Source organism: Zhongshania aquatica (genome assembly GCF_027257955.1).
GTDB lineage: Bacteria > Pseudomonadota > Gammaproteobacteria > Pseudomonadales > Spongiibacteraceae > Spongiibacter > Spongiibacter aquatica.
In genome coordinates, this window is sequence record NZ_JANZNQ010000005.1 from 230687 (window position 1) to 282167 (window position 51481).

Below are 51481 nucleotides of genomic sequence, written 5' to 3' on the forward strand. Positions count from 1 at the left end.
CAACCAGTGAGCAATATGCGCAAAACCTGGGAATGACAAACTGTGGTTTGCGCCCACGAATTCACCATTATTTGCCAAGTGGCCCGCAGCAGCCTGTGCTTGAACACCGCCGATCGCATCTTGAGGTGTCTCCAGTAGTGGCCAAGAATATTCGAACCCTGGCCACAACAACGCATTCATCGCGCCGTCGCCTTCACCAGCTAACCATGGCGCCGACAAATTACGGATGTAGAAAAGGGCACCAAAGAAAGCTCCGAAGAACATCACTTCTGAGAAGATAAACCATTGCATGCCAATCACATAGGATTGCTTAAGCTGCGCACTATTCATGCCTGCACGATTTTCACGAATCGTCGTGCTGAACCATACAAACAAGGTTGCTGCCAACCAAGCTAAACCAGCAAATAAAATAAAGCTGGAGTTAGTCTCTTCGCCTGCGCGGTAACTGCTGTCATTAATGACACTGGCAGCACCATAAACGATGGTAGTCATACCAATCGATGCGCTAACAGCAAGCTTACTACTGTCGGGCACGTAATAAATTTCGTGCCCTGTATTGCTTTGACCCGCCATTGTTAAATCTCCATTTTCTCGGGAGAGAAAAATCTCTTTTCTAGTTCGATGACGCCGCAACAGAATCCTGTTTTGCCGCCATCTCGGTTACGTCAAAAATCGTGTACGACAAGGTAATAACGTGGATATCTTCGGGTAAGTCGCGATCGATAATAAATTGTAGTGCCAAATCTGCGTCTTTGCCGCCAGCTAAGGGCTGCTGATTAAAACAAAAACACTCTGTCTTGTGAAAGTACTCAGCCGCGCGGGACGGAACAATACTGGGAATAGCCTGTGACACCATAAACCTATCTTGCGTGTTCTTCGCATAATAGGTGACATTATTCGATTCACCGGGATGAACCTCAATCTGACTGGTGTTTGGCGAAAACTCCCAAGGCATCATTTCATTGTTTTGCGCAACAAATTGCACTTTTACAATACGATTTTTATCAACCTGACTTTCTACCACGGTGTACTGCTGACCACCGGGCTTACCGTTAATGCCCAACGCTTCACACAAAGCATTGTAAAGCGGGGGCATTACCCACATAGCGAATGCAAACATGATAAACACCAAGCCCAGCAGTTTAACGCTAAGCTTCTTGATATTTCTGTCTGTCTGGTTCGCCATAAACTTACCTAAGCCCTTATTTCAATTCCGGCGGAGTCGTAAAGGTGTGGTATGGCGCAGGCGTAGGCACTGTCCATTCCAGAGTCGTTCCACCTTCCCATACTTTCGGATCGCTGACCGGCTTGCCGTGGGTAATTGTTCTAACGATATTGAACAAGAACAACAACTGGCTAGAACCGTAAATAAACGCACCGATGGATGACATCATATTAAAGTCGGCAAACATCAGGTTGTAGTCAGGAATACGACGCGGCATACCTGCCAGACCCACAAAATGCTGAGGGAAGAAGGTCAGGTTGAAGCCAATGAACGAGATCCAGAAATGGGTTTTACCCATAGTCTCGTTATACATTTTGCCGGTCCACTTCGGTATCCAATAGTACACAGCAGAAGACAGCGCGAAGATCGCACCAGCAACCATGGTGTAATGGAAGTGAGCAACAACAAAGTAGCTATCGTGGTACTGGAAGTCAGCAGGCGCAATCGCCAGCATCAGACCAGAGAAACCACCAACGGTGAACAAAAAGACCTTGGCAATCGCGAATAGCATTGGCGTTTCAAGAGTAATAGAGCCCTTGAACATCGTGGTGATCCAGTTGAACACCTTCGCAGCAGTTGGCACCGCAATCAGCATCGTGGCGTACATAAAGAACAGTTCGCCAGCAATCGGCATACCCACCGTATACATATGGTGAGCCCATACGATGAACGACAAGAAGGCGATTGACGATGTTGCGTAAACCATAGAGTCGTAACCGAACAAAGGCTTGCGTGAGAAGGTTGGGATAACCTCTGACACGACACCAAATGCTGGCAGGATGATGATGTAAACTTCTGGGTGACCAAAGAACCAGAACACGTGCTGGAACAATACTGGGTCACCACCACCGGCCGCACTAAAGAAGCTGGTGCCGAAGTGAATGTCCATCAACATCATGGTTACTGCACCAGCCAATACTGGCATTACAGCAACTAACAAGAATGCAGTAATCAACCAAGTCCATACAAACATCGGCATTTTCATGTAGGTCATGCCAGGCGCGCGCATATTTACTACTGTTGCAATGATGTTGATAGAACCCATGATCGACGATATACCCATGGCGTGAACCGCGAATATAAAGAAGGTCACGCTTGGTGGCGCATAGGTTGTAGACAATGGTGCGTAGAATGTCCAACCGAAGTTTGGACCACCGCCGTCCATAAACAGGGTAGATGCCAGCAATAGGAACGTTGGTGGCAAAATCCAGAACGACCAGTTGTTCATCCGCGGCAAGGCCATATCTGGCGCGCCGATCATCAGCGGAATCATCCAGTTAGCCAAACCAACGAAGGCAGGCATGATGGCACCAAAAACCATAACGAGACCATGCATGGTCGTCATTTGGTTAAAAAATTCAGGCTGAACTATTTGTAAGCCTGGCTGGAACAGCTCGGCGCGAATAATCATGGCGAAGGAGCCGCCAAGCAAGAACATCGCAAAGCTGAACCACAAGTACATCGTACCGATGTCTTTGTGGTTGGTGGTAAATAACCACCGAGTTAAACCTTTAGCAGGTCCGTGATGAGCACCCATGGTGTAATCCCCCTACTGACCTTTCTTGAATTTGTAAATGTCAACTGGCTGCAACATGTCACCCATGTTGTTACCAAAGGCGTTGCGCTGATATGTAATTACAGCAGCAAGATCCACCTCATTTAGCTGACTACCAAATGCCGGCATCGCTGTGCCAGGCACACCGTGAACTACGCGATCCATATGATCTTTCATGGCACCCGTCGCAATTGGGCTGCCAGCAATCGCTTTACCAACGCCGCCTTCGCCGTTTGCTCCGTGACACGCTGCACAGCTGCTGGTGTAAACGGACTTACCGCGCTCAACCAGCTCTTCCAAAGAAAAGTCTTTCGCCATCAATTCTTTAATTTCAGCAGCGGCGGCTTGTTTCTCGCCTAACCACGCCTCGTATTCAGGCTCTTCAACGACGTTAACCACTATCGGCATGAAGCCGTGGTTGCGACCGCAAAGTTCGGCACACTGACCGCGGAAAACGCCGGTTTCAGTCGCTTTAGTCCACGCTTCGTTGATAAAACCAGGAATTGCATCGCGTTTTACCGCAAGTGCAGGTACCCACCAAGCGTGTAATACGTCGTTAGCCGTTACCAAGAAACGTACTTTCTTGTTAACTGGAATAACCACAGGCTCATCAACTTCTAACAGATAGTTAGAACCTTTGTCTTCGGTATTCGCAATTTCTGCGCCATCGGTCAACAAATTAGAAAAGAAGCTTATATTGTCGCCATTCGGGTTGATGTATTCGTATTTCCACTTCCACTGGTAGCCGGTGATCAAAATATCAAGATCAGCATCATCGGTGTCGTAGATTTGAATAAGTGTTTTGGTGGCTGGAACAGCCATAAACAACAAAATCAGAAATGGAACTATGGTCCAAGCAATTTCCACGCGGGTATTTTCGTGAAAAGTTGCCGGTTCCTGATGACGTTCTTTACGGTAAGCAAATACCGAATAAAACATCACGCCAAAAACCACTATGCCTGTTACGACACAAATGTAGAAAACCCACATATGCAAATCGTAAATTTTATGACCAACCTCGGTAATACCAGGGGTCATATTGGTTTGCCAACGTGCGCCTGTTTCGGCCCATGCGCCGGCACTAAACAGGCTTAGCAGCATTAGCACAGGACTAAGCGCCAGCTTAAGCAGCCGTTTCGCTTGTAAATACATCTCCCGTGTCTCCATGTACAGTGAATAAAGACCCCTAAGCTCGCAAGGACAAACGACGCACAAGTTTTTCATCTGCTGGGGGAACACAATCGTTAAATTGAACTCTTAGACAGACACAAACAAACCACAACGCGAATTTCATCGAAATTCGTATAGAGATTTACTCGTAATTTGCACATCGCAAACCCATTGACACTACTTTGGGTGCGACAAAACGCCGCAATTATAAACCCGTTAAATACACCAGCGCTACTCTGCAACCGCGGAATACACTACTAGTTTCAGCGGAATACACTGTCTTTTGCCACATCACTACCAATTACAGGGTTAAATCTAAGAAAAAACCACAATATATAGGGTAAAATCTATTTTCATAGATCGACACATCATTTTCTATTTGCCCCATTTCCGTGCATGCAACTCTTAAAAACATGACTGATTTATATCATCAACGATGACACCTAGCGAACAGGCTGACAGCCAAATCCGATCTTTAGCATGGCCGATGATTCTTGCGAATTTGTCAGTGCCACTGCTTGGACTTGTCGATACAGCCATCCTCGGGCATTTAGGAGATAGCCGCTACCTTAGCGCCGTCGCCATTAGCAGCAGCTTACTGGCTTTTCTGTATTGGGGCTTTGGTTTCTTACGCATGGGTACCACTGGCGCCAGCGCCCAAGCGCAAATCAAAACTGCACGAAGTACCGGCCTATTGCTAAAGGCTCTAACTTTAAGCACTACCATCGCGTTATGTGTAATTTTAGCAGGCCAACAATTGGGTTATATCGGCCTTAAGCTAATGAACACCAGCGACGCCATACAGCCACTGGCAAATAGCTACCTCCACATTCGCCTTTACAGCGCACCAGCCGTACTCGCCACCTATGTTATTGTCGGCTGGCTTATTGGTCAGCAACAAACTCGTTGGCCACTGATCATTGCCGTTGCGACCAATATTCTAAATATTGCATTAGACTACATGCTTATTGTGAACTTTGACCTTCGCAGCAACGGCGCAGCGACCGCGAGTGTTATCAGCGAATATTGCGGTTTGGCGCTGGCACTTTGGGCTGTGCGCGCGCCTTTAATCGAGGCCTATCAAAAAGGCGCAAAGCAGTACTGGATTGCTGGCCCAAATGCCAAACAATTCCTCAGTAGTAATTTCCAACTTTTTGTTCGCACTGCGGCATTACTTTTTAGCTTTGCCTTTTTTACCGCCCAAAGCGCTGCTCTCGGACAAAATCAACTCGCCGCAAACGCAATATTGCTACAACTTATGATGGTGAGTGCCTATGGGCTAGACGGGTTTGCCCACGCAGCAGAGGCGTTAATAGGCGAGTCCTACGGTCGCAATGACCGAGTCATGTTAATCGCTACGTGCCGATCTTGCGCAAAGTACTGCGCGGTGACGGCCGTCACTGTGAGCACCGGACTATTCTTACTTAAATCGCCCATTTTAAGTCTCATGACCAATCTGCCTTCCGTCAGCGATCTGGCAAGCCAATACTATATTTGGCTGATTTGGCTGCCTATTGTATGTGCGCCAAGTTATTTGCTCGACGGCATCTATATCGGCGCGTTAAAAACCGGAGCCATGCAGTGGAGTATGCTTCTCTGTGTTTGCGTAGTGTACCTCCCACTCTGGGCGCTAACTCAGCAGTGGGGCAACCACGGCCTGTGGCTTGCCTTCAGCATATTTAACCTCGCCCGCGGCGCAAGCCTAGCCTTTTTATTTGGGCGCAACATTTTAAGACAAACCCAAGCTAAATCATTCTAGCGCTACCCGAAGTAACACAGTCGTAACCTAAAACAGCGCAGTCTGCACTCCTCAGAAGTTGACCTACATCCGATTTATTGTCGGCCGCTGACACTATCCGCTTGACATCAATTGATTACCGACACAGTTTGGGTAACAATAGTGTGTAGTTTGGTATCAAATTATTTCGATTACCCATCTCAGTTATTTCTGTGTCATTTTTTAAAGAGGTATGACCGCAATGAATAAGTCCATGTTTTTAGTAATCAGCGTGCTGCTGAGCCTAGCCAGCTCGAACTTATTCGCAGAATGCGCCGCCCGCGCCGTTTATCGCGCACCAGAAATCCCCGAATTAAAAGAAACGAACTTTGAGCAAGTTGTTCAGCTTGAAAAAGCCGTGAAAGATTACATTCTTGACGCTGACCAACGCCTAGAAGAGTGCGGTCGCAAAACATCGCCTCTTAGCTACAATCTTGCGGTTGGCCGCATGGAACGGGTCGCCAAAGCGTACAACGAACTTGCCGAGTTTTATAATCGTTCAGGCGAGCCATCTAGCTTAGACGTTGCTAGCAACTAATTACTCTGCAGCCCCATACAAGGGCAACTCTTCGATCCAAAGTAATAAATCCGTAACTCCAACATCCACACCCTGCTGACTTAGCAGGGTGGTCACTTGGCCGCGATGATGGGTCTGGTGGTTAAAGAAATGTTGTAGCACCAGACCAAACGGCTTACAAAAGTCATGCCCCTTGCTGTTTTTGTATACAAAAGGTTGGTCGAAGCAGTCCTCTGTTAAGGCCTCTGACCACTGGCATATTTGGGCATCTAGCGCTCTCCGAGCGCGAAGCAAGTCATCAAAATCTTCGTAAATCACTTGATTCAAACTTGTCGGACTTGCCATAACGGCAATCTCGGCCAAGCACCCAGCGGCCGCAAATTGACGCTTCGCAAAACGCTGAAGCCACATGATATCCGCCACATAAAGGTGGTTTAACGTACCGACAATAGACTGAAAGAACGCGCCCACATTGTCAGCCAATTGGTCTTCGCTCAAGTTTGCCGCAGCAGCGTAAAGCCGCTGATTCATATCTCGGTTGTAACGTCCCATTAAAGCGTACTGCTGTTGACGCGCCATTCCTTTACCCCACACACAATTCATCCGCAATCACTGCCACACGCGTGATTGACCAACCCTGCCTATATCGGTCTAACACGCCAAATTCGCTGTTGCCGTCTTGAGCAGCTGCTCACAGCGCAGGGCTGCGGCTCCCGCGAGATCCCGATTTGGCAAAATTAAAAACAGATCCGCATAACGTTCGCCACCCTCGATCATTGGCAGAGGAACAATTTCACCACTGTCAATTTCACGCCGCATTGCAAGTTCTGGCAACCACGCAAAACCCAGTCCACGCGCCACGGCACTGATTGATACCTCCATACGACTAACAGTTAAACGCTGCGCTGCTTCTAGCCAACCCGCATCACGCTTACGACGAACCCCAGAATCCTTCACTACAACCTGGCGAAAGGGGCGCAAGTCGCGATAATCTAACTCTCGACCCAGCTTATGCAATTCATGATCTCGGTGGGCGACAGCAATAAACTTTACTCGTAGTAAGTGATCCCCCAAAAAGCCCGGCGGAACGATGCCAGTAATTGCCACATCGCAACGTCGTTCAAGCAAAGCCTCTTCTGCACCACTCAATACCGTTTCTACGCACTCTATTCGAGTATCGGGACAGTTCTCACTAAGATCAGCTAGACAGTCCAACATCGCATGACTAGGAAAAAGAGTGTCGCAGACAATCCTCAACTGTGGTTCCCAGCCAGCAGCCACTGACTTGGCCGATGCCTCCAGGCGCATTGCCTCGTCTATCAAGGCCCGACCACGGCGGTAAAGCATTTGGCCAACCTCAGTCAATTCGGATTTGCGACCTCGTATTTCAAAGACCTTAACGCCTAACTGCTCCTCCATCTTCTGAATGGTATAGGTCACTGCCGATTGGCTTTTATACAAAACCTCAGCAGCCCGAGCATAACTACCCTCATCAACCACCGCCAAAAAGCAGTGCCATTGGTCAAGATTTGTTCGCGGCCCAGACATAAAGATCAATTTTCCTGATAGTTAATGCCAATAAATTGCACTTTTTAAACAATTTAATCAATAGTTTAATAGCTACATCGCAATCAAAGACCCATTTTTCAACAAGGACTACACGATGACTAACATTCTTCATATCAATAGCAGTCTATTCGGCGAAGCTGGCAAATCCAGCCAAATGGCCACCGAATTCGTCAAGGCCTTACGCAGCAAATTGAACGATTCAACTCTCGTATCGCGAGACTTACACGCAAACCCACTGCCACACATTGATGGCCAGCGATTCACTGCCTTCGTCACACCAGCAGAGAACAGAAACGATGCACAAAAAGCGATTGTTGCGGAATCTGAGGTACTGATAAATGAGCTGCGCGACGCCGACATCATCGTATTGGGTATACCCCTTTACAACCTGGGCGTGCCATCAACATTCAAGGCCTACATCGACCATGTTGCGCGTGCCGGTGAGACCTTTCGCTATACCGCGAACGGCCCCGAAGGGCTGTTATGTAATAAAAAGGTCTACATATTTGCAGCTCGTGGTGGTAAATATTTTGACACACCAATGGACACCCAAACCCCATATTTGCGCCACATTTTAGGCTTAATGGGAATCAGCGATATTGAGTTTGTTTACGCCGAAGGCCTAAACATGGGACCAGAAATCGCAGACAAGGCACTTGCAGACGCGCGTAAGCAGCTGCAAGAAAAAGCCGCTTAAACCTCTTTGAACTTCAGCACCCTTAAATTAAGGAGAAGGATCATGACGACGCGTACAGTAGCTCGTATTATTCCGGCGCAGGTAACCTCTGACGGCGCAGGCGTTAAACTCAAGCGCAGCCTGGGCTCATCGAATGCCGCCCGTCATGACCCCTTCCTCATGCTTGACGAGTTTTTCTCTGATGAACCAAGTGACTATTTGGCCGGATTTCCATCTCATCCTCATCGCGGCTTTGAAACAGTCACATACATGTTAGAAGGCCACATGCTCCACGAGGACCATCTTGGTAACAAAGGTCATCTAAAGGATGGCGGAGTACAATGGATGACCGCCGGCCGCGGTGTTATTCACTCCGAAATGCCACAGCAGGAGAAAGGGCGCATGCGCGGCTTCCAATTGTGGATTAATTTGCCTGCCAAAGAAAAAATGCGGCCAGCGAGCTACCAAGATATTTCCGCTGACAACATTCCGCGTCTGAAATTAAGTGAGCATAGCGAAGCTATCCTGATTGCTGGTCGTTGCGAAATCAACACATTGGCAGCAACAGGTTTCATCAATGGCAGTGACGGCCAGCATTTAAGTACCGACCCCATTTACATCGATTTAAGATTACACGCAGGGGAGAGCGCGAATATCAAGCTGCCAGCCACTCACAATACCTTAGTCTATGTGTATGAAGGGAGCGCAGCTATTGGTGATAGTGATATCGCCAGTAATAACAGCGCGCTTCTCAGCAATGGTGACACACTGCAGATAGGCTCTGAAACAGGCTCCCGGCTACTGATACTAGCGGCCCAGCCCATTGGAGAACCCATCGTGCAGTATGGTCCCTTTGTGATGAATACCAGCGACGAAATAGAACAGGCACTGAGGGACTATCGCGATGGTGTACTTGCCAGTGCATAGCTCTTAATATCGCCAACTTGCTAAGCTAGTTATACTTTTTAAGCTAGTTCTGTGCTCTATTGGGTATGTCTGAGGACAGATCACCATAAGGCACAGCAATTGGTTTAACTAAACTACGCTAAACTATTATGTAGGCGTCGCACACAAAGACTTTTTATATAGTTAATACTTATTAGTGCGCTAAACATGTTTGGTATACGCTATTAGATCAGGCGCGATACCGTAAAGTCTTAGCACCAAAAAGGAGTACGTTATGACTACATCAATGCTCGTCCGAGACGTAATGACTTCTCCGTCACCCTTTGTAAAACAAGGTAGTGACTTGGGCGAAGTGGTCAAAACCCTGCTAAAGCACGGTGTCTTCGGTCTTCCCGTTATCAATGATCAGCACGAACTTGTGGGGTTTGTATCTGAGCAGGACTGTATTCATTCGGTCTTAGTAAGTAGCTATCACTGCGAAGGATCGCCAGTTGTGGACGATGTAATGAGTCGCGAAGTATTGGCGGTAGAAGCTGACTCATCGATTATCGACCTTGCTCAAAAAATGGGAAAAAACAAACCTAAGTCCTACCCCGTTACCGAAGAGGGCAAGTTGATAGGCCTGATTACGCGCAGTGCGATATTGGAATCTCTGTGGACCAACCGTACTACCTGTGATCTACCCAACAACAAACTTTAATACGCCTTGGGTTCATCACCAATCTAGCAATGGCGATGGGCACAAGAGTGTCGGCTTGAAGGTATGCATCCATGACGCATTTTTCACGACTAGCCGGTTTGCTGCTTTTCTCCTTGATTGTAGCCACAACAGCACACGCGAAGGTATTAGAAAATATCCCCTACGGTGACGCAAACAAGCAGAAGTTAGACGTCTACCTACCCGAGAACTCGGCAAACAGCCCAATTATATTTATGGTTCACGGCGGTGCATGGCGCTTTGGCGATAAGCACAATCACAAAGTTGTAAAAGCAAAGGTCGCACGCTGGGTAAACCAAGGCTGGATTTTTATATCGATAAACTACCCGATGTTACCGGATAGCGATCCCTACCAGCAGGCGGTCGATGTCGCCAAGGCCCTAGCGTATGTTCAATCCCATAGCCCGGAATGGGGAGGCGATACAAGCAAAATTATCGCCATGGGACACTCCGCCGGAGCGCATCTCGTATCACTGGTTTTGACAGATCCATCCTTGATTAGCATCAGTCATGGGGAAAACCTCCAAGGAGGCATACTTTTAGACAGCGCGGCCCTGGATGTCAGTCGTCTGATGAGCGAAGACCATCCCCGACTTTACGACCGCGCCTTCGGAAAAAATCCAAATTTTTGGCGTAAAGTTTCGGCTATTGAATACCTAAATAGCGCAGTAAAACCACTACTCTTAGTGTGCTCCACTCTGCGCTCTGACAGCTGCCCGCAAGCCGCATCATTTAAACAAAAAGCGAAAAACATCGGCATAGAGGTGCAACAGTTAAGCGTGAAACTATCTCACAATCAAATCAATGCGACGCTCGGGGACGATTCGCGCTATACACACGACGTAGAAACATTTATTCGTAATTTAGATCCGCGATTTAGCGCGTTTCTAACTCCGGCGCCTTTCACAAAAACACCATTACCATCGACACCGTTAGCACCGAAACCCTAAATATTTGAGATCACTATGCACGGAATGCTTTCCATCATCTTACTTACCGCCGCAGCCGGGGCCTGCATTCCGCTTGGCGGATTTATAGCCCATAAAACACGAATACAGCAACACTGGTTAGACAAAGAATTTCGGCACACGATTATTGCCCTCGGTGCCGGAATATTACTTGGCGCCGTCGCCATCGTACTGGTGCCAGACGCGCTAGAGCATTTAGATCACTCACCGTGGGCCATTGCCCTCTTACTGAGCGGAGGTTTACTGTTTTACTGGCTTGAACGATATTTAGATATTCACCGCAGAAGCTCGCCGCAGCTGACCGGTATGTTATTGGACTATATACCAGAATCCTTAGCACTCGGCGGTATTGCCGCGAGTGGCGCGGATACTACCGTACTGCTTGCCGCGCTAATTGGTTTACAAAACTTACCCGAAGGCTTCAACAGCTTTAAAGAACTTCGTGATAGCGGCCGTTCACCAAATCAAATTTTACTCCTCATGCTTGCTCTCGTTCCGCTCGGCCCACTCGTCGGCTTAACTGGCTACACTGTTCTTGGCAGTCAACACGCAATCCTAGGCGGTATCATGCTGATAGCCAGTGGTGGTATTTTGTATCTCATTTTTCAAGATATTGCGCCGCAAATACCATTGCGAAAACATCGTAGCCCAGCTTTAGGTGCAGTTATCGGGTTTAGTATTGCGATGCTAGGTGCTGTTCTGAACCAATACTAGCAACCATGTTCATACTCTCGTGCTCAGCATTACTGACACATCCTTAGACTAACTTTACTTATAGGATCTTATTTATGCGATTTCTGCTGGTGATTACCATTTCATGGCTACTCGTCGCCTGTGGAAGCTCATCCTACGATCAATCACGAGAGTGGCGATTACAGGAATGTGAAAAAGTCCTCGACGACAATGACCGCGCCAACTGTAAATCCAACACACCACGTTATAACTAGCACACTGATACAGTATAGCCTGGGGTGATAATCGGCATTCCTAGGAACAATGTTTACAGTGAACAAATAGTGCTAAGCTCCCGTCCAGCGTAAATACAATTTGACGAACAAAACTGGATACATTGCCATGTAGACCAGTTTGAAAGGAAGACTTATGACACAGAGTAAATATGATATCGTGGTTTTTGGCGCCAGCAGCTTTGTTGGCGAAATCCTGTGTCAGTACTTGAGTAAAAATCGTGAAGAACCCGCGCTGCGCTGGGCGATTGCAGGCCGATCGAGCGCAAAACTCGAAGCCGTTAAAGCCAAGCTCGGCAACACCAATCTAGATATTATTATTGCTGACGCCTCTAATGAAGAGGCATTGAGAGCACTATGTGCGCAAACACGGGTTGTGACGACCACCGTTGGTCCGTACGCATTATACGGCGAGTCTTTAGTGAAAATTTGTGCCGAAACCGGCACTGATTATTGTGATTTAACCGGTGAGGTTCAGTGGATTAGAAAAATGGTGGCGCGCTACGATGGGGCGGCTAAAGCCTCAGGCGCTCGCATTGTAAACTGCTGCGGTTTCGACTCCATCCCCTCTGACTTAGGTGTGTTTTATACGCAACAACAAAGCAAAGAACTGTTCGGGGAGCACTGCAACTCCGTTAGTATGCGTGTGAAGGCTGCCAAGGGCGGCCTATCTGGCGGCACCTTTGCCAGCCTAATGAACGTGATGAAAGAAGCGGCGAACGACCCCGCGCTCCGCAAAGAAATGGCAGATCCATATTCATTGTGCCTGGGCGAAACTAGCAAAGCCCGGCAAATCAATACCGGCTTAGCCCAATTTGATAAAACCTCTGGCAGCTGGACAGCCCCCTTCATTATGGCCGCCATCAACACCCGCATCGTGCAACGCTCAAATTCATTGCTAAAAGAAAGCTACGCAAAACCCTTCTTTTATGACGAGGCGATGATGGTGGGTAAAGGCTTTAGCGGCCGGCTACGTGCCGGCGCCGTCGGCGGCGGGCTTGCCGGATTTATGTTGGCAGCAAGCATTCGACCCGGCCGCTGGCTTCTCTCCCGCGTATTGCCATCACCCGGCGAAGGCCCAAGTCCTCAAGACCAAGAAAATGGCTTTTACGATTTACACTTTTACGGCAAAACAGCGTCAGGCAAAAAACTGCAATGCCGCGTGACGGGTGACCGTGACCCAGGATACGGCTCGACAGCGAAAATGCTGGGCCAGGCTAGTATCTGTCTCGCCCGCGACATCGATAAAAGCCAAGTAGCAGGTGGTTTACTTACCCCTGCGAGCTGCTTCGGCAATACATTAATCGAGCGCCTAAAGGCATACTCTGGCCTGACGTTTAGCGTTATTAAGTAAATTAGCGCTCTGTAAAAAAACAAATAGCACAGTGATTGTGCTATTTGTCGCAAATCTCCGGAAAGGACACTTAAGCTGTAAAAACCCGCACATCATATTTCCAATTACTATAATAAGATCACTCTTTTGAAGAGGTGCGATTAGTATGATTGTTGATCAATTGATGAGTACCACCCTTGTCAGCGTGAGCAGCGACGATTCCTTAGCGCTTGCCAGAGAAATTTTTAGCCATACCCACTTTCATCACTTGCTGATTATTGAGGAGGGGAAACTGGTAGGTGTGTTGTCTGATCGAGATTTATTTAAAGCCATCAGTCCAAATATTGGCACCGCCGCAGAAACACCGAAAGATGCGGCAACACTGCGCAAACACGTCCACCAAATCATGTCACGCAAACCCATTACCGTTTCAAGCGGCACGAGCTTACAAGAGGCAGTGCATCTCTTTAATACCAAACCCATATCCTGCCTACCGGTTGTTTCCGAAGACAATACGCCAATGGGTATTATTACGTGGCGCGATATTCTTAGGTTGGTTGAAGTACTGGGGCTAAAGGAAAACTGATTTTGTCCCCAATTAACCGAAGGTACCTAGATCCCGTTCGCTTACCCAAATGAGAGCCTCGTCCCGCTGCAATGGAATAAAATGCTCAATTTCAATATTGGGGAATACTCGGGTTATCAGCGCCGTACCACGATTAAACCAACGCGCTTCTCCAGTAATGGCGGTACGCGAAAAGCGATTAATATACTTGGCCAAAAATCGCATTTCTTTTAACCAGCCACGAACGGTAAAGCCTTCAAAATGATCGAGCTCAATAAATATATTGAGACTGTCCTCGTCGATTAGTTTGCGCTCTACCTCATCCAAAATAACTTCAATATCATTATGATTAATCTTGCCAGAAACCCTAACACCTACAACGTGGGGGAAAGGAAGGGCCAATAATTCCAGCATGGAATTTCCTCCGCAAATGCTTTGTAAAAAGTATAGGCAAGTTCAGCGTATTTGCGTTCCCAACAAACAAGAAATAGGTATTATTCCTCAATGATCACTTCGATTTCGTCCGTCGCGGGGATCAATCAAAGACACTATGTGAATTTCATCCTCATGGGCAAGCGCCGCTTCACCAGGCCGTGGCTGATTGACGCGGGTAGTCGGCTCTTCAATTTTACCGGTGTCGTCGCGAATAGATTCTTTAAAACCACAGCGAACGCATTCCCGTATTTGCTCCAGATCAGAAATGCGATACATGACAGTTTTATCCATCTCTGCGCATTTAGGACAAACCGCACCAGCAATGAAACGACGTTGGTTAAAAACGGTAGCCACGATTATGCTCCCTTTGCGTCGGCGATGCCGGCGTGGCGCAACAGTGCGTCATTCGCCGGCGGCCGACCCCGGAAATTTTTAAACAATACGGCGGCATCCTCTGAACCGCCGCGTTCTAATATTTCCATACGGAATTTCTTACCAACGTCCACATTCATCACGCCCTCTTCTTCAAACAACGAAAACGCATCTGCCGACAATACTTCGGCCCATTTATAGCTGTAATAGCCCGCTGCATAGCCACCGGCGAAGATATGCGAAAAACTATTTTGAAAGCGATTAAATGCCGGCGGTTGAAACACCGACACCTTATTCCGTACCGCTGTCATCAAGGTATCTATGTCAGCTTCGCACTTAACGTCTGACTGCATATGCAATTTAAAATCAAAGAGAGAAAACTCTATTTGCCGCAGCATTTGCATACCAGACTGGAAATTCTTAGCGGCTAATAATTTATCTAGCATATCTGTAGGCAGTGGTTCGCCGGTTTTATAGTGGGCTGAAATATCTGGAATCACGGATTTTTCCCAACACCAGTTTTCTAAAAATTGGCTAGGCAGCTCTACCGCATCCCAAGCAACACCGCTAATACCTGCCACGCTTAAACAATCGATTTGGGTCAACATATGGTGTAGACCGTGACCAAACTCGTGGAACAAGGTCGTCACTTCATTATGAGTTAACAGAGAAGGGCGGTCACTGGTTGGCGGTGAGAAATTACACACCAAAAACGCCACGGGTTGCTGGATACCGCCACCATCTATCATGCGACGTCCGCGGGCATTGGCCATCCATGCACCACCGCGCTTGTTATTGCGGGCGTAAAGATCTAAATAGAAATGCGCAAGTACTTCTCCGTTACGCGATATGCGATAGCACTGTGCGTCCTTGTGCCAAAAATCCACGTCGCTAAGGGCACTGATCTCAATATCAAACAACTGCCCCGTAATTTTGAACAAACCACTGATAACTTTTTCAGCGGGAAAGTAAGGTCGCAATGCCTCCTGCGAAAGGGTAAATGACGCTTCTTTTAGCTTTTCACTAAAATACGTCACATCCCACGCTTGCAGCTCTGCCACACCGTGCTCAGCGGCAAATGCTGATAATTCGGCAAACTCCTTAGTCGCTACCGGCTGACTGGCCTGCACAAGCTCTTCAAGAAAATCGGTGACCTGCGAGCAGGACTCCGCCATTTTGCTCGCCAGCGAATAAGCGGAATAATTATCGAAACCCAACAGCGCGGCCATTTCCTGACGAAGCTGTAAAATTTCAACCATGAGTGGGCCGTTATCCCACTTACCAGCCTGCGGGCCTTCCGACGATGCGCGGGTAACATAGGCCGTATAAACTTCCTCCCGCAATTCACGATTTTCGGCGTATTGCATAATAGGCAGGTAACTCGGAATATCTAAGCTCAACCGATAGCCTTCAAACCCCTTAGCACTCGCCGATTCGCGCAGATTATCGAGCACAGTAGGAGGAACGCCTTTTAATAACTCAGCGGAATCAATTAATTTTTCCCAGCCATCAGTGGCATCCAAGACATTATTTGAAAACGCAGTAGACAACTCACTCAAGCGCTGTTGAATTTCTGCAAAACGGCTCGCCTTATCACCATCGAGGGCAACACCAGACAAAACAAAATCTCGTAACATATTGCGGACTGCCTTTTGGCGAGGGCCGCTTAACCGCGCAAACTCATCGCTTTCAGCCAAGGCCTGAACTCGCTCATAAAGAGGCCGGTTTTGTCCCATTTCGCTGTTGTAAGCGGTCAGCATGGGCAAGCATTTGCTGTATGCTTCACGCCACGCATCACCACTTAGCACGCTGTGCACATGACTCATCGGTGCCCAAAAACGACCAATTTGATCATCTATTTCTTCGAGAGGCGCCATTAAATTCGTCCAATCAGGGCTGCGCTCATCAGCAATCGCTAAGGCCACTTGACGCTTAGATTCCGCCAACAGCAACTCACACTCTTTAGGCATGGCCTGCGGATCAAGCGTTGAAAACATCGGTAAACTGTTTGCTGTCATAACGTGAAAGACCTTATAAACTTAAGAACGACAATTGGCCCAGTGTATCAAATCTACAAGCCGCCCGAAGCCTGTTACCATGCTTTTACACACAATCGCGCAAGAAATAAGCCCGACACTCCGAGCAAGGCGGTGCGTGTTTATTCCCGAACCGGAGGCCCGAAATGAGCTACAAGCCACAGGATTTTATTAGGATTTTCGAAGACCACTGCCCAATGCTCGGCGAGCGCGTTTTTATCGACCCCAGCGCGGTCGTCATCGGCGATGTTAATATCGGCGACGATAGCTCTATTTGGCCAAATACGACCGTGCGCGGTGATATGCACTGCATTCGAATTGGTGCCCGTACAAGTATTCAGGACAATAGTGTTTTACACATTACCCACGCAGGCCCCTATAACCCCGATGGCTATCCACTCACCATCGGTGACGATGTCACCGTCGCGCACAGTGTCACACTGCACGGCTGTACCATCGGCAACCGTGTACTTATCGGCATGGGAAGCATTGTGATGGATGGCGCCATTATTGATGATGACGTTGTGGTAGGTGCCAATTCGCTCATCCCGCCCGGCAAACACCTGCCCAGCGGTTGGCTATACGTTGGCAGTCCCGCCAAGCCAATTCGACAGCTCAGCGAGGGCGAATATAAGTACTTCGGCTACAGCGCGGCCAACTACGCCAAACTAAAAGATCGACATATCGCCGCACTAAGCCTTTGACGTGGGTAAGGGATTAAAAAACGCCGGCGTCGAACAGCAAATATGTGAGGTAGGCGACATATATTAATAGCAAGCCGCTGCCTTCAATTCGAGTAATTTTCCGCGCGCGACGCGGCCCACAGGCCACCAAAAAGAATATTCCCGTGAGCAAGAGCATAACGGGATAATCACGACTCATCACTTTTGGATCTAAGACGCTTGGGGAAATAACCCCTGGCAGTGCCATCACACCCAGCAAGTTAAACAAGTTCGAGCCCACCACATTGCCAATGGCAATATCGTGCTCGTTCTTTCGGGCAGCGGCAATCGACGCGGCTAACTCAGGCAGACTGGTGCCCACCGCAATCACTGTTAAGCCAATCACCAAGTCGCTAAGGCCAAAGAAATGAGCAATTTCAACTGCCGACCACACCAATACACGCGCGGAGGCCAACAGCAATAAAAAGCCAAAAAGCAACCAGCCCAAAGCGACCGGCAGAGACATATCACGGGGTATTTCTGCAGCGAACTCGGCTTCTATCGCATCGCCCTTGCTATGCTTGGCCTCCCAAATTTGGCGAAGTACGACCAGTAAAAAACCGACCAGTAAAATGCTGCCATCCATCACACCCAAATGACCATCTAGCAATAAGAAGTAACCCACCAGCATCACTAAAATAAGTAGAGGGATTTCGCGAGTCACCAGCTTAGATTGCACATTAAGAGGGATGAGAAACGCGGTGAAACCCAAGATCAACGCGATATTAGTAATATTCGAACCCAAGGCATTACCGACGGCCAAGCCTGGCTGACCATCTACCGCGGAAATGGCTGATACCAACATTTCCGGCGCTGAGGTGCCAATACCAACAACCAAAATACCAATGACCAAGGGCGAGACACCCAGTATTGACGCCGTCGCTGAAGCACCAATAACAAAACGGTCTGCACTCCACACAAGTAAAACCAAGCCCACAACCAGAGCAACAACGGTTAACAACATACAATTTTTTCCAACAAGACCGCCGACAAATTATGCCGACAAAGATTGACGAACGAGTTCTATAACCGGCTTAGTATCTGGACGCACGCCGCGCCAAATACAAAAAGACTCCGCCGCTTGCTCAACTAGCATACCCAAACCATCAGACACTGCCCAGGCGGTTTCACCTGCCGCCCAACGCATAAAGGGCGTTGGATCTGCGCTGTACATCATATCGTAAGCACAGCCATCATTGCTTAATATATGATGCGGCAGCGGTGGTAAATCACCACTCATGCTCGCGCTAGTACCATTGATAATCAGATCGAACTGACCGCTTGCCAGCCCCTCATAACTGCAGCCAGCAACTTGCCCTAGGTCTTCAAATTGCTTAGCCAAACTCTGCGCTTTTGCTACCGTTCTATTCGCTATTAATACATGAGCCGGGCCTTGCTTAAGTAGCGGGCCAAGAATGCCACGTACCGCACCGCCCGCGCCCAAGACTAAAATCCGGCGACCACTAAGATCCCAGCCCAGATTATCGTGAATATCGCGCACCAATCCAACGCCATCAGTATTGTCTCCGTAGACACCGCCATCGTCTTGCAGGGCGAGAGTATTTACCGCACCCGCACGCCGCGCGCGGCCACTGAGTTGGCCGGCAAATTCAAAGGCATCGAGCTTAAAAGGAACGGTGATATTTAAACCTTTACCACCGTGGCTAAAGAATTGACTAGCGGCCTCGGCAAAACGACCCAACTCAACTTTATGCGCACGATAGTGCAATTGTTGTCCCGTTTGCTCCGCAAACGCCGCGTGAATTTGCGGCGATTTACTGTGCTTAACTGGATTTCCGTACACCGCGTACTGATCTTTATCTTTAGTTTCCATAAATAAAGAATACTGCCTTTATTATTTAGGTAATAACCAATCTCTCACTGGTAAAAACTGTGAGCTTAGGGCTGCTTCCGGGCTACCTTCTTCAGGCTGCCAATTATACTCCCATCTCACCAAGGGCGGCAGCGACATCAAAATCGATTCAGTACGACCACCGCTCTGCAGGCCAAACAAGGTACCGCGGTCATGCACTAAATTAAATTCGACATAACGTCCACGCCGATATAGCTGGAACTGACGCTGACGATCTTTCCATGGGGTAGACTTCCGACGCTCAACAATCGGCACGTAGGCTTTAGTATAAGAGTTACCCACAGCCTGCATAAAATCAAAGCAACGCTCAAAGCCACCGGCGTTAAGGTCGTCAAAAAATAAACCACCGACCCCTCTGGCCTCGTCACGGTGGCCCATATAAAAGTACTCATCACACCATTTTTTGAACTTGGGATACACCTCGTCACCGAAGGGCTCACAGGCGCTCTTGGCAACTTGGTGCCAGTGCCGACAATCTTCTTCAAAGCCGTAATAGGGCGTAAGGTCGTAACCACCGCCAAACCACCAAACCGGCTCTTCGCCAGGTTTTTCTGCAACAAAAAATCGCACGTTCGCATGGCTGGTTGGCACATAGGGATTTTGCGGATGCATCACTAGGGACACACCCATTGCTTGATAGCTGCGGCCAGCAAGTTCTGGCCTGTGCGCGCTGGCACTGCCAGGCATAGCATCGCCCTGTACATGGGAGAAATTAACGCCGCCTTTTTCAAACACCGCGCCATCGGTAATCACCCGGCTGCGACCACGGCCCCAGTCGTCTTCGACAAATTGCGCTGCACCATCTACGGCAGACAATTCGATACAGATTCGGTCTTGCAACGATAACAAAAACTGCTTTACCGCCCCAATATCAACATTCTTCATATACTCTCCACGGCAAAGATATTCACACCGTTTATCTTCATGCACCTCGCAAATACTCACCGCTCAGGGCGTCACGGATGTCCGTCGGTTGTGCAAGCTCACCGGTGCGCCCCGGTAAGTAACAATCAATTTGTGATCTGAAATAGCGCTGCACTTCGCACTGGGTTCGGGCTGGCTCTCGCCCGGCAGGATTTGCCGACGTAGAGACAAGACAGGTATTTGCGGCACGGCAAAGCGCGGATGTGAGCGGGTGCTTACTAACACGTATCGCTACACCGTGATGACTACCTCGTATCCAGGACGGCGCCCATCCATAGTCTGGCACGACCCATGTATGCGGGCCTGGCCAGCTTTCTTCTACTGACTCTCGCAGCTCGGCGGGTAAATTTGCTAACACCGAGACGAATCGCTCAGCGCTATCCGCCACTAATACCAAACCCTTTGCTGGATCGCGTTTTTTCATATCCAGAATATGCATAACTGCAGCACGATCCCAAGGTACGCAGGCCAATCCCCAAACCGCTTCGGTTGGATGACTAACAACGGCACCAGTACGCAGCAAAGTAGCAGCGCGGCGCAAACGATAAGAGTCGAGCATAGCCATAAATTATATCCGCAACGTTGGATAACAAAGCGGCGAAAGTATACCCGTTTTTAGCTTATGATGAGCCGGTAATTACACCTGCAGGCCGCAAAACAAAGGAGACAGTGATTATTCAGCGAATAAATTTAAGGCCACTGCACTCACCGGATGGCTGGACCTTCCACCAACAAACCATACTAGCGGCTACGCTGCCAACCGCCACGCTGCTGCTCCACCCAGCCATCTACCTCTAATTGACTCAGCTCAGCCAAGGTTTCTGTCACACCTAGGCCGCAATACTGAACTAGCTCATCGAGAGACAAGGGCTCGAAGCCCAAAGCAATGTATATCGGCGAACATACCGTGGAATCTTCACTCCCACCCTCGACAACATTGTCGACATGATCATTTGCTGTCCAGCCTGAAAACTCATCAATGATATCAGCCAATGTTTCGACCAATTTAGCACCTTGCTTTATCAAGGCATTACAACCGCGGCTCGCGGGATTATGAATAGAGCCGGGGATAGCAAAAACCTCACGATTCTGCTCAAGAGCCTGCCTAGCAGTAATTAAAGAGCCGCTATGAATTGCTGCCTCAACAACCAATGTTCCTAAACTCATACCACTTATCAGTCTATTTCGGCGTGGAAACTGGTGCCGTAATGGCGGGCTACCCAAGGGAAATTCACTCAACAGCAAGCCTTCGCAGGCGATTTGTTGATAAAGCGCTGCATTCGTTCGCGGGTAACACTGGTCAACGCCCGTGCCCAATACCGCAATGGTTGACGAGCTTGTCGCTAAGGCGCCTACATGTGCGGCAGCATCGACCCCCAGGGCTAAGCCACTAACAACGGTAAAACCGGCGTGGCCGAGCGCTGCAGAAAAGGCCTGAGCATCGCCTTTACCTATGCGACTGGGACGGCGACTGCCCACCACCGCAAATAGCACTTTTTCGAGCAGCTCGCGACGACCTCGGTAATAAAGTAAGGGCGGGGCATCGTGAATTTCTTTCAGCAGCGCAGGATAATCTTCGTCATACCAACAAAGAATCTCAGCATTTGCACGGGCCAATAAATCATCGACCTCACCATGGTCCGCAAGCGCGAAACCTTGTGCCAAAGCGCGATGTTGCGTCGAGTTAATACCAAAATTAGCCTGCTCTAAAGGCGTTAGCTCAAGCAACGATTGGGGGCTATGAAACGCGGCCATCAGGCGGCGGAACGCCGCTGGCGAGAGCGCTAAACTTTGCTGGGCTTGAAGCCAGCGGCGGGCAAGTATTTCCACATTCGCATCCTTGCGTTTTGTGGTGGCGCCGCAAAGAGCGGCCCACGAAACTAATCAGGGGTTCTTAACTAAGTCACCTACCTTGAGAGGCTGCTCAGCCTTTAGTACCAGGGCATAACTCACTCTTTCAAAGCTACGAAAGACCATCAAAATCCCAGAGCGAACATCAGGCGCTTTCACCCGCTCATCAGTAATAGGATCGGTGACAATGACACCTGTTGAGTAAATCGCGAAAACATCACCGGCTTCAATGTTGTTGCGCTCACCAAGGTTTAAAGTGACCACGTCAAGGCTGCCGATCTGCGTTACTCCGCCCTCCACCGCAATAATATAGCCATTGCTGTTATCTACAGGTGCCTTAGGCTCGAAGCGGGCGTGTATTTGACGCACCTCCATCGGCAGGAAACGGTCGGCGCGACGAATTTCTTGTGTACTGCGATTTAAAGTTAGCGTGGCAACGTCTTTTTCGGTAGCCAGAAGATTCGCCGTACCAATATCAGTAGCTTCAACGCCTAATACTTCCCCACTTACTGGATCTCGGTAAACCTCACCTCGGCGATACACGCCGTAGGTTTCATCTTTGCTAAAATCACCGCGACCTAATATTTGATCACTCGCACCAGCAACGATATTGCCGCGCTTGCCAGCCAATACATAGGGCGCCTGCGCTAACTCCGCATCACTAACAACACGACTGCGAGTTAAAAAGGGGGCTATCACATCTAGAGGTATCGTCGGAATCGCATCGGTGATATCTGAAATACGCATTTCGGGTGTCAACTTCACCACGCTATTATCTGGCGCAGGGTTTCTGACCAGAACCGGTTTGCCATCTATCCACATGAGCTTTAATACATCGCCGGGATAGATTAAATGCGGGTTTTTCACCTGAGGGTTGTAATACCACAGCTCCGGCCAAAACCAGGGATCATTTAGGAACATACCTGAGATATCCCATAGCGTGTCACCTTTTTTCACCACGTAGGTTTGCGGATGACCGGCTTTTAACGAGAGTACATCGCCAGCTTGGGCTAATGCCATCATCAGCCCCAGACAAACTCCCAATACCGTGTTCTTCATAATAAAATCCTATTACTCTTTAAACTGACCGCTAGCACATGGTAAGAATCAGGCATTTCTTATACGCTCGCTGTATAATATAGAGGATACACCGCAACAGGCGAATATTTTGTAGGCTAAAAGACCTACTTATTCATAATCTTAGCAATAGTTACACAACTTACACGAAAAATGGTCACAAACTGCTATGGCTGTAGTTGAAATCCTAGAGTTTCCCGATTCAAGACTGCGAACGGTGGCAAAACCGGTTAGTAAAGTCGACGAACGAGTCCGTCAAATCATCGATGATATGTTCGACACCATGTACGATGCACCCGGCATTGGCTTGGCAGCGAGTCAAATCAATGTCCACGAGCAAATTGTCGTGATTGATGTCAGTGACGACCGCAGCGAACCCCTCGTATTTATTAATCCCGAAATCACAGTTCTGGATGAAGAAACCTTCGAGTACGATGAGGGTTGCCTATCGGTACCCGGCTTTTATGAGACTGTAGTAAGGCCTCAACATATTCGCGTAAAGGCTCTAGATCGAGATGGCAAAGAATTTGTGATGGAACCAGAAGGGCTGCTAGCGGTTTGCATTCAGCATGAAAAAGATCATCTGTTAGGCAAGTTATTTGTCGACTACATTTCACCGCTAAAGCGCAATCGTATCCGGGGCAAAATGGATAAACTCCACAAGCAAAAATCTTCATGAGCACACCTTCATTGCGACTGATATTTGCTGGCACACCGGATTTTGCCGCCAGCCATTTACAAGCACTTATCAACGACGGCCGTCACGAGTTAGTGGCGGTTTACAGCCAACCAGACCGACCTGCGGGCCGTGGCAAAAAGACACTACCCAGCGCCGTAAAGCTATGTGCTGAAGCTGCAGGCATCCCGGTTTATCAGCCTATAAATTTCAAAGACAGTGCCGACCGTGACCTACTGGCCAGCCATAATGCCGACTTGATGATCGTGGTCGCCTACGGCCTGCTTTTACCCCAAAGTGTTTTAGACATACCTCGTCTTGGTTGTGTTAACGTTCACGGCTCTTTGCTTCCGCGCTGGCGCGGTGCCGCGCCCATTCAACGCGCCATTGAAGCAGGTGATAAAGAAACCGGTATAACCATTATGCAGATGGACGCCGGACTCGATACCGGCGCCATGCTAAGCAAGGTAGCCTGTCAAATTCACGACACTGATTCCGCTGCGGACCTATTTGAACACCTCGCCAAGATTGGTGGTCCCGCGCTAATTAATGCTGTTGCTGATCTCGCAGATGGTCGGGCAAAAAAAGAAATCCAAGATGACTCGCAGAGTAATTACGCGGCTAAAATTAATAAAGCCGAAGCAGAAATCGATTGGCAACAAGACGCGGTTGTCATAGACCGCAAAATTCGCGCCTTCAATCCTTTCCCCATCTGCTTTACCCGCTTTGTCGAAAGCATGACGGACGAACGCATAAAAATTTGGCGAGCCGAACCCTTAAGTGCAACAAACACCAGTGCTGCAGCGGGTGAAATACTGAATGCCGATAAATCGGGTATTACCGTGGCTTGCGGCAGAGGCACTTTACGCATTCTCGATTTACAAATGCCCGGCGGGAAAGTACTCGCCGCCCGTGATGTCCTTAACTCACGATCAGCGCAATTTAGCGCCGGCACCTTATTTGGTTCGCCATCAGGCACATTATGAAATGTCCGCGAGTTGCCGCAGCGCGCTGCTTGGCAAATATAGAACAAGAGGGCAGCTCCTTGTCTCGGGTATTGCCGCGTTATGAGCAAGATTTAGATCCCGCACAACGCTCGCTTTACCGCGAACTTTGCTATGGCACCCTGCGCCAATATTGGCGCTTAGAATTCGCCCTTAAACCCTTTTTCAGCAAGCCCTTAAAAAGCAAAGACAGTGACGTAAAAATGATTATTTACGTCGGCGCCTATCAGCTTTTTTATACACGTATTCCGCCCCATGCCGCCATTAATAGCAGTGTAGAAGGCTGTCGAAGTCTGGGCAAAAAATGGGCTTCCGGCATGGCCAATGCCATCTTACGCCGCTGCCAACGCGAACAGGATAGCCTCTTTAGTTCGCTTAGCCCTGCCGCAGATGCCGCCTTTCCGCAGTGGCTCTTCAACGCTCTGCAGGCCGCGTGGCCAGAACAACTTGACGATATTATCGCCGCTAGCAATGCCCATCCGCCATTTTGTCTGCGAGTAAATCAATTACATCAGCAGCGCAGTGAATATTTAGAAATCCTCGCCAACGCAGACCTTGCCGCGCAGCCATGTGAATTCGCCAGCAACGGCCTACGCCTAGACAAAGCTACTGGCGTCGACAATCTGCCAGGCTTCAATGACGGAGACGTCAGTGTGCAAGACGAAGCCGCACAACTATGCACCGAACTACTCGACTTGAATGCAGGGCAGCGCGTACTCGATGCCTGTGCAGCACCAGGCGGTAAAACGGGCGCGATTTTAGAGTGCGAACCTGAGCTCGCCGAGCTAGTCGCCCTGGATATCGACGAACAACGACTTAGCCGTATTCAAGACAATCTCGATCGACTAGCACTTAGCGCGTCCCTGGTTGCGGCGGATGCTGCAGCAATAGAATCTTGGTGGGACGGCGTCCCGTTTGATCGCATATTGCTCGACGCGCCCTGCTCAGCAACGGGTGTGATTCGTCGAAATCCAGATATCAAACTTAATCGGCTTGCCAGCGATATCGAACCGCTTAACGACCTGCAAGCGAATTTGCTAAACCAACTATGGCAATGCCTTAAGCCTGACGGGATTTTAGTCTACGCCACTTGCTCCTTATTACCATCTGAGAACGAAGAGCAAGTCAGCGCGTTTATTAGCCGTCACGATGACGCGGAACTAATTGCGATAGAAAGTAATTGGGGTGTAAATCGCAACGGTTGTCGGCAGCTTTTTCCGCAGCTTAACGGACACGACGGATTTTTCTACGGGAAAATACGCAAAAAACTCTGATCGCGGCTATTGAGTGCCGCACCCCCGCGCCGCACAATGGCAATATAGATAAGATTAATGGGGTTCGCCGCAGTATTTTCATCACAGAACGGCGACTCCCAAAACAAACATAAATCAGTGGCAGACAGCGCAGGCGACTTCGAACAATGAAAATCATTATTCTCGGCGCAGGGCAGGTGGGCGGCACATTGGCCGCCAACCTAGCAAGTGAACACAATGACATTACTATTGTTGATAAAGATGCGGAGCGACTCCGGGAGCTACAAGATCGACTCGACATAGGCACAGTAACTGGACACGCATCTCACCCAGATGTTCTGGCTCGGGCAGGCGCCGCAGATGCCGATCTACTCATCGCGGTTACCAATAGCGACGAAGTAAACATGGTCGCCTGTCAGGTTGCGTACACCTTATTCCGCACACCAACCAAAATATCCCGCATACGCTCCAACGCCTATACCAATATTGAAAAGCTCTTCGGCAACGAAGCGATTCCTATCGATGTATTTATAAGCCCAGAAGAGCTTGTTACCCGCTATATAAAGCGTTTATTGCAGTACCCAGGGTCACTACAGGTATTGGATTTCGCCGATGGCAAAGTGCAGCTCGTTGGCGTAAAAGCCTACTACGGCGGGCCGATGGTGGGGAATGAGCTATCTGCTATTCGGGAACATATGCCCACCGTGGACACCCGCGTGGCGGCTATTTTCCGACGCGGAACGGCAATCCTCCCCAGCGGCGACACCGTCGTAGAAGCCGGTGATGAGGTGTTCTTCATCGCGGCCAAAAAGAACGTTATGCCGGTAATGAGCGAATTACGCAGGCTAGATACGCCTTATAAGCGGCTGGTTATCGCTGGCGGCGGCAATATCGGCGAGCGGCTCGCGCGGGCTGTAGAAAGCAGATACCACGTTAAAATAATCGAGCGTAGCTACGACCGTTGCCGCGCGTTATCTGAGCAGTTATCGAAGGCCATCGTGTTACACGGCAGTGCCTCGGATCACGACTTGCTCGCCCAAGAAAATATCGAAGAAACCGATGTTTTCCTCGCCCTTACCAACGATGACGAAGCAAATATCATGTCATCATTACTCGCTAAACGCATGGGCGCCAAGAAAGTTATTACCCTGATTACCAATCCCGCCTATGTCGATTTAGTGCAGGGTGGGGATATCGACATTGCGATCTCGCCACAGCAAATTACCATTGGTAGTTTGCTCACCCACGTTCGACGCGGCGATATTTACAATGTGCACTCCCTCAGACGCGGCGCGGCAGAAGCATTGGAAATTATTGCCCACGGCGACAACCGTTCTTCAAAAGTCGTTGGCCGCAGGCTAGACGAAATAGTGCTCCCTGAGGGCGTCAGCATTGGTGCGCTGGTTCGAGGCGACGAGGTGATGATCGCTCACAGTCATCTATTGGTCGAAACCGAAGATCATTTGATTTTATTCCTCGTGGATAAAAGTAAAATCAAAATGGTGGAAAAACTATTCCAAGTCGGCTTCACTTTCTTCTAATGACAAAGAATTCCCCCGCTCATCGGGGAGCATATCCATGCATTTAAGAATCATCAGTCGAATCATTGGCGTACTGCTGATGATCTTCAGTCTAACCATGGCCGTGCCCGCCGTTATCTCGGTGTGGGTAAATGATGGCGCCCTGTATGCCTTTACCATCGCCTTTGTTCTTACCTTCTGCAGTGGCTTGGTGTTATGGCTAAGTAATTTAAAACAACATAGTGAGTTGAGCATACGCGATGGCTTCCTCGTGGTATCGCTCTTCTGGACGGTACTCGGACTATTCGGTGCGCTGCCATTTTACCTAGCTAGCAACCCCGGCTTATCGCTTAGCGATGCGGTCTTTGAATCAATATCTGGCCTAACGACTACGGGCGCGACGGTTATAACCGGCTTAGATGAGCTGCCGATTTCAATCTTATTTTATCGCCAATTTCTGCAGTGGCTAGGCGGCATTGGTATTATCGTTATTGCGGTTGCTATACTTCCCATACTCGGTATCGGCGGTATGCAGCTATACCGAGCCGAAACGCCCGGCCCAGTAAAAGACAATAAACTCACACCACGCATCACCGGCACCGCGAAAGTACTATTCCTTATGTATGTATCGCTAACGCTCGTGTGCACGCTGGCTTATTGGTTAGCAGGTATGAGTTTTTTTGATGCTATTTGTCACTCGTTTTCGACCGTAGCCATTGGCGGATTTTCTACCCATGATGCCAGCATGGGTTACTTTCAAAGCCCATTAATCTTAATGCTTTGCAGCGGATTTATGTTATTCGCCGCACTGAGTTTTACTATCCATTTTCATGCATGGCGGTCGCGCTCTATACGTCATTATTTAAACGATGCCGAAACGCGTTTCTATCTCGGCGTCATTCTCATTTCAACACTCACCATTTCGGTATATTTATATTTCAGCGGCACCTATGAATTAAAAGATAGTTTTGTTCACGGTATTTTCCATACGATATCTGTAGCGACGACCTCGGGCTTTGGCGCAGAAGACTTCTCTATTTGGCCCAGTTTTTTACCCGTCGCCGTCATCATGCTGTCCTTTATCGGAGGTTGTGCCGGATCAACCGGCGGTGGTATGAAAGCGGTTAGGGTAATGCTCGTCGCTAAACAGGGCATCCGCGAAATGAAGCAGCTTATTCACCCCAGCGCGGTTATTCCCTTAAAAATTGGCAGTCATCGCGTAGAAGCGAAAATCGTCAGCGCGGTATGGAGCTTTGTCGGCGTATACATGATTTCCTTCATACTCATCACCTTGGCGATGATGGCCTGCGGTCTAAACTCACTTAGCGCCTTTTCAGCCACCGCTGGGGCGATAAATAATATGGGACCGGGGCTAGGCGAAGTGTCAGCCAGTTATCGCAGCGTTAGCGACGCAGGCAAGTGGATACTCTGCTATGCCATGTTATTAGGTAGACTAGAAATTTTTACCCTGTTGGTACTGCTAATGCCCTCATTTTGGCGACGCTAGCGATGACGAATGAAATTAATGAAAGCAAAGTAAAATGGAATGAGCGTCATCGTGACAGGGAGCTAGCTACTCCCGCCTGCGAAGTTTTGCTAAATCACATTTCTTTACTACCGAGTCAGGGTACAGCGCTAGATCTTGCTTGCGGATTAGGTAGAAATGCCATACTCCTCGCAAAGCAAGGCTTACAATGCGACGCCGTGGACATCTCTGATGTTGCGCTAGCAAGGTTAAGTGACTACGCCAAACAATGTAAACTGGCGATAAATATTCGCTGTGAAGACATAGAATGCGACGGAATTGGCAATAAGCAGTATGACGTTATCGTCGTAAGTTATTTCCTCTACCGACCTCTATTTGCAGAAATTAAGCGAGCCCTTAAACCTGGCGGGCTGCTCTTTTATCAAACCTTTGTGAACAAAGTTGCGGAGACTGAAAATCCTAACTCGGGCACTAGAACGAGCAAGAGCAGATTCTATTTAGAAGAAAACGAACTTAGCTCACATTTCGATACGCTTGAAATACGCTATTATGAAGAAACAAATTCTCATCCAAATACAAGTTCAGCGCCTATAGCGATGTTGGTCGCCAGCAAAACAATAACTTAGTATTCCGCGATAAAGACCAAACGCAGCTATAATGCTTAAGGTAGCTAACCAGTACGTCAAATTAATTATTAAATGAGCGGTCAATGGCATACCTTTTTTTAGCCATAGCATTTATAGCATCTGCTGTGTTTTCAGCAATAGCGTACTTTGTTATCAAAACACCGTACGACCCCGCACTCCTCATGTTAGCAACGCTTGTTGGCTGCACCAGCGTTATCTCACTCTGTTTTTGTGCCGCTCTAGAGTTTCAATCTCGGCTTAGAAAAGACGCTGAACGAAAAAGCAATCAACAGCGCATTGTCTTGGAGCATAGCGCCTCAACGTTAATGTTATTAGATACGCAGCTTAACTTGGAATTTCTTAACAGTGGCCATCCGTCGTTTGACGTTTTTAACAAGAATTACATTAAAGGCGAGAAAGTAGTTGATATATGGCGTGACAACGTACCAGAAGAAACCCGCCAACAGGTTCGGCACGCTATCACAGAAAAACGGACTTGGCGCGGAGAACTTTGTTTTGGTACGTCCAAAAAAGATAGTTATCTTTTAACAACAATCAGCCCCATCCTGGATGAGAATGGCGAGCTATCTAACGTTGTAATCTGCGCTGAGGATGTGTCTGAACACAAAGATATTGCCGACCGTTTATTTATACGTGAAAACTATAATGTACTCACCGGTTTACCTAATCGACAGTTCGCGCTGCGTACGCTTCAGTCTGCGATTAAAGACAGCGATAACTCGGAGAGTGGGTTTATTCTTATCCATATCGATTTAGATCGCATTCGCTATATCAACGATTCATTGGGCCACCATGTTGTTGATATGGTTTTTGTGGAAACCACCGAGAGACTGCGACGCACCTTACGTGACGATCAAATTCTGGCCCATTTAGGTGCCGATGAGTTCCTTATTATTCTGAGTACCGAGACCTGCATTGATGAAGCTACAATCATCGCCGAAGTCGCACTTGAGCGATGCCGTGAACCTTTTTACATCAATCATCATGAAATCAATATTTCAGCAAGCATCGGCCTGTGCAAGTACCCTGAAGACGGAGATGATTGCACTCTACTAATGCGACACGCAGAAGCCGCAATGTTTAACGCCAAAGAGAAAGGCGGAGACCGACTTAGCTATTACGAAGAGGGTATGAGCAGTGAAACCGAGCTGCGCTTAGAAATGGAAAATCAGTTGCGCCATGCAATTGAGCGAGATGAATTTAAACTGCATTACCAGCCTGTCGTTAATCTTGAAAGCAATAAACTACGCGGCGTAGAAGTCCTACTTCGCTGGCAAAATGCGGATCTAAAAAACCCTAACCCCGAACAATTTATTCCGGTGGCGGAGCAAAGCGGCCTTATTATTGGCATTGGTAAATGGGTGTTAGAGAACGCCTGCAAACAAATAATGACTTGGTCTCGGTCGGGATTACCAGCATTGAACGTCGCGGTAAATATTTCTGCAAAGCAATTTATCGACGGTGATATCGCGGAGATCGTGCGCTACGCCTTGCAACAGAGTGGTTTACCAGCGTCTCAACTCGAGCTAGAGATCACCGAGGGATTATTGATAAATGATACACCGGAAATTCGGGAAATCTTTACCCAACTTAAACGCCTTGGTGTTCACCTGTCCTTAGATGACTTTGGAACCGGTTATGCCTCACTGAGCTATTTAAAGCGCTACCCCTTTGATGCTTTGAAGATTGATCGTAGTTTTGTGAATGACATCGACAAGTGTGAAGACAGTGTAACGTTAGTGAATGCCATCATTGCGATGGGCCATAGCTTCAACATGGTGGTCATTGCAGAGGGTGTGGAAAACTTACACCAACGACGTATTTTACGAGAGCGACACTGTGATATGGTTCAGGGCTTTCTGTATTCACCGGCATTACCCGCTGATCAATTTGTATCGTGGGCAACACGCTACGCAGAAATGCAGCGCACCCAACATGTATAAAGCGCAATGCATATAGGGTCGACGCACCTTTGTGTTTGATTAGGCCTTGCGCCAATGACTGTGTTTATATACAGTACACAATCATATCATGGTTCAACAATAAACCGAGGTGAAAAATGGCGGTAGTAGCCAAGTGGATGTGCGACAGGGACAACAGTATGTTTGACAACAAAAAAGATGCCGACGCATACGACAAGATGCTGGAATTAGCTGAAGGGTTCAGCGCATTGCTACAACAACATATTCCCAATGTTGACGAAACTAAAGCCGAAGAGTTTGGTATTTTCCTAGCCAAAAACAAAGAAGCGGTAATGCAGGCCTGCAAAGGCAGAGTAGAAGCCTTAGAAGAAATTGATGAGCTGGCGGCTGACAACGTTAGACCATTGTCAGCTCAAGCCAGTTAATACGCTTGAACGACGTTAATTTTCTACTCTCAGGCAGCGCGCTTTTTCTTTATTAAATCGTATGCTGCCTGGATCTCCTGCGCCTTCTCTGTCGCAAGTTTCAGCATATCCTCTGGCACACCTTTGGCTATTAACTTATCGGGGTGATGCTGACTCATCAGTTTACGATAGGCTCGCTTAAGCTCTGCATCCGTTGCCGACGCCTCAACACCGATTGCCTGATACGCTTTATTTAACTCCGACTCACTAGTTGCACCCTGCGAGTAAGATCCACTGCTGTGAAACTGGCGCTGCGCCATGACCATATCTAATAAACGCTGAAATTCCCGTGCAGGTACACCCATGTAGCCTGCCACCCGCGTTACTATATCGCGCTCCGCATCAGCCATTTCGCCATCAGCTAGCGCCATTGTGAGCAACGCCTCTAACAGCATTTGCCGAAGTAGGGGCTGGCTTTTTGCCACGGTCATGAACTCTGATACTTGCGGCTCTAACTGAAAATCACTTTCACTACCTTGCTTGAACCGATCAATCGCGTCCTGCCGGCGCGCGCCGGTAAAGCCAAGCTGCGTCATAATCGCCTCAGCCTGGGCGATCTCAGACTCACACACCCGACCGTCGGCCTTGGCGATATGACCCATAACCCGAAACACAGTATCGAAGAAAATACCTTGAATGCGCTCTCTATCAGCACCGTAATTGAAACGCATCGCCTGACCAAGACCGCGATCAAAAAAGCTACCTACGACAAAACCCAATAGTGCCAAAAGCGGGCCACCCACCAGAAAACCCAATATCGCACCAATTATTTTTGCCATTCCACTGTATCTCCCTCACATCTGGACAACGATGATAACAAGTCCACCACTACTACTACCAGAATCCACCTTAGTCTTAACGCACCCGCCGTCATATCTGTATAATTCATCTCTTTATTTATTTCGTGGGGAACGCCGTGAGTAAGGCAGACGTCAGCACCTTTCAGGGGCTAATTTTAGCATTGCAACAATACTGGGCAGAGCAGGGCTGCGTACTTCTGCAGCCCCTCGACATGGAGGTGGGTGCCGGCACCTTCCATCCCGCCACTTTTTTGCGTGCTATCGGCCCAGAAACTTGGAATGCTGCTTACGTACAACCTTGCCGTAGGCCCACAGACGGCCGCTATGGCACCAACCCTAACCGCCTGCAGCACTACTATCAATTCCAAGTAATTATGAAGCCGTCACCGAGCAATATTCAGGATCTGTATTTAGATTCGCTGAAAATGCTCGGCATCGATCCTGAAGTACACGATATCCGTTTTGTTGAAGACAACTGGGAATCGCCCACACTCGGTGCGTGGGGCCTAGGTTGGGAAGTATGGCTAAATGGCATGGAAGTTACCCAGTTCACCTATTTCCAGCAGGTGGGCGGCCTCGAGTGCTACCCGGTTAGTGGCGAAATCACCTATGGCTTAGAGCGCATAGCGATGTACCTACAAGGTGTTGATAGTATCTACGACTTGGTCTGGACCAAAGGTCCGGCTGGCGATGTCACCTACGGTGATGTATTTCATCAAAACGAAGTTGAAATGTCTCACTTCAATTTTGAAGAAGCCGATGTCGGCCAACTATTTGCGCAATTCGATCACTGCGAAAAAGAAAGCGAACGTCTAATTGAAAAAGGCCTGCCACTACCTGCCTACGAAATGGTGATGAAGGCATCTCACGCTTTTAACTTACTCGATGCACGCCATGCTATTTCTGTTACTGAACGTCAGCGGTTTATTTTACGTGTCCGCAGCCTAGCACGGGCTGTAGCACAAGCTTATTTTAACGCACGCGAAGCGCTGGGCTTTCCTTTAGCGCCAGAGAATTTACGTGCCGAATACGCTGCCTCAAAGGAGAGCAAATAATGACGAATACTCATGATTTACTCATCGAGATCGGCACCGAAGAGCTGCCACCAAAAGCGTTAAAAACATTATCGAATGCATTTACTGACAGTGTAACGTCGCAACTTGGCGATCAGGCTTTAACGTTTTCCAAGGTTAAAAGTTTCGCAACGCCAAGAAGACTCGCGATACTGTTGTCTGACCTAGCGGAAACGTCGCCAGACAAAGAGTTAGAAATTTGGGGGCCTCCAGTCAAGGTCGCCTTCGATGATGCTGGAAACGCAACAAACGCTGCCTTAGCGTTTGCCAAGAAGAACAACATTAATGCTGACAATCTTAGCCAACATATTGATAACGACGGCAAGCAAGACAAACTCTGTTACCGCAGCACAGCAAAAGGTAGCGACACCAAAAATCTTATTGCAGGAATAATTGATACCGCATTACAGTCATTGCCGATCGCAAAAAGAATGCGTTGGGGCTCGTCACGAACTGAATTTGTAAGGCCCATCCAGTGGTTGGCAATTGTGTTTGGTGAAGAGGTTATTCACGAAACTATTTTTGAACTACGTTCATCTAACGTAAGTAAGGGACATCGCTTCCATTGCAATAGAGAGCTCTGCATAACGTCTGCAAGCAGCTATGAATCGATATTGCGAGAGCAGGGTAAAGTAATAGCTGACTATGATCTTCGCCAACAAATGATTCGGGATCAAATCACAGCTATCGGTCTATCGCTTGGCGGACACACCGTCATCAGCGATGATCTTTTAGATGAGGTCAGCTCACTCGTTGAATGGCCAGTCGCGCTAGCGGGTAGTTTTGAAGAGCGCTTTCTGAAAGTCCCCCCCGAAGCCTTAATCTCATCAATGAAAGAACATCAAAAGTACTTTCACGTTGTAGATTCTAACGAAAAATTGATGCCGCATTTTATAACGGTATCTAATATCGAAAGCCGGGACCCTCAGAAAGTTATCGATGGTAATGAGCGAGTTATTAGACCTCGATTAAGTGACGCTGCATTTTTCTACGAGACAGACTGTAAAACCAGTCTTGAACAACGCCGAGAAAAATTGCGCACTATCGTTTTCCAAGATAAGTTAGGCACTATCTATGATAAAACCTGTCGGGTATCTTCATTAAGCGCCGACATAGCTGAGTTATTAAACGCTGATAAGAACAACGCGCGCCGCGCCGCCGAACTGTCGAAAAGCGACCTCGTTACTGAGATGGTACTAGAGTTCGATGACATGCAGGGTATCGCCGGATATTACTACGCCCAAAACGACGGCGAGGTGAACGACGTTGCGCTGGCAATGAACGAGCAATATATGCCGCGCTTTGCTGGCGACAACTTGCCCAGTACCATGACCGGAACAATCCTCGCTCTCGCAGATCGATTAGACACGATCACAGGTATATTTGGAATTGGCCAAATCCCTACAGGCTCCAAAGATCCCTTTGCCTTACGCAGGGCTTCGCTCGGCATATTAAGAATTATTGTCGAGAAAAACCTAACTCTTGACCTCAAAACGCTAGTCGATCTCGCCATAGAAAAGCACGATAAATTTGCGGGCAACACCAAGCTTAGTGAAACCGTGGTCAACTATATTCTCGATCGCCTGCGGGCCGGATACGAAGATCAAGGTATATCTGCCGAAGTCTTTTTGGCCGTTAACGCCAAACAACTCAGCTCGCCGCTAGACATAGATCACCGCATTAAAGCCGTTCAAACTTTCAATAAGCTACCCGAAGCTGGGGCATTAGCAGCAGCAAATAAACGAGTGTCAAACATACTTGCTAAGGTAGACGAACAAATCGTGGCGGAAATTAACTCCGACCTTTTACAAGAAGCTGCTGAAGTAACTCTCGCACAACAACTGTCGCTACAGAAAGAAAAAGTCGAGCCTCTGTTTGCAGTTGCTGACTACGAAGGCGGACTTAAGTCTTTGGCGGCGCTACAGACCGCTGTCGACGACTTCTTCGACCAGGTAATGGTAAATTCAGAAGATGATGCACTGAGAAAAAATCGCCTATCTTTGTTAAAACAACTACAGAGTTTATTTTTAGAAGTGGCAGATATTTCCCTACTCGTGGTCAGCAAGTAAATCGCTAATGCCCCCAACGCGACAACAGGGGCTGTAGAAAAACGGCGGCAATTCATTATGAATTGCCGCCGTCTAAACTTGAGATTCAGGAATGGCATTTATAAATAATAGTATTTTATCTATACGCTCAGCGCTTTTCTTTATCGGCTACGCCTTGATAACAATGTTTATTAGCGTAACCGGTATACTATTCACGTCATTTTTGCCGTTCCATATCCGCGGCCGATATTTTGTACTCGGTAATGCCGCGATTATCTTCTTGCTGCGTATTTGCTGTGGTGTTAAAACCGAAATCCGCGGTTCGCTACCAACGAAGTTGCCCTATGTCGCAATGGCTAAACACCAAAGTCAGTGGGAGACATTTTACCTTCAGTGGTTTTTATTTCCCGTAGCCACTGTTGTTAAGAAAGAATTATTTAAAATTCCTTTCTTCGGCTGGGCATTGAAGATGATGAATGCTATTGGAATTGATCGCAGCAATCCCCGCGCAGCAATTCGACAAACAATGGAGCAAGGATTATCTAGATTAAGACATAATTATAATTTGCTCATATTCCCGGAGGGTACACGAACTCCTGTAGGTGTACGTGGAAAGTACGCGAGAAGCGGCTCCAGCATTGCAATAGAAGCCGGCGTAGCAGTGGTTCCCATAGCCCATAATGGCGGCAAAATATGGCCAGCTAAAAGCCTTCGCATAAAACCGGGCACAGTCATACTTGTTATTGGTGAGCCCATCGACACCAATGGCAGAGAGAGTCGAGAACTAACACTAGAAGTAGAAAACTGGATAGAAAGCCAATGCGAGTTAATCCAATAGACTTGGCTATGAATCTTATCAAAGCGGTTAACTAACGCAAAAAGTCTCTAATCAAAGAAGAATTAAATATAGAGTAAAGGTAGGAGCTATTGCAGTGACATGACAATAGCTCCGGGAGGGAAGGGCTTAAATATCTAGGTTCGCTACCTTAAGCGCGTTGGTCTCGATAAACTCTCTACGCGGCTCAACATGATCGCCCATCAAAGTAGTAAAGATTTGATCTGCAGCAACCGCGTCTTCAATTGTTACTCGAAGCATACGGCGCGCCTCTGGGTCCATGGTTGTTTCCCATAGTTGTTCGGGGTTCATTTCACCGAGACCTTTGTAGCGCTGAACACTAAAACCTCGTTCTGCCTGCTGCATAAGCCAAGTAATGACCTCAGAAAACTCACTCACTTCCTGAATCCGCTCACCGCGCTTAATATAGGCGCCGTCTTCTAGCAATCCTTGTAAACTTTGACCCAAGGAAACGATGGTTTGGTAGTCAGCGGATCTGAAAAAGTCACGCCCAAACTGATAGTGATCACTTACTCCGTGGGAGATTATATCAATCACTGGCAGATGGATATGCAGCTCTGGATCTTCGACAACACGAACGTCATAGCGATGCTGTGCGTCGCGCTGCTCTAATTCTACGGTAACTTCGGCAAGCTTTTCTGCCCACTTCGAAACCGCTGCTTTATCCGCTAGTTCATCTGCGTTCAACACCGGCATATACGTCAACTCGCGCAATACCGCTGCAGGGTAAAGACGAGAAAGACGAGAAATAATACTTTCTACACGGCGATACTGAATAATTAGCTCTTCCAAACCCGCGCCACCAATTGGTGCTGCATCAGGATTCACAAATAAGGCTGCGCCATCAAGTGCGGACTGCGTAAGATAATTCGCCAATGCCGGTTCATCTTTCAAATACTGATGCTGTTTTCCACGGCCTATTTTATAGAGAGGAGGCTGGGCGATAAAAATGTGGCCATTTTCAATCAACTCAGGCATCTGTCTAAAGAAGAAGGTAAGCAACAAAGTACGAATATGCGAACCGTCGACGTCCGCATCGGTCATGATAATAATGCTGTGATAACGCAGCTTCTCAACATTAAACTCATCTTTACCAATACCGCAGCCTAGGGCAGTTACGATGGTTCCTACTTCGACAGAGGAGATCATCTTGTCAAAGCGCGCTTTTTCAACATTAAGTATTTTACCTTTGAGTGGCAAAATCGCTTGGGTGCGACGATCACGACCCTGTTTTGCCGAACCACCCGCAGAATCACCCTCGACTAGGTAAATTTCCGAAAGGGCAGGGTCTTTTTCTTGGCAGTCAGCGAGTTTGCCAGGCAAGCCCGCAATATCCAACGCACCCTTACGACGTGTCATTTCACGGGCTTTGCGTGCAGCTTCACGGGCACGAGCTGCATCAAGCATTTTTTGAACTATTTGTTTGGCTTCATTTGGGCTTTCCATAAGGAAGTCACCAAATTTTGCCGTCATAGCCTGCTCGACAATAGTTTTTACTTCACTTGAGACTAGCTTGTCTTTAGTCTGAGAAGAGAATTTAGGGTCTGGGACCTTAACAGACACTACCGCAGTAAGACCTTCGCGAGCGTCATCACCAGTAGTCGCAATTTTAGCTTTTTTCGCCAAGCCTTCACGCTCAATATAAGTGTTTAGATTTCGCGTTAAACCTGCTCTGAATCCAGCCAAATGAGTTCCGCCGTCGCGCTGTGGAATATTGTTGGTGTAGCAGTAAAGGTTTTCCTGGAAGCCATCGTTCCACTGAAGTGCCACCTCAACAACAACACCCTCACTCTCTGTAGTGAAGTGAAAGACCTTATTAACCGGTGTTTTATTAGTGTTCAAATATTCAACAAACGCACTCAAGCCACCTTCGTAGCAAAAGTTTTCCTTTTTGCCATCGCGTTCATCAATCAATTCAATTTTAATACCTGAGTTAAGGAACGCTAGCTCCCTAATACGCTTAGCCAAGTAGTCAAAATGGAACTCGATATTAGTAAACGTCTCTGCTGAGGGTTTAAATCGTATTTCAGTGCCAGTGCGCTCGGTATCACCAATAATTTTCAACGGCGCCTGTGGTACGCCATGCTTATAGACTTGCTCATGAACATTGCCGCCGCGACGAATAGTCAAGCGTAGCTCTTCAGATAGCGCGTTCACCACCGATACACCAACACCGTGAAGCCCACCAGAGACCTTGTAGGTGTTATCGTCAAACTTACCGCCAGCATGCAGAACCGTCATAATAACTTCGGCTGCGGTTACACCTTCTTCGTGCATTTCGGTGGGAATACCGCGGCCATCATCCGAAACCGACACAGACTCATCGCCATGGATAATGACTTGTATCTTTGAGCAATGGCCTGCCAATGCTTCATCTATAGAGTTATCAACGACCTCAAACACCATGTGATGTAAGCCCGAGCCGTCATCCGTGTCACCGATATACATGCCGGGTCTCTTTCGAACCGCATCCAGCCCCTTCAAAACCTTAATGCTAGAGGAATCGTAAGCTCTATTTTCTGTCATCTCTACCTAACCTCTGTGTCCGAATTGCGGACAGCTAACTTATTTTATATTTTGCAGCAATATACTGCCTAACACCCACTTACTGCTCAGAATATAACGGCAACAAGTCAAGACCACGAACGTTTCAGCACTCGCTTACTACACCATGTTCCACGTGAAACCTTTTTAACGGCTCACCAATACACCAGAGATCGCTAAGATCTGATCGCCTAACCGAGCTAGCAAACACTTGCACATCCAATTCCACCAACTCTTTAAATACCGCCTCGCAACGCTTCTCGTCGAGTTCAGCGGCAAGATCATCTATCAAAAATACCGTCGAGATGCCTTGATTCAACAACACTCTCGATTGCGCCAACTTAAGTGCACAGACTATGGTCTTTATTTGCCCTCTAGAGAGAACATCTCCCGCGGCCACACGACCCAGACGAAACTCAATATCTGCTCTATGCGGCCCAGATCGCGTAAAGCCAGCGCGCAAATCGCCCGCCAAGCCAGACTCTAGAGATTCACCTAAGGTCTGTTCCTCTACTTTCCACCCGGCCATCATGGTCATGGATAGATCGGGCATCTGGTCAAATCGCTCACCCAGAGAAGCGAGCAAGCGACTATATATTTCATCAAACGCCTCCGCCAGTAAATCGAAGTGCTTTGCACGAGCTTGATGTATAAGCCCGCCCATAGCCACCAACTCACTATTCCAAGGGGCAAGTAGCGCAGCGTCTATATTACCACGTCTGAGCAAGGAATTACGCTGTTGTAGGGCTTTCCTGTACCTCGGCCAGTACTCAAAAAACCCAGAATGTTTCACGTGGAACACTCCCCAATCCAAATACTGCCTGCGAACGCCAGGCCCACCCTCTAACAACTCAAAACTAGCAGGATTAATAACCTGCACAGGCATAACCCCAGCCAGCTGACCAGCTGTGGATAGTCGTTCGCCATCTAGCTTAACAAGCACCGCCCCCTTTTTAGGCCTCCGTACACCTATTACCGATTGGACGGGGCGCCCAGAACCCAAAAAGCCAATCTCGCCCCGAACCGTCAAATCCTCTTTTCCGTAGGAAATTACAGACTCCATTTTACGGGACCGAAAAGACCTGGTTAACGCCAAGGTATGAATCGCCTCCAATACACTGGTTTTACCGCTACCGTTCACACCATGAATAAAATTGAACTTACACAGGTGGCTCAAATCCGCGTATTGCAAATTGCGAAAGTTAAAAACCGTAATCTTTTCTAGGCGCACAGCACCCACCGGAGTAAACACTTAGACTTAGCCCAGCAACAGCTCTCAGAACCAACTGAACACGCAAAGTTTGGGCGTCGCACGGAATTCAAAACAAACAACACTAATAAGATGAGGGAAGGGAATCGGCACACCAAGGTAATGTCGCTATTCACATTACCCACATTCGGTGCGCCATAAAGGAAGGAGAAGGGCATTACAAACGCATTGGCATCACAACATATTGGCAATTTCCGCCATCCGCTTCTTCTATTAAAGCAGAGCTATTGGAATCCGACAGCGAAAATTTAGCAGACTCACCATGTATTGCCGACAATACATCGAGCAGATAGCTTACATTAAAACCTATCTCCAGGTTGTCCCCCTGATACTCAACCGCAACAGTCTCTTCAGCTTCTTCTTGCTCAGGGTTATTCGCTACTATTCGAAGTTCCCCACTAGTGAGAAGCATGCGAATGCCACGGTATTTTTCATTCGACAGAATCGCGGTTCGAGCAAACGCTTGCTTAAGATCAGCCCTAGATCCCAACACAACCTTTGTGCTGTTACGTGGCAACACACGTTCATAATCTGGGAATTTCCCATCGATTAATTTTGAGGTGAAGGTGAAGTCAGCCGTCACCACACGAATGTGATTACCACCTACTATCACTTCCGCATCCTGGTCCTCATTCATCAATAGGCGCGCCAACTCAACAACACCTTTGCGTGGGACGATAACCTGCGCGGTTTGATCAACAGTGATATCTCCTTGATACGTTGCCATAGCCAAACGATGGCCGTCGGTAGCAACAACGCGAAGCTGACCATTAGTGACTTCAAACAACATGCCGTTTAGATAGTAACGTACGTCTTGCTGCGCCATAGCAAAACTCGTGCGCTCTATAAGGCGTTTTAATTCGCCTTGCTTCAAGGTGAATGACTGGCCACCTCTGGCTTGCTCAACACTTGGAAAATCGTTAGCAGGCAGAGTAGAAAGCTGAAAACGACTACGGCCAGACTTAATCACCAACTTTTGGTCATCTAATTGGATACTTATATCAGAGCCATCAGGTAGGGCTTTACAGATATCAACTAACTTTTTAGCAGGAATCGTGATCTCACCAGGGATACCCGAGTCACTCTCTAAATGGACGCGGCCAATCAACTCCACCTCTAAATCCGTACCGGTAAGCGCCAACTCCTGGCCATTTAACACTAGCTGAACGTTAGCTAGTATCGGTAATGTTTGCCGGCGCTCGACAACACCCGCGACAAGATTTAAGGGCTTAATTAACGCTTCCCGCGAAATCGAAAATTTCATGCTTCCGGTTCCTATTCTTTTGAGTATCTATTCAAAGGGTTGTGGAATACTAAGGCTACTTTATTATATTAAGCGTCAGTAAAACATCAGCTTGTCAGTAGTCTTATCAAATTTTGATAATCTTCTCTTATATCACCATCGCTTTCGCGTAATTCTTTAATTTTCCGGCAGGCATGCAGAACAGTTGTGTGATCTCGACCACCAAATCCTTCTCCAATTTCAGGCAAACTATGATTAGTTAATTCCTTTGATAGCGCCATTGCGACCTGGCGCGGGCGAGCTACAGATCGGCTGCGTCTTTTAGACATCAGGTCAGCCATCTTAATCTTGTAATACTCAGCTACAGTACGTTGAATATTATCTAAACTAACCTGCTTATCTTGAAGAGCCAACAAATCTTTAAGCGATTCCTTTATTAAAGAGATATCAATTGGCTTTGCCATAAAACGAGAGCTTGCGATAACACGCTTTAACACACCCTCTAACTCACGGACATTCGATCGTACCCGCTGGGCAATAAAAAACGCAGCATCAGAGGGGAGGTCAGCCTTTTCCTGCTCGGCCTTTTTTAAAAGAATCGCCACACGGGTTTCAAGTTCTGGCGGCTCTACAGCAACAGTTAACCCCCAGCCAAAGCGAGATTTAAGCCGCTCCTCTAAACCTTTAATTTCTTTTGGATAACGATCACAGGTCAATATCATTTGCTGACCGCCCTCTAGCAGGGCATTAAACGTATGGAAAAACTCTTCCTGTGAACGATCTTTACCTGAGAAAAACTGAATATCATCGATTAATAGTGCATCGACCGAACGATAATAACGCTTGAATTCGTTAATCGCGTTAAGCTGTAACGCTTTAACCATATCAGCAACAAAACGCTCCGAATGTAAATATACCACCTTCGCATTCGGGTTTTGCTGCATTAATGCATTACCAACAGCATGCATTAAATGGGTCTTTCCCAGACCTACACCGCCATAAAGGAAAAGCGGGTTATAGCCTCTTCCAGGGTTACTAGCAACCTGACTAGCTGCCGCCCGTGCTAATTGATTGGACTTGCCCTCAACAAATGTGTCAAAAGTATAGGATTCCATCAAAGAACTTTGGTGACGGATACCGCCCTCAACCTCTACCTGTCGCTGACCAGTAATTACCTGCGGTGCAACTGGAACAGAGACCGCGGGAGCAGATTGAAAGAACTCACTTGAATTTCGGCTCCGATGCTCTGACTGCTGAGCAAAGCTACTACCTGTTGATGTTGGTGGCGATACCTGCGATCTTGTTTGTTGGCGAGGAACAACATTATTACTGCCAACACTAACATTTGCGTGACGCTCGACAATACTTAGCTCAACTTGAACTTTAACACCTGGGGGAGATAACTCCGAAACCAACTCTACAATACGCGAGTAAAACCGATCGCTTACCCACTCTCGCACGAAACGATTAGGCGCGCATAAACGAATCAAATCACCGGCAAGTTCAACCTGCAATGGACGAATCCATGTATTAAATTGCTGAGAAGGCAATTCATCTTGCAAATGCGCAATACATTTCTGCCACGTGGCTTCCGGCAACTCCATTCTCCATTTTTAAATAATCTGAGCAATAAACACCCCACCCACAGAAATAGCGGACTTAGGGAATATCTTCGTGATTTGAGCGTTATTCTACTCGCCAAGCACACAGTTATCCACAAAATTCCCCAACAAAATAATAACCAAAAATAGGAAAAAACCCTTTCTATTCAAAGCGCTATTAAGAGCGGGATTCTTATTAAGTAAAGTCATAGCAAAGTAACACACACCTTGATAACAGCATTCAAATCCTGTGGATAACTTATGGATAAACTGTTACTTTACTGCTAATTACTCAATCCTCGAAAAACTCCCAACTAAAGCATTCAAATCATTGCTATTACACTTAATGTCCACTAAAATTCGCGATCCGATTTTTCACTGTCTCAGCTATTAGCTAGGCGGTGCTGGTGGAAATCACCAGCTTTATCTATATGTTACGGACGAAATCATGAGCAAAAGAACATTCCAACCAAGCAACCTTAAAAAAGCACGTAGCCACGGTTTCCGTGCTCGTATGGCAACTAAAAACGGCCGCAAATTAATTAACCGTCGCCGTGCTAAAGGTCGTGCAATTTTATCTGCATAATCGCGGTTAAATATTAGAGTATGCTGGCATAACGGTGAGCTTTCACTTTGATAAGTCTCTACGTCTATTAAATGCCAGCGAATACCAAGCGGTATTCGACGAGTCTCGCCTGAAAGTCTCTACCGCTGAATTATTGTTTCTAGCACGTAAAAACGATCTAAACCAAGCTCGACTTGGCTTAGTCATAGCAAAGAAAAACGTAAGGCTCTCTGTCCAACGCAACAGAATAAAGCGCATCGTCAGGGAAACCTTTAGGCTTAATCAGCACAAGCTGCTAGGTATCGACATCATCGTACTAGCCAGACGCGGCTTGGGTGATATTGATAACAAGCAACTTCATGAAACCTGTAATCAGCTTTGGTACCAGTTAGATAAAAAAGCTGAAAAACGATTTCGTCAGCAAGAGGGCTAGTCAATATGCAGCGCTTGCTCATTGCCTGCATCCGTTTTTACCGCCTGTTTATCAGTCCGCTGATGGCGCCGCATTGCCGTTTTTACCCCAGTTGTTCTAGTTACGCAGTAGAAGCCTTGCAACAACATGGCGCGCTTCGCGGCAGCTGGCTGAGTATCAAACGAATTTGCCGCTGCCAACCCCTTAGCGCCGGCGGCTATGATCCTGTACCATCCTGCCACTGTCACTCCACAGAACTCACTCTATCAAGGCATTCAAGCAATGATTGATTTTCAGCGCTATCTTCTCATCGCCGCCATCGCTGCACTGTCACTTATGTTATTAGTAGAATGGCAGAAGTTTGAAACATCAAATCCCGTAGTCTCGGTGGTAAACCAAAACGCCACTAGTGCTGCACCTAAAACCAGCAGTGAAAACGGTGATTTACCCGCTATTATTAGTAGTGAAGACATCAATACAATCAAAACTGACACCACCAACGTTAAATATATTAACGTTCAGTCCGATGTGCTGGATTTGAAGATAGACTTACACGGTGGTGATATTGTTTACGCTGCACTACCAAAATATACCGCTAGCCTAAAGGCAGAAGACCCATTTGTTATTCTCGAAGATAACGAAACACGACACTATATTGCCCAGAGTGGCTTAATCGGTGCCAACGCTACTGACACATCGAAAGGTCGGCCTCACTTTTCCGCATCGAATGCCGAATATAGATTGGAAGACGGTTCAGACACCTTAAATATCGACCTAAGCTACCAATACAGCGATACCATAACCATAATTAAGCGTTTTCACTTAAGTCGTGGCAAATACCTCATTAATGTCGAATATATTATAGACAACCGCAGTGACAAGCCTTTCCAAGCCAGTTTTTTTGGGCAACTTAAACGCGGCAATAGTACAGACCCCAGCGTAAATGGCGAAGGCGGTATGTTTGCCATGAAACCCTTTATGGGCGTGGCTTACGCCACCGATGAAGACCTATACAAGAAAACAACGTTCAGCAAAATGCAAGACAAGCCAATAAAAGCCAATGTGAATGGTGGCTGGATTGGTGTTGTGCAGCATTACTTTGTCAGTGCATGGATTCCGTCTCCTGAATCTGTGAATGAACTCAGTACGATCGTCACAAAGCAGGGTATGAACATAGCTAGGGTAACAAGCGCATCTGTCACTGTTGCTCCGCAAAGCCAGGGTAAAATTAGTTCTGGCTTTTACACCGGTCCAAAAGATCAATATAGCCTTAAAGAAGTATCTCCAGGTTTAGAGCTAACCGTTGATTACGGATGGCTATGGTGGATTGCTCAGCCATTATTCTGGTTACTCACAAAAATACACTCGGTGCTAGGTAACTGGGGTTTCTCAATCATCGGCGTTACCATTTTAGTAAAAGCGGCATTCTTTCAGCTAAATAAGAAAGCATTCACCTCAATGGCCAATATGCGCAAATTTCAGCCAAAACTGGCTGAAATTAAAGAGCGCTATGCTGACGATCGCCAAAAACAGTCACAGGCGATGATGGAATTGTATAAGAAAGAGAAAATTAATCCTCTCGGCGGCTGTCTGCCAATGGTTGTACAGATGCCTGTATTTATTTCTCTCTACTGGGTTTTGATGGAAAGTATTGAACTGCGCCATGCCCCATTTATTCTATGGATTCACGACTTATCTGCCATGGACCCTTATTTTGTATTGCCACTGGTGATGGGCTTGTCGATGTTCATTCAGCAGCGCTTAAATCCAGCGCCACCAGATCCAATGCAAGCAAAAATAATGCAGTGGATGCCTATAGTATTCACTTTCTTCTTCTTATTTTTCCCTGCGGGCTTAGTACTTTATTGGGTAGTGAACAACACGCTATCGATTATTCAGCAGTACATTATCACCAAGCGTTTAGAGAAAAACGATTTAGCTACTCGCTAAAGAAATGATCAACTCGACAGATACCATTGCCGCTATTGCCACGCCGCCCGGAAAGGGCGGCGTTGGAATAGTCCGTATATCTGGCCCAAAGTGCCAAGATATAGCACGAAGAATGCTAGCCGTAGAAAAAATCACACCTCGCTATGCCCACTACGGTAATTTTCTCGAAACAACGCCAAATGGCAGCATTACCATAGATAAAGGTATTGCCTTGTTTTTTCCGGGCCCAAATTCCTTTACCGGCGAAGATGTTCTTGAACTTCAGGGCCATGGCGGCCCGGTTATCCTCGACTGTTTACTGCGCGCTGTACTTAGTAACGGCGCAAGAATGGCAAGACCCGGTGAGTTTTCCGAGCGCGCGTTTCTCAATAATAAAATAGATCTTGCCCAAGCGGAGGCCATTGCCGATCTGATTGATAGCGCTTCAGAGCAAGCTGCAAAACAAGCACTAAGATCCTTAGAAGGCGCCTTCAGCAAAGAAATTAATACTCTAGTAGAAGCTATCACCATGCTGCGAATTTACGTTGAAGCAGCAATCGACTTTCCAGAGGAGGAAATCGATTTCATCAGTGATGGTCGAGTAGCATCAGAACTACAAAGTATAAAACACCACCTCGATACGGTGTTTAATTCCGCTAAACAAGGCAGTATCCTGCGAGAAGGTATGACGGTGGTTATTGCCGGAAAACCGAACGCCGGTAAATCAAGTCTGCTCAATGCCTTAGCGGGTCGAGAATCCGCTATTGTTACAGAAATAGCCGGTACCACCCGAGACGTCCTGAGAGAGAATATCCTCATCGATGGCATGCCATTACATATTGTAGACACTGCCGGTTTACGCGACAGTGCCGATGTTGTCGAGAAAGAGGGTATAAAGCGGGCCTGGGCAGAAATTAGCAAAGCAGACCGTGTTCTCCTTGTGATAGACAGTAAAAAAAACACCGACCACGAGCCAGCGATACCGCCAGAATTCGAAATCTTTGTAAAACAAAAGAAACTCACCATCATCTACAATAAATGCGATTTAACCGGGCATAGCGCAGGTATTGAGAATGATACGATTAGTCGCATCTTTTTATCAGCCAAGCAACACCACGGTATAGATATACTTAGAAATCATTTAAAAGCGTGTGTTGGCTTTGATGATGGAGACACACCATTTATCGCGCGCCGCCGCCATATAGATGCGTTGCAGCGTGGGCAAGACCACATACTCAGCGGTGAACAACAGCTCACAACATACAACGCGGGTGAATTACTCGCAGAAGAGCTCCGACTGGCACAAAACGCACTAGCAGAAATCACCGGCGAATTTAGCTCCGACGATCTTCTTGGTCGTATATTTTCCAGTTTCTGCATCGGAAAATAATTACAGCCCCTCTCTTATCTCCATTAGCAAAAAAAGCCCAATAGGATACACTTGAGTCGATCTAGCGTATTACAGGATTGACGATGCATCAACACGCCTTAAAACGAAGTCTAACTGCATTTGCAGCGACTTTCGCCCTATGTTCTCCACTTGAAGCAAACATGTGGAATACAGAGGATCTGCCCGTCGTACTGACTCCCGCCAGACTTAAACAAAATCGCAGTGAAGTGCCAGCGAGCGTGAGTGTTATCGATCGTGACATGATTATTGCGTCTGGTTTATCCAAAATCCCAGAGCTGTTTCGTCTAATACCAGGCACATCAGTTGGCGCTCGTGATGGCTGGAATTATGTAGTTAGTTATCACGGTACGAACTACCGAGACTCGCGTCGCATGCAAGTTCTTATCGACGGTCGGTCAGTGTACCAATCTGGTTTAGCAACAGTTGACTGGAATGATATTCCTATCACCATCCAAGATATCGAACGAATAGAAGTAGTAAGAGGGCCTTCAAGTGCTAGCTACGGAGCAAACGCTTTCCTTGGCGTAATTAATATCATTACTCGCCACCCCGCCGACTTAACTAAATATGAAGCAAACGCCATAAGTGGAACGGAAAACACCGAAAATTATCGCGTTAGTTATGCCGACGAATTTTTAAACGGTACCTACCGTATCAGCTTAGCCAGCCTGCAAGACGATGGTTTTGATATCGATAAAAATGGCAATACACGATTAGATAGTCAAACCAGTAAGCTTATAAATAGCAGGTTTGATACTCACGTGAATGACTACGCCGTTAGCATTGGTTTAGGCTATAAAATGGGTGAAACAACCGATGATTTCGCAGATGTAGATGTCACTGCACCCAATATAAAAACTGACGACTACTATATCTCATCAAAAATCGAAAAAGAGTTATCTGAAGTACATCAACTCACCTTTAGATACAATTACTCAGCTCAAAAGCAAATCCGTGAATGGACTGTTGAAGTACCTCCATTTTTTATCGGACTCAATAACAACCCTTCATCATCTGTGTTAGCCGACGCCAATGAAAACGTTGTCGTTAACAGGCAAGATATCGATTTACAAGATACCTTTATATGGAACAAGGGACTAACAACCATAGCAGGAATACACCTAAAAAAATCTCGCGTATCGTCAGAAACTTACTACGATGACACACTGACAAGCGGTAACTATCAAATGTTTTTTAATATCGAAAAAAGTATCACAGAAAATTTTACTATCAATGCGGGGGGTTCTTACGAATATGAAGAAGACATTGGTAAGAACTTCTCTCCTCGTATTGCGGCACTTTTCCATTTAACAAAAAATCAAAGTTTTAGAGCAATTTACTCAGAAGCAATCAGAACACCTGATTTGCTGGAGACATCTGCTAATTGGTCATACAAAGCGCGAAATGTCAGACCTGCGCTTGACGGCCAAACTGAAGGACAGTTAATTACACGAGCCACTGGTAATCCAAATTTAAAACCAGAAAAAATTGAATCAAGAGAAATTGGATACTATGGAAATTTTAGTCAACATCATCTGCAATTTGATGTGAAAATATTTTTTGATCAGCTCGATCAACTTATTTCAAACTCAATATCACTAGAACGATTTGATCCGGTGAATAGTGGAAATTTAAAACAGTCGGGGTTTGAAACAGAAATAGACTTTAGACCAAACCATAAATGGCTAATTCATACCAGCTATGCATACATTAAAAGTAAAGCGTACAGTAATTCCGACGCGTCATTTACGAGCAGTACTGAAGAAAGCTTTACTCCGAAAAATTCAGCTAGCGTATTAATTAGTTATAGAACAGACAACAATATACAAATATCACTTTCTCAATACTACGCTAAAGCTATAGGTACATCTCAGAATAAATTTTCTCGGAGTGATATGCGATTATCAAAGAAGATAGCATTTTCAAATAGCGAATTTGAAATTTATTACAATGCGCAATATCGCCTAGATGAAGACAGTGAACTACTAAGTAGCAATATATATCGCAACGAGCTTCGACAATTTATCGGCATAAATTTAAGTTATTAATTACTCCAAGAGCAAGGGAATAGCCTCTTGATAAAGTTACTACACGGATTATTCATAGCAACGTTATTATTTTCTACGTTGGCGTATAGCGATGAAAGAAAAATCGTTGATCTTGTGTTGCCTACTAAAAATGTAGAGCTTGATACTTTATCGCAAAAGATCACAGACAATCCTTATTTTATTGTCCACACTTATACAAACAAACTTCCTGAAGAACAAAATAAGGGTAATATATTAGTAGTTGTATCAGATAAATTACTCCCGTTACTAACTGAAAAAGAATACAACGCCAAGTTTGCATTTTATGTAAATTCAAACGAATATCTAAAATTCGAAACCGATGAAACTACTGCGCTATTTTCTGACCAACCTTTAAGTAGACAATTATCACTGATCAAAGCGATAACCGAAAATAAAGATATTCAAGTCGGTATTGCATACAAAAACAAAAAGTATAAATCTGAAATAGACGGCATCATGGAAAACTATCCATCGATGACTATTACGTCAGAAAAAATTGATGACTTAAATGTTATTAGAAGCATTAATAAAACAATTCAAAATAATGATGTATTACTAAGTACCTCGGAAAATGATATTTACAATTCTAAAACAGTAAGATCAATACTACTGAGTAGTTATCGACATCAAACACTTGTCATTGGACCAACAGAAGGATTCGTAACAGCAGGAGCCTTAGGTACGGTATTCTCAACCACAGATCAATACACTCAAGATATTGTATCTATGTTAAAAAATTATCTAGATACAAACATACTACCAAAACCACAATACCCAAGTATGTTTAATGTAAAAATAAATTACAGTGTAGCGGAATCACTCGGATTAATTATTCCATCTGAGAAAGAGCTGAGCTCTAAAATTATTATTGAAGGAGTAAAATAATATGCTCCTAAAATTGAAAAAAAATACACTATTTCAACAAATACTTATTGCCGGTATTACACCAGCACTGCTTATATTTTTCTCTCTTTTCACATATTCATTAGTAACTCGTCTGAATGATGCGGCGTTGAGTCAAAAAGAAATAGCCAAACGTATCGCAGAAAATATAGCGGCGTCGAGTGAACTAGCCATTATTAGCGGAAACAACACTCAACTAAAAGAAATTATGAGATCAGCAGTAGCAAAGGACATAACTGCAATAACTGTTTCAAATGCCATTAACGGAAGTACTGTCTCATTAAAATCTAGCGAATCAATTTCCGACCCAATTGAAGTAATATCAGTACCCATATATCAAAGTAACATCGAAATAAATGACTCAATAACGGGAAATACACAAAATAAGCCTGAAGAAAACAATATCATCGGCACCGTTAGTATTGGTAATCACCCCGATAAATAGCTGGAGCGATAAGTAGAATTTTCTCATAATAGTTTGAAGGAGATTCTGCATGAAAGTACCCCGTTATTCAGATAGCCAGATTATGGCCATTCTTAAGCAAGCTGAG

General features: G+C 46.9%; 50 protein-coding genes (1 of these 50 only partly in view). 30 read left to right on the plus strand and 20 right to left on the minus strand.

The window, feature by feature from the left end:
• The 4 genes in view from O9X78_RS07260 to coxB are tightly spaced (at most 40 nt apart) and all read right to left on the minus strand, a layout consistent with a single transcriptional unit that may run on beyond the window.
• A protein-coding gene (locus tag O9X78_RS07260; RefSeq protein WP_269618961.1) for a cytochrome c oxidase subunit 3 crosses the window boundary here: on the minus strand, window positions 1–573 show its 5' portion. The gene continues 408 nt to the left of window position 1, outside the view; only the first 573 of its 981 coding nucleotides appear in the window; it begins with the start codon at window positions 571–573; its stop codon lies off the left edge, out of view.
• Window positions 574–613: 40 nt separating this feature from the next.
• Window positions 614–1186 (minus strand): cytochrome c oxidase assembly protein, encoded by a 573-nt coding sequence (locus O9X78_RS07265; RefSeq protein WP_269618962.1) that lies wholly within the window; start codon window positions 1184–1186, stop codon window positions 614–616.
• Between the two features lie 16 nt (window positions 1187–1202).
• Window positions 1203–2762 carry a cytochrome c oxidase subunit I gene (ctaD, locus tag O9X78_RS07270; RefSeq protein WP_269618963.1) on the minus strand — a complete coding sequence of 520 codons (1560 nt, stop codon included), beginning with the start codon at window positions 2760–2762 and terminating at the stop codon, window positions 1203–1205.
• Window positions 2763–2774: 12 nt separating this feature from the next.
• Window positions 2775–3932 (minus strand): cytochrome c oxidase subunit II, encoded by a 1158-nt coding sequence (gene coxB / locus O9X78_RS07275; protein WP_435056048.1) that lies wholly within the window; start codon window positions 3930–3932, stop codon window positions 2775–2777.
• 505 nt (window positions 3933–4437) lie between these two features.
• Here coxB and O9X78_RS07280 point away from each other — a divergent pair.
• Both O9X78_RS07280 and O9X78_RS07285 read left to right on the plus strand, forming a co-directional pair.
• A complete protein-coding gene (locus tag O9X78_RS07280; RefSeq protein ID WP_269618964.1) occupies window positions 4438–5709 on the plus strand; it encodes an MATE family efflux transporter in 1272 nt (423 codons plus the stop codon).
• Window positions 5710–5929: 220 nt separating this feature from the next.
• Window positions 5930–6265, plus strand: a complete 336-nt coding sequence (locus tag O9X78_RS07285; RefSeq protein WP_269618965.1) for a hypothetical protein — start codon at window positions 5930–5932, stop codon at window positions 6263–6265.
• On the opposite strand, the gene O9X78_RS07290 is transcribed toward O9X78_RS07285, so the two are convergent.
• Window positions 6266–6823, minus strand: coding sequence for a DinB family protein (locus O9X78_RS07290; protein WP_269618966.1), 558 nt, complete (start codon window positions 6821–6823; stop codon window positions 6266–6268).
• Between the two features lie 72 nt (window positions 6824–6895).
• The gene (locus O9X78_RS07295) at window positions 6896–7792 is read right to left on the minus strand and encodes a LysR family transcriptional regulator (RefSeq protein ID WP_269618967.1); all 897 of its coding nucleotides are present in this window, start codon (window positions 7790–7792) and stop codon (window positions 6896–6898) included.
• A 115-nt stretch (window positions 7793–7907) separates the two neighbouring features.
• On the opposite strand from O9X78_RS07295, the gene O9X78_RS07300 reads away from it, so the two are divergent.
• The 8 genes from O9X78_RS07300 (at window position 7908) to O9X78_RS07335 (ending at window position 13965) form a co-directional block, all read left to right on the plus strand.
• Window positions 7908–8510, plus strand: coding sequence for an FMN-dependent NADH-azoreductase (locus tag O9X78_RS07300; protein WP_269618968.1), 603 nt, complete (start codon window positions 7908–7910; stop codon window positions 8508–8510).
• A 42-nt stretch (window positions 8511–8552) separates the two neighbouring features.
• The gene (locus tag O9X78_RS07305; RefSeq protein ID WP_269618969.1) at window positions 8553–9416 is read left to right on the plus strand and encodes a pirin family protein; all 864 of its coding nucleotides are present in this window, start codon (window positions 8553–8555) and stop codon (window positions 9414–9416) included.
• Window positions 9417–9669: 253 nt separating this feature from the next.
• Window positions 9670–10095, plus strand: a complete 426-nt coding sequence (locus O9X78_RS07310; protein ID WP_269618970.1) for a CBS domain-containing protein — start codon at window positions 9670–9672, stop codon at window positions 10093–10095.
• 71 nt (window positions 10096–10166) lie between these two features.
• Window positions 10167–11063: an alpha/beta hydrolase gene (locus tag O9X78_RS07315; protein WP_269618971.1), complete on the plus strand. Its 897-nt coding sequence runs from the start codon at window positions 10167–10169 to the stop codon at window positions 11061–11063.
• A gap of 15 nt (window positions 11064–11078) precedes the next feature.
• Entirely contained in the window at window positions 11079–11795 is a 717-nt protein-coding gene (locus tag O9X78_RS07320; RefSeq protein ID WP_269618972.1) for a ZIP family metal transporter, read from the plus strand.
• Between the two features lie 74 nt (window positions 11796–11869).
• On the plus strand, window positions 11870–12028 hold the full coding sequence (locus O9X78_RS07325; RefSeq protein WP_269618973.1) for a hypothetical protein: 159 nt from the start codon (window positions 11870–11872) through the stop codon (window positions 12026–12028).
• 154 nt (window positions 12029–12182) lie between these two features.
• Complete coding sequence (locus O9X78_RS07330) at window positions 12183–13400, plus strand: saccharopine dehydrogenase family protein (RefSeq protein WP_269618974.1); 1218 nt, start codon at window positions 12183–12185, stop codon at window positions 13398–13400.
• Window positions 13401–13545: 145 nt separating this feature from the next.
• Entirely contained in the window at window positions 13546–13965 is a 420-nt protein-coding gene (locus tag O9X78_RS07335; protein WP_269618975.1) for a CBS domain-containing protein, read from the plus strand.
• A gap of 12 nt (window positions 13966–13977) precedes the next feature.
• Here O9X78_RS07335 and O9X78_RS07340 read toward each other — a convergent pair whose 3' ends face one another.
• The 3 genes from O9X78_RS07340 to O9X78_RS07350 all read right to left on the minus strand — a co-directional run bounded on the left by O9X78_RS07340 (window position 13978) and on the right by O9X78_RS07350 (window position 16769).
• Entirely contained in the window at window positions 13978–14358 is a 381-nt protein-coding gene (locus tag O9X78_RS07340) for a SpoIIAA family protein (RefSeq protein ID WP_269618976.1), read from the minus strand.
• 87 nt (window positions 14359–14445) lie between these two features.
• Entirely contained in the window at window positions 14446–14733 is a 288-nt protein-coding gene (locus O9X78_RS07345) for a YheV family putative zinc ribbon protein (protein WP_269618977.1), read from the minus strand.
• A 2-nt stretch (window positions 14734–14735) separates the two neighbouring features.
• Entirely contained in the window at window positions 14736–16769 is a 2034-nt protein-coding gene (locus tag O9X78_RS07350) for a M3 family metallopeptidase (protein ID WP_269618978.1), read from the minus strand.
• 164 nt (window positions 16770–16933) lie between these two features.
• Between O9X78_RS07350 and O9X78_RS07355 the strand changes: the two genes are divergently transcribed.
• Complete coding sequence (locus tag O9X78_RS07355) at window positions 16934–17491, plus strand: gamma carbonic anhydrase family protein (protein ID WP_269618979.1); 558 nt, start codon at window positions 16934–16936, stop codon at window positions 17489–17491.
• A 13-nt stretch (window positions 17492–17504) separates the two neighbouring features.
• Here O9X78_RS07355 and O9X78_RS07360 read toward each other — a convergent pair whose 3' ends face one another.
• The 6 genes from O9X78_RS07360 to O9X78_RS07385 form a co-directional block, all read right to left on the minus strand.
• Window positions 17505–18473, minus strand: coding sequence for a calcium/sodium antiporter (locus O9X78_RS07360; RefSeq protein WP_269618980.1), 969 nt, complete (start codon window positions 18471–18473; stop codon window positions 17505–17507).
• A 30-nt stretch (window positions 18474–18503) separates the two neighbouring features.
• Window positions 18504–19343: a shikimate dehydrogenase gene (gene aroE / locus O9X78_RS07365; protein ID WP_269618981.1), complete on the minus strand. Its 840-nt coding sequence runs from the start codon at window positions 19341–19343 to the stop codon at window positions 18504–18506.
• A gap of 21 nt (window positions 19344–19364) precedes the next feature.
• On the minus strand, window positions 19365–20267 hold the full coding sequence (gene hemF, locus O9X78_RS07370) for an oxygen-dependent coproporphyrinogen oxidase (protein ID WP_269618982.1): 903 nt from the start codon (window positions 20265–20267) through the stop codon (window positions 19365–19367).
• A 37-nt stretch (window positions 20268–20304) separates the two neighbouring features.
• Window positions 20305–20871: an L-threonylcarbamoyladenylate synthase gene (locus tag O9X78_RS07375; RefSeq protein ID WP_269618983.1), complete on the minus strand. Its 567-nt coding sequence runs from the start codon at window positions 20869–20871 to the stop codon at window positions 20305–20307.
• A gap of 176 nt (window positions 20872–21047) precedes the next feature.
• Window positions 21048–22136 (minus strand): DNA-processing protein DprA, encoded by a 1089-nt coding sequence (gene dprA / locus O9X78_RS07380; RefSeq protein ID WP_269618984.1) that lies wholly within the window; start codon window positions 22134–22136, stop codon window positions 21048–21050.
• A 54-nt stretch (window positions 22137–22190) separates the two neighbouring features.
• The gene (locus tag O9X78_RS07385) at window positions 22191–23216 is read right to left on the minus strand and encodes a LysM peptidoglycan-binding domain-containing protein (protein WP_269618985.1); all 1026 of its coding nucleotides are present in this window, start codon (window positions 23214–23216) and stop codon (window positions 22191–22193) included.
• A 187-nt stretch (window positions 23217–23403) separates the two neighbouring features.
• On the opposite strand from O9X78_RS07385, the gene def reads away from it, so the two are divergent.
• The 8 genes from def (at window position 23404) to O9X78_RS07425 (ending at window position 32167) form a co-directional block, all read left to right on the plus strand.
• Window positions 23404–23913: a peptide deformylase gene (gene def / locus O9X78_RS07390; protein WP_269618986.1), complete on the plus strand. Its 510-nt coding sequence runs from the start codon at window positions 23404–23406 to the stop codon at window positions 23911–23913.
• Complete coding sequence (fmt, locus tag O9X78_RS07395) at window positions 23910–24896, plus strand: methionyl-tRNA formyltransferase (RefSeq protein WP_269618987.1); 987 nt, start codon at window positions 23910–23912, stop codon at window positions 24894–24896. The genes def and fmt overlap by 4 nt, the downstream gene beginning before the upstream one ends.
• Window positions 24893–26188, plus strand: a complete 1296-nt coding sequence (gene rsmB, locus O9X78_RS07400) for a 16S rRNA (cytosine(967)-C(5))-methyltransferase RsmB (RefSeq protein ID WP_269618988.1) — start codon at window positions 24893–24895, stop codon at window positions 26186–26188. The genes fmt and rsmB overlap by 4 nt, the downstream gene beginning before the upstream one ends.
• Before the next feature lie 146 nt (window positions 26189–26334).
• The gene (gene trkA, locus O9X78_RS07405) at window positions 26335–27708 is read left to right on the plus strand and encodes a Trk system potassium transporter TrkA (protein WP_269618989.1); all 1374 of its coding nucleotides are present in this window, start codon (window positions 26335–26337) and stop codon (window positions 27706–27708) included.
• A gap of 37 nt (window positions 27709–27745) precedes the next feature.
• The gene (locus O9X78_RS07410; RefSeq protein ID WP_269618990.1) at window positions 27746–29194 is read left to right on the plus strand and encodes a TrkH family potassium uptake protein; all 1449 of its coding nucleotides are present in this window, start codon (window positions 27746–27748) and stop codon (window positions 29192–29194) included.
• A gap of 2 nt (window positions 29195–29196) precedes the next feature.
• Entirely contained in the window at window positions 29197–29799 is a 603-nt protein-coding gene (locus O9X78_RS07415; RefSeq protein ID WP_269618991.1) for a class I SAM-dependent methyltransferase, read from the plus strand.
• Window positions 29800–29882: 83 nt separating this feature from the next.
• Window positions 29883–31763 (plus strand): putative bifunctional diguanylate cyclase/phosphodiesterase, encoded by a 1881-nt coding sequence (locus O9X78_RS07420; RefSeq protein WP_269618992.1) that lies wholly within the window; start codon window positions 29883–29885, stop codon window positions 31761–31763.
• A 116-nt stretch (window positions 31764–31879) separates the two neighbouring features.
• The gene (locus tag O9X78_RS07425; RefSeq protein ID WP_269618993.1) at window positions 31880–32167 is read left to right on the plus strand and encodes a YebG family protein; all 288 of its coding nucleotides are present in this window, start codon (window positions 31880–31882) and stop codon (window positions 32165–32167) included.
• Window positions 32168–32196: 29 nt separating this feature from the next.
• On the opposite strand, the gene djlA is transcribed toward O9X78_RS07425, so the two are convergent.
• Window positions 32197–32985, minus strand: a complete 789-nt coding sequence (gene djlA / locus O9X78_RS07430) for a co-chaperone DjlA (RefSeq protein WP_269618994.1) — start codon at window positions 32983–32985, stop codon at window positions 32197–32199.
• Between the two features lie 137 nt (window positions 32986–33122).
• Here djlA and glyQ point away from each other — a divergent pair, with 137 nt between their 5' ends.
• From glyQ to O9X78_RS07445, 3 genes are all read left to right on the plus strand, one after another.
• The gene (glyQ, locus tag O9X78_RS07435; RefSeq protein ID WP_269618995.1) at window positions 33123–34061 is read left to right on the plus strand and encodes a glycine--tRNA ligase subunit alpha; all 939 of its coding nucleotides are present in this window, start codon (window positions 33123–33125) and stop codon (window positions 34059–34061) included.
• Window positions 34061–36148: a glycine--tRNA ligase subunit beta gene (gene glyS, locus O9X78_RS07440; protein WP_269618996.1), complete on the plus strand. Its 2088-nt coding sequence runs from the start codon at window positions 34061–34063 to the stop codon at window positions 36146–36148. The genes glyQ and glyS overlap by 1 nt, the downstream gene beginning before the upstream one ends.
• Window positions 36149–36239: 91 nt before the next feature.
• Entirely contained in the window at window positions 36240–36965 is a 726-nt protein-coding gene (locus tag O9X78_RS07445) for a lysophospholipid acyltransferase family protein (RefSeq protein ID WP_269618997.1), read from the plus strand.
• Between the two features lie 126 nt (window positions 36966–37091).
• Here O9X78_RS07445 and gyrB read toward each other — a convergent pair whose 3' ends face one another.
• The 4 genes from gyrB to dnaA all read right to left on the minus strand — a co-directional run bounded on the left by gyrB (window position 37092) and on the right by dnaA (window position 43644).
• Window positions 37092–39509 carry a DNA topoisomerase (ATP-hydrolyzing) subunit B gene (gene gyrB / locus O9X78_RS07450; protein ID WP_269618998.1) on the minus strand — a complete coding sequence of 806 codons (2418 nt, stop codon included), beginning with the start codon at window positions 39507–39509 and terminating at the stop codon, window positions 37092–37094.
• 124 nt (window positions 39510–39633) lie between these two features.
• Entirely contained in the window at window positions 39634–40779 is a 1146-nt protein-coding gene (gene recF / locus O9X78_RS07455) for a DNA replication/repair protein RecF (protein ID WP_269619000.1), read from the minus strand.
• 175 nt (window positions 40780–40954) lie between these two features.
• Window positions 40955–42061, minus strand: a complete 1107-nt coding sequence (gene dnaN / locus O9X78_RS07460) for a DNA polymerase III subunit beta (protein ID WP_269619001.1) — start codon at window positions 42059–42061, stop codon at window positions 40955–40957.
• An 86-nt stretch (window positions 42062–42147) separates the two neighbouring features.
• A complete protein-coding gene (gene dnaA, locus O9X78_RS07465; RefSeq protein WP_269619002.1) occupies window positions 42148–43644 on the minus strand; it encodes a chromosomal replication initiator protein DnaA in 1497 nt (498 codons plus the stop codon).
• Window positions 43645–44089: 445 nt separating this feature from the next.
• Between dnaA and rpmH the strand changes: the two genes are divergently transcribed.
• The 8 genes from rpmH (at window position 44090) to O9X78_RS07505 (ending at window position 51375) form a co-directional block, all read left to right on the plus strand.
• Entirely contained in the window at window positions 44090–44227 is a 138-nt protein-coding gene (rpmH, locus tag O9X78_RS07470; RefSeq protein ID WP_269619003.1) for a 50S ribosomal protein L34, read from the plus strand.
• A gap of 34 nt (window positions 44228–44261) precedes the next feature.
• Window positions 44262–44639 carry a ribonuclease P protein component gene (rnpA, locus tag O9X78_RS07475; RefSeq protein ID WP_269619004.1) on the plus strand — a complete coding sequence of 126 codons (378 nt, stop codon included), beginning with the start codon at window positions 44262–44264 and terminating at the stop codon, window positions 44637–44639.
• 62 nt (window positions 44640–44701) lie between these two features.
• The gene (gene yidD, locus O9X78_RS07480; protein WP_435056049.1) at window positions 44702–44908 is read left to right on the plus strand and encodes a membrane protein insertion efficiency factor YidD; all 207 of its coding nucleotides are present in this window, start codon (window positions 44702–44704) and stop codon (window positions 44906–44908) included.
• Window positions 44901–46568 (plus strand): membrane protein insertase YidC, encoded by a 1668-nt coding sequence (yidC, locus tag O9X78_RS07485; RefSeq protein WP_269619006.1) that lies wholly within the window; start codon window positions 44901–44903, stop codon window positions 46566–46568. The genes yidD and yidC overlap by 8 nt, the downstream gene beginning before the upstream one ends.
• 4 nt (window positions 46569–46572) lie before the next feature.
• The gene (gene mnmE, locus O9X78_RS07490) at window positions 46573–47937 is read left to right on the plus strand and encodes a tRNA uridine-5-carboxymethylaminomethyl(34) synthesis GTPase MnmE (RefSeq protein ID WP_269619007.1); all 1365 of its coding nucleotides are present in this window, start codon (window positions 46573–46575) and stop codon (window positions 47935–47937) included.
• Window positions 47938–48020: 83 nt separating this feature from the next.
• Window positions 48021–50006 carry a TonB-dependent receptor plug domain-containing protein gene (locus tag O9X78_RS07495; protein ID WP_269619008.1) on the plus strand — a complete coding sequence of 662 codons (1986 nt, stop codon included), beginning with the start codon at window positions 48021–48023 and terminating at the stop codon, window positions 50004–50006.
• A 27-nt stretch (window positions 50007–50033) separates the two neighbouring features.
• Window positions 50034–50912: a hypothetical protein gene (locus tag O9X78_RS07500; RefSeq protein ID WP_269619009.1), complete on the plus strand. Its 879-nt coding sequence runs from the start codon at window positions 50034–50036 to the stop codon at window positions 50910–50912.
• A 1-nt stretch (window position 50913) separates the two neighbouring features.
• A complete protein-coding gene (locus O9X78_RS07505; RefSeq protein WP_269619010.1) occupies window positions 50914–51375 on the plus strand; it encodes a hypothetical protein in 462 nt (153 codons plus the stop codon).
• The last annotated feature ends 106 nt before the right edge of the window (window positions 51376–51481 follow it).

Bases quoted from the DNA above. Each gene is read 5' to 3' on its own strand.
- O9X78_RS07325 (WP_269618973.1), top strand. From the start codon at position 11,870: ATGCGATTTCTGCTGGTGATTACCATTTCATGGCTACTCGTCGCCTGT.
- O9X78_RS07425 (WP_269618993.1), top strand. From the start codon at position 31,880: ATGGCGGTAGTAGCCAAGTGGATGTGCGACAGGGACAACAGTATGTTT.
- O9X78_RS07300 (WP_269618968.1), top strand. From the start codon at position 7,908: ATGACTAACATTCTTCATATCAATAGCAGTCTATTCGGCGAAGCTGGC.
- mnmE (WP_269619007.1), top strand. From the start codon at position 46,573: ATGATCAACTCGACAGATACCATTGCCGCTATTGCCACGCCGCCCGGA.
- yidC (WP_269619006.1), top strand. From the start codon at position 44,901: ATGATTGATTTTCAGCGCTATCTTCTCATCGCCGCCATCGCTGCACTG.
- O9X78_RS07280 (WP_269618964.1), top strand. From the start codon at position 4,438: ATGATTCTTGCGAATTTGTCAGTGCCACTGCTTGGACTTGTCGATACA.
- O9X78_RS07410 (WP_269618990.1), top strand. From the start codon at position 27,746: ATGCATTTAAGAATCATCAGTCGAATCATTGGCGTACTGCTGATGATC.
- O9X78_RS07495 (WP_269619008.1), top strand. From the start codon at position 48,021: ATGCATCAACACGCCTTAAAACGAAGTCTAACTGCATTTGCAGCGACT.
- O9X78_RS07290 (WP_269618966.1), bottom strand. From the start codon at position 6,823: ATGGCGCGTCAACAGCAGTACGCTTTAATGGGACGTTACAACCGAGAT.
- O9X78_RS07335 (WP_269618975.1), top strand. From the start codon at position 13,546: ATGATTGTTGATCAATTGATGAGTACCACCCTTGTCAGCGTGAGCAGC.
- O9X78_RS07355 (WP_269618979.1), top strand. From the start codon at position 16,934: ATGAGCTACAAGCCACAGGATTTTATTAGGATTTTCGAAGACCACTGC.
- aroE (WP_269618981.1), bottom strand. From the start codon at position 19,343: ATGGAAACTAAAGATAAAGATCAGTACGCGGTGTACGGAAATCCAGTT.
- hemF (WP_269618982.1), bottom strand. From the start codon at position 20,267: ATGAAGAATGTTGATATTGGGGCGGTAAAGCAGTTTTTGTTATCGTTG.
- O9X78_RS07445 (WP_269618997.1), top strand. From the start codon at position 36,240: ATGGCATTTATAAATAATAGTATTTTATCTATACGCTCAGCGCTTTTC.
- O9X78_RS07265 (WP_269618962.1), bottom strand. From the start codon at position 1,186: ATGGCGAACCAGACAGACAGAAATATCAAGAAGCTTAGCGTTAAACTG.
- O9X78_RS07415 (WP_269618991.1), top strand. From the start codon at position 29,197: ATGACGAATGAAATTAATGAAAGCAAAGTAAAATGGAATGAGCGTCAT.
- coxB (WP_435056048.1), bottom strand. From the start codon at position 3,932: ATGTATTTACAAGCGAAACGGCTGCTTAAGCTGGCGCTTAGTCCTGTG.
- O9X78_RS07320 (WP_269618972.1), top strand. From the start codon at position 11,079: ATGCACGGAATGCTTTCCATCATCTTACTTACCGCCGCAGCCGGGGCC.
- O9X78_RS07330 (WP_269618974.1), top strand. From the start codon at position 12,183: ATGACACAGAGTAAATATGATATCGTGGTTTTTGGCGCCAGCAGCTTT.
- dnaA (WP_269619002.1), bottom strand. From the start codon at position 43,644: ATGGAGTTGCCGGAAGCCACGTGGCAGAAATGTATTGCGCATTTGCAA.
- O9X78_RS07305 (WP_269618969.1), top strand. From the start codon at position 8,553: ATGACGACGCGTACAGTAGCTCGTATTATTCCGGCGCAGGTAACCTCT.
- yidD (WP_435056049.1), top strand. From the start codon at position 44,702: ATGGCGCCGCATTGCCGTTTTTACCCCAGTTGTTCTAGTTACGCAGTA.
- rsmB (WP_269618988.1), top strand. From the start codon at position 24,893: ATGAAATGTCCGCGAGTTGCCGCAGCGCGCTGCTTGGCAAATATAGAA.
- gyrB (WP_269618998.1), bottom strand. From the start codon at position 39,509: ATGACAGAAAATAGAGCTTACGATTCCTCTAGCATTAAGGTTTTGAAG.
- O9X78_RS07350 (WP_269618978.1), bottom strand. From the start codon at position 16,769: ATGACAGCAAACAGTTTACCGATGTTTTCAACGCTTGATCCGCAGGCC.
- O9X78_RS07375 (WP_269618983.1), bottom strand. From the start codon at position 20,871: ATGGCTATGCTCGACTCTTATCGTTTGCGCCGCGCTGCTACTTTGCTG.
- djlA (WP_269618994.1), bottom strand. From the start codon at position 32,985: ATGGCAAAAATAATTGGTGCGATATTGGGTTTTCTGGTGGGTGGCCCG.
- O9X78_RS07285 (WP_269618965.1), top strand. From the start codon at position 5,930: ATGAATAAGTCCATGTTTTTAGTAATCAGCGTGCTGCTGAGCCTAGCC.
- O9X78_RS07315 (WP_269618971.1), top strand. From the start codon at position 10,167: ATGACGCATTTTTCACGACTAGCCGGTTTGCTGCTTTTCTCCTTGATT.
- O9X78_RS07385 (WP_269618985.1), bottom strand. From the start codon at position 23,216: ATGAAGAACACGGTATTGGGAGTTTGTCTGGGGCTGATGATGGCATTA.
- fmt (WP_269618987.1), top strand. From the start codon at position 23,910: ATGAGCACACCTTCATTGCGACTGATATTTGCTGGCACACCGGATTTT.
- def (WP_269618986.1), top strand. From the start codon at position 23,404: ATGGCTGTAGTTGAAATCCTAGAGTTTCCCGATTCAAGACTGCGAACG.
- O9X78_RS07295 (WP_269618967.1), bottom strand. From the start codon at position 7,792: ATGTCTGGGCCGCGAACAAATCTTGACCAATGGCACTGCTTTTTGGCG.
- O9X78_RS07340 (WP_269618976.1), bottom strand. From the start codon at position 14,358: ATGCTGGAATTATTGGCCCTTCCTTTCCCCCACGTTGTAGGTGTTAGG.
- ctaD (WP_269618963.1), bottom strand. From the start codon at position 2,762: ATGGGTGCTCATCACGGACCTGCTAAAGGTTTAACTCGGTGGTTATTT.
- glyS (WP_269618996.1), top strand. From the start codon at position 34,061: ATGACGAATACTCATGATTTACTCATCGAGATCGGCACCGAAGAGCTG.
- O9X78_RS07360 (WP_269618980.1), bottom strand. From the start codon at position 18,473: ATGTTGTTAACCGTTGTTGCTCTGGTTGTGGGCTTGGTTTTACTTGTG.
- dnaN (WP_269619001.1), bottom strand. From the start codon at position 42,061: ATGAAATTTTCGATTTCGCGGGAAGCGTTAATTAAGCCCTTAAATCTT.
- rpmH (WP_269619003.1), top strand. From the start codon at position 44,090: ATGAGCAAAAGAACATTCCAACCAAGCAACCTTAAAAAAGCACGTAGC.
- trkA (WP_269618989.1), top strand. From the start codon at position 26,335: ATGAAAATCATTATTCTCGGCGCAGGGCAGGTGGGCGGCACATTGGCC.
- O9X78_RS07420 (WP_269618992.1), top strand. From the start codon at position 29,883: ATGGCATACCTTTTTTTAGCCATAGCATTTATAGCATCTGCTGTGTTT.
- O9X78_RS07505 (WP_269619010.1), top strand. From the start codon at position 50,914: ATGCTCCTAAAATTGAAAAAAAATACACTATTTCAACAAATACTTATT.
- O9X78_RS07310 (WP_269618970.1), top strand. From the start codon at position 9,670: ATGACTACATCAATGCTCGTCCGAGACGTAATGACTTCTCCGTCACCC.